Genomic DNA, 57,671 nt, shown 5'->3' on the forward strand with positions numbered 1-57,671 from the left:
CGGGACGACCAGCGCCTCCAGGGCGGGCCGGTCGTAGTCGGCGGGCAGGGCGAGCTTGAGGTGGTTCTCGTAGTAGCCGCCGCCGGGGGCCGCGGCGACGCCCGGCCGGGAGTTGTCCACAGGCTGTCGCGGTACGCGGCCCGACGGTCCATAGTGGTGATCCCGACAGTGATGATCTCGGCAGGGCGCCCCGGCGGGGGATCCCGGCCGCAGCGTGACGAAGGGCGGAATCCGATGTCCCAGCAGGTCCGCGGAGTGGTCGCACCCGGCAGGAACGAGCCGGTGCGGGTGGAGACGGTCGTCGTCCCCGACCCCGGCCCGGGAGAGGCCGTGGTGAAGGTGCAGGCCTGCGGGGTCTGCCACACCGACCTGCACTACCGGCAGGGCGGCATCAACGACGACTTCCCCTTCCTGCTCGGCCACGAGGCCGCCGGGATCGTCGAGTCCACCGGCCCCGGCGTCACCGAGGTCGCCCCCGGCGACTTCGTGATCCTCAACTGGCGGGCCGTCTGCGGCCACTGCCGCGCCTGCCGCCGCGGCCGCCCCTGGTACTGCTTCGACACCCACAACGCACAACAGCGCATGACCCTTGCCGACGGCACCGAGCTGACCCCGGCCCTCGGCATCGGGGCCTTCGCGGAGAAGACCCTGGTCGCCGCCGGACAGTGCACCAAGGTCGACCCGGCCGTCGCCCCCTCCGTCGCCGGACTGCTCGGCTGCGGCGTCATGGCGGGCATCGGCGCCGCCGTCAACACCGGCGCGGTCACCCGCGGCGACACCGTCGCCGTCATCGGCTGCGGCGGCGTCGGGGACGCGGCGATCGTGGGTGCCCGGCTCGCCGGGGCGGCGACGGTCATCGGCATCGACATCGACGACCGCAAACTGGAGACCGCCCGCGCCATGGGCGCCACCCACACGGTCAACTCCCGCGCCACGGACCCCGTCGAGGCCGTCCGGGAACTGACCGGCGGCTTCGGCGCCGACGTCGTCATCGAGGCCGTCGGCCGGCCCGAGACGTACCGGCAGGCGTTCTACGCCCGCGATCTCGCGGGCACCGTCGTCCTCGTCGGCGTCCCCACCCCCGATATGACCCTCGAACTGCCCCTGCTGGACGTCTTCGGCCGCGGCGGCGCCCTGAAGTCGTCCTGGTACGGCGACTGTCTGCCCTCCCGCGACTTCCCGATGCTGATCGACCTCCACCAGCAGGGCCGGATCGACCTCGGGGCCTTCGTCACCGAGACCATCGGCCTCGACGACGTGGAACGGGCCTTCGCCCGGATGCACGAGGGCGACGTACTCCGCTCGGTGGTGCTCCTGTGACCGGGATCGACCGCCTGGTCACCGCCGGGACCTTCACCCTCGACGGCGGGGTCTGGGACGTCGAGAACAACGTCTGGATCGTCGGCGACGGCTCCGAGGCGATCGTCGTCGATGCCGCCCACGACGCCGGGGCCGTCGAGGCCGCCCTCGGCGGCCGTACCCTCCGGGCGATCGTCTGCACCCACGCCCACAACGACCATATCGGCGCCGCCCCCGCGCTCGCCGACGCCACCGGCGCCCCGGTCCTGCTCCACCCCGCCGATCTGCCGCTCTGGCGGCTGACCCACCCCGGCCGGGACCCGGACGGCACCCTCTCCGACGGACAGCGCCTCACCGTCGGCGGTACGGAGCTGACCGTGCTGCACACCCCGGGCCACGCCCCCGGAGCCGTCTGCCTGTACGCCCCCGGCCTCTCGGCCGTCTTCACCGGCGACACCCTCTTCGCGGGCGGGCCCGGGGCCACCGGCCGGTCCTTCAGCGACTTCCCCACGATCATCGAGTCGATCCGGGAGCGGCTGCTGACCCTCCCCCCGGAGACGGCGGTCCTCACCGGCCACGGCGAGTCGACGACCATCGGGGCCGAGGCGCCGGCCCTGGAGGAGTGGATCCGGCGCGGCCACTGACCCGGCGGGACCGGCGGATCCACGAGGCCGCCGGCCGGCCGGACCGGCGGGCCGGTGAGATCGGTGCGGTCACCGTGGGCAGTGGGGTCGGTGGGTTCAGTGGGCTGGGCCGGGCCACCGGGCGAGCCGCAGCGCGCTCTTGAAACGACGGGGCTCCCCGGTCAGCGGATCGGTGAACTCCAGCACCCTCGCCAGCAGTTGCAGCGGCCGCCGCCAGTCCTCGGGCGCGGCCTCCCGGACGGCCGGATAGAGCGGATCGTCCAGCAGCGGCAGCCCCAGCGCGTTCATATGGACCCGGAGCTGATGGGTCCGCCCGGTCACCGGCAGCAGCCGGTAGCGGCCCAGCCCCGCCCGGTGCTCCACCAGCTCCACCCGGCTCTCGCTGTTGGGCTCACCGGCCTCCTCCCGGGCCGCGAGCACCCCCCGCTCCTTCACGATCCGGCTCCGCACGGTCCGCGGCAGCGCCACCCCCGGGTTGTACGCGGCCACGCCCTCGTACTCCTTGCGCACCAGCCGGTCGCCGAAGAGCGTCTGATAGGCCCCGCGGTCCCCGGCCCGGACGATACAGAGCACCAGCCCGGCGGTCAGCCGGTCCAGCCGGTGCGCGGGCTGGAGCTCCGGCAGCCCCAGTTCGCGCCGGAGCCTCGCCTGGAGGGTCTCGGTGATATGCCCGCCGCGGGGGGTGGTGGCCAGGAAATGGGGTTTGTCGGCGACCAGGATCCGCTCGTCCCGGTACACGATCCCGATTCCGAAGGGCACCGGCTCCTCCGGTGCGAAGTCCCGGTGGAACCAGAGCAGCAGTCCCGCCGTGTACGGCTCGCCGCCCGTCACGACCCCGTCGCGCGAGACGATCCGGCCCGCGCCGAGCAGCGCACCGGCCCGGTCGGCGCCGTACCGCTCGGCCAGATGTTCCCCCACGGTGGCCCACCGTCCGCCGGAATCCTCCGGAAGCCGCAGCCGTACCGGGTCGATGCCGTCGCGCTGGGGCAGGGGCGCGGGGACCCGTCGTCCACGAACCACCACGGCTCCTCTCCTGCTGCCGTCGTCCCGTTACGCTCCACCCCTGCCCGGGCCGCGGCCGGGCAAGGGGCGCAGATACGGGAAAAGCCCCTCCGAAGAGGGGCTTTTCCGCTGGTGTCCGAGGGGGGACTTGAACCCCCACGCCCGATAAAGGGCACTAGCACCTCAAGCTAGCGCGTCTGCCATTCCGCCACCCGGACCAGGTGTCCGCCGTTCGGCCTGGGCCGTTCCGACGTGGAAAACCATAGCAAACATTCCGGGGTCCCCGATCACCCCTTTCCCCCTTCGGGGTCTCCGCGCGGATCCGCCGGGGCTTCTCTTGGGGCGCGGCCCCCGGCGCGGGAGGATGGGCGGGAACCACCAGCGACTGCGGGAGGAACCAGCGTGAGCGAGCCGACGAGTGCCCGGACCGTGACGGGCGAGGACGAGGTCGTGGATCTGTGCCGGGAACTGATCCGCATCGACACCAGCAACTACGGGGACCACTCGGGGCCGGGGGAGCGGGGCGCGGCCGAGTACGTCGCGGAGAAGCTGGCCGAGGTGGGGCTCGAACCGAAGATCTTCGAATCCCACCGGGGCCGCGCCTCCACCGTGGCCAGGATCGAGGGCGAGGACCCCTCGCGGCCCGCGCTGCTGATCCACGGGCACACCGACGTCGTCCCCGCCAACGCCCACGACTGGACCCACCACCCCTTCTCGGGGGAGATCGCGGACGGCTGCGTCTGGGGCCGCGGCGCGGTCGACATGAAGGACATGGACGCCATGACCCTCGCGGTCGTCCGGGACCGGATGCGCAGCGGGCGCAAGCCGCCGCGCGACGTGGTGCTGGCCTTCCTCGCCGACGAGGAGGCCGGGGGGACGTACGGGGCGCGCTACCTCGTCGACAAGCACCCGGACCTCTTCGAGGGCGTGACGGAGGCGATCGGCGAGGTCGGCGGCTTCTCCTTCACCGTCAACGAGAACCTGCGGCTCTATCTGGTCGAGACCGCCCAGAAGGGCATGCACTGGATGCGGCTGACCGTGGACGGCACCGCCGGACACGGCTCCATGACCAACAACGACAACGCCATCACCGAGCTGTGCGAGGCCGTCGGACGGCTGGGCCGCCACCGCTGGCCGGTCCGGGTGACCCCCACGGTCCGGTCCTTCCTCGACGAGCTGTCCGACGCCCTGGGCACCCCCCTGGACCCCGAGGACATGGACGCCACCCTCGCCAAGCTCGGGGGGATCGCCAAGATGATCGGCGCCACCCTGCGCAACTCGGCCGCCCCCACGATGCTGGGCGCCGGATACAAGGTGAACGTGATCCCGGGACAGGCCACGGCCCATGTCGACGGCCGCTTCCTGCCCGGGCACGAGGAGGAGTTCCTGGCCGATCTCGACCGGCTGCTGGGCCCCCGGGTGCGGCGCGAGGACGTTCACGCCGACAAGGCGCTGGAGACCGGGTTCGACGGCGATCTGGTGGATGCCATGCAGTCGGCGCTGCGGGCCGAGGACCCGATCGCCCGGGCGGTGCCGTACATGCTCTCCGGCGGCACCGACGCCAAGTCCTTCGACGACCTCGGTATCCGCTGCTTCGGCTTCGCCCCGCTGCAACTGCCGCCGGAGCTGGACTTCGCCGGGATGTTCCACGGTGTCGACGAGCGGGTTCCGGTCGACGGGCTGAAGTTCGGCGTCCGGGTCCTGGACCGGTTCCTCGACGCCTCCTGAGCCCGGCCGGCCGCTCGCGGACCGGGTCCGGGCGGAGGCCCGGGCGCAGGTTCGGGCGGAGGTTCGTGCGGGGCGCGGGCCGGTCCGACTCTCCGACAATCGGCCCTTTGTGCGCCACTGACTGGAAAGAGTGAAAGCACCCTTCGTCTCGTAGCCCCCTCCTGCCCTCCTCGTTACAGGTGGTGCGGTCCGCGGCTGGGACCGCACTGCCTACTAGGAGGAATAATGATCAAGAAGGTCGTCGCCGCCGCGGCTGTCACCGGTGGACTGGTGCTCGCCGGCGCGGGTGCCGCCGTGGCCAGCTCGGGTGCCCAGGGCGCCGCTGTGAACTCCCCCGGTGTGCTCTCCGGCAATGTCGTCCAGGTTCCGGTCCACGTGCCGGTCAACGTCTGCGGCAACACCATCAACGTGGTCGGGCTTCTGAACCCCGCCTTCGGCAACACCTGCATCAACGGCTGAATGCCGCATCACATGCCCCGGGCCCTCGGGGCCCGGGTATGAACGCGGGCGGTCCCGGAGCGCATCCACGCACTCCGGGACCGCCCGGCATTTCTGCCCCGGGCGCCCGCGCCCGGAGGAATTCCTGACGATCGAGAAGGCAGGGAATCACCTATGCGACAGGTCACGCGTAAAGGCCTGATCACCATGGCCGCGGCGGCGGGCGGGGCACTCGCTCTGGGCGGAGGGTACGCGCAAGCGGACTCCGGAGCGCACGGCGCGGCGGTCAACTCCCCGGGCGTCGCCTCCGGCAACAACGTCCAGGTTCCGGTCAATGTTCCGGTCAATGCCTGCGGTAACACGGTGGACGTGGTGGGGCTGCTGAACCCCGCGTTCGGCAACAACTGCGCCAACACCTCCGCCCCGGCCAAGGCCGGACCGGCGAAGCCCGCTCCGGCGAAGCCCGCCCCGGCCGTGCCCGGGTCCGGCGCCGGAGTCCCCGCGACCAATCTGCCCGCGGGCACGGGCGGTTCCACCACCGGCGGCGGCGCCCACGCGGGCGGCGGTACGGCCAACTCCCCGGGTGTCGGCTCCGGCAACAACGTCCAGGCTCCGATCGACGTTCCGGTCAACGCCTGCGGCAACACGGTCGACATCATCAGCCTGCTGAACCCGGCGTTCGGCAACAACTGCGCCAACGACAGCTCGATCGCCCAGCCGCTGCCCCCGGAGCAGCCGGTCACCCCGGTCAAGCCGCCGCAGCCGGTCGAGCCGCCGACGGCCGTCAAGCCGGTCGACCGTGAGCCGACGGCGCCCGTGAGCCGCTCCGCCGAACGCCCCGTCCAGGACGACGACGTCCTCGCCCACACCGGCGCCGGATCGCTCGGTCTGATCGCGCCCGCCGGAGCGGGTCTGCTGCTGGCCGGTGCCGTCCTCTACCGCAGGTCGCGCGCCTCCGCCTGACCTCCCGCCCTGCCCGTACCCCCGGACCCGCCGCCGCACGGAAGGCGTCCACGGGACCGCCGGGGTACGCGGACGACCGACGGGCCCCGCCGCGGCGGGGCCCCTTTCGTGCTGATCGCACAGGGGTGACCGGCGGTACTCGCGCCGATCGCCCGGTGGCGCCGGCCCGCCGCCCCGGGGATCCGCTCACCGGGGCGGGATCACCAGGTGGCGCGGAGCTGGCGGATGATCCGCCGCCGCAGCCGCACCCGCCGGCTGCCGTCCCGGTGCAGCGTCAGTCGGTCCAACTCCCAGTGTCCGTACTCGGCATGGTCGGTGAGCAGACGTGTGGCCTCCTTGCGGGAGACTCCGCGAGGGACGTACACGTCGACAAATTCGTATTCCGGCATCGCATCTATTGTGCGGGCACAGCCCCCGTACGGATAGCGTCTGCACTATGTCTGATGCTGCGCAGCCCACCGCTGCCGAGGTACGTGCCGCCGCGGAGGCGGTCAAAGCCGCACTGGACCGTCACCTCGCGGCGGTCGAGAACCGCACGGGAGAGGACGACCCGGCCGTCTACGACGCGTTCAACGCCCTGGCCGTGGCGGCCGAGGCGTACGACGAACGGCTCTACGACCGCTACGACGAGGTCACGCCCTTCGAGATCCCCGGGGCGGAGGGCGCTCTTCCGCCCTACGCGGGTCCCGAGGAACCGAACGCCCTCAGCGTGCTGATCCGCCGGGACTACGCGGTGGCCGAGCCGCAGCGGCTGCTCGCACAGGCCCAGCGCATCGCCGACATCGAGGCCGCGGACGACCCGGCGGCCGGGGGCGGAAGGCCCGCGGCGGCGAGCCTGCACACGGCTCTCGGGGTGCTCTTCGGCGAGTACGAACCCGACGAGATCGCCAGCCGGCACAAGGAGTTCGGCCTGGAGGAGGGCGACTCCGCGCTCTGGGTGTCCGCCGTAGACGAGCTTCCGGAGCCGGGGGAGTGGCTGGACGCCCCCTTCGAGACGGACGCCCAGCGGGTGATCTGCCGCTTCGACGTGAGCGCCGTCTTCGACGACGACCTCGGTGAGGAGCTGGACGAGCTGCGCCGCTGAGCGGCCGCCGGGCCGCCCGCGGTACGGGCCGGGCCCCTCCCCGGGCGGGGAGGGGCCCGGCCCTTCGTCCTTACGGAGCCGGCCGGGGCGCCCGGCTGCCGAGCGGCGGGCCGCGCCCGCGGGTCCGGCCGGTACCCCCGGTGCCCCGGTACTCCGCAGGTCCGGCCGGTACCCCCGGTGCCCCGCGGGTCCGGCTGCTACCGCCGGTACTCCAGCAGGGTCCGGGCGATCAGCACCTGGGTCGGCTCCAGCGCGTCCTTGCCGTCCTCCACGTCCCACAGACCGTTCTGGAGCACCCGGCCCAGCGTCCAGCCGACCGCCCTCCGGCGGTCCGTGCCGACGGCCTCGGACAGCCGGTCGAAGCGGCGGAGCACGGTCCGGCCGATATCGCCGGACGCCACCACCGCGTCCCAGCGGTCGTCGATCGCGGGCAGCAGATCGAATCCCGGGTCACCGGCCAGCGGCTCCGGGTCGATCGCCAGCCAGGGTTCGCGCTCCCCGGCGAGCACATTGCCGGTGTGGAGGTCCCAGTGGAGCAGCCGGTCCCCGGCCTCGGGCACCAGCTCGGCCACCGCGGCCGCGCAGGTCTCCAGCAGTTTCCGCTCGGCGGGGTCGCGCAGCGCGGCGGCGGCCGCCGGGGCCGCGGCCACCATCGCGGCGGCGATGTCCGGCAGCCCGCGCAGCCCGGCGGGCGCGGCCACGGCGGTCAGCCGGGCCAGCAGACCGGCGAGCACCCCGAGAACGGTCTCCTCGTCGGTCACCGACGACAGCGGACGGGTATCGTCCAGCCGCTCCAGCAGCTGGCAGGCACTGTCCCCGTCCTGTTCGAGCAGCTGGACGATGCCGTTGCCGCGCCAGGCGCGCAGCCCGTCGGCCGTTCCGGCGGTCTCCTCGCGGAGCTGCTGGAGCTTGAGCGCGGCGGCCTCCCCGCCGGCCCGGCGTACGGGCAGCACCAGCGAGGCCATGCCCCACCGGGCGGGCCCGTCGGGCCGCAGCCGCCACCGGTCCAGCAGTTCGCCGCCTAGCTCCGGCAACCCGGCGAGCCAGGCGCGCGCCCCGGCGCCCTGGGTGCCGTACGAAGCGGCGAAGGCGCCGGGAACGTCGATCGTGGTCGGCGTGTTCATGAAAAGTCACTCCTTCGTGGAAAGCGGATGCCGATGGCCTGCGAAGGAGTGGTGCGGTGGTGCCCGGGGCGCGGGCAGACGTCAAAGCATGCGGCCACCCTAACGCCGTGTGATCGCCGCGCCATGGGGTTTTTTCCGGTACGACGGCGACCGCGCGGCGGCGGTCCCCGCGGGCTGCATGGCCGCCCGGCTGCCCGGCGGCCCGCGGTGGACCCGGGCCGGCGGCCTGGTGGACCCGGGCCGGAGCCGCCGGGGCCGTCCGTCCGTCGAACGGGTCCGCGACGGGCCGTCGTCTCACGACGACGGCGGTCGGTGCGCACAACACCGTGGCGCCCGGCCCGGCACCACCACCGGGCACCTCTGACAAGGACGCCTTCCGGGCGACCGCCACTCTCGGCGGCAGCCGCCGCACGGAATCCCCGGCCCGGGGGACCGGACGCCCACGGGGACTCCGCGGCGCCGGGCATACCGGGTGGCGCGGGAACCTTGGTACGGCCGCGCCGGGCCGGTCGCCCCGACCGGGCGGGACCATGAGGTCCGCCCGGCCCCGAGGGGCGTCGGTGTGTGCAGGGGGCCTCCGGGCCGCCGCGTTCGCGAGCCGGTCCGCCGGGGACCCCGGTGCGGACCGTCCGCCTCGCGGCCGGTGCCGGGCTCGTCCTCCCCGGTGCGGGCCGTACGGACCCGGGGTACGGGCCATCGGTGCGCCGCGGTGTCCCGGCCGCGCGGGCCGCCGCGGCCGGGGCATGCCGGGCAGGGCATGCCCCGGGCCGTCGGCGCTGATGACCGGCCCGGCGGTGGTCTCCGTGCGTGACGCGCGTGAGCCGTCAGACCCCCGGGGTGTCGGTGGGGGCGAGCAGCGCCGTCAGGAGGGTGCGCAGCCGGGTGGTGCGGGGGAGGGCCGGGACCGTGGCCACCGCGCGGGGGAGGGCGGCTTCCGCCCCGTGGACCACCGAGAGATGCCGCTCGGCGCGCCCGAAGGCCGTGTACACCCAGGGGCGGCTGAGCGCGTCCACGGCATCGCCGGGCAGGACGACCACCGCCGCGGGCCAGCGCAGCGCCGCCGCCTGATGGGCGGTCAGCGCCCAGCCGTGCCGCAGGGTGGCGCCGATGCGGTCCCTGGCCACGGTCACCGCCGTACCCCCGCAGTCGATCCTGAGACCCGCCGCGTCCGCCGAGACCACGGTGCCGGGCAGGGTGCGGCCGGGAGCGGGGGTGTACGCGATACGGTCCCCGGGGTCGTAGCCGCCGAAGCGGCCCGGGCCGGGGTTCAGCCGGGCCTTCAGCGCGGTGTTCAGCGCACGGGTGCCCGCGGACCCGCCGTGGGCCGGAGTGATCACCTGGGTGCGGTCGGCGGGGACGCCGATCGCCCGGGGGATCGAGTCGGCCACGAGCTGGACCGTACGGTGGACGGCCTCGCCCGCGTCCCGGACGGGGACGATCACCACCTCCTTGCCCGGGGCCGCGACCTCGTTGAGTTCGCCGATGCCGATACCCGAGACCAGTTCGCCGATCGGGCCCGGGTCCGGGACCCGGGAGGCGATCCGGGGGCAGACGCCCGCGGCCAGCAGATCGGTGAAGACCTGGCCCGCGCCCGCCGGGCCCAGCTGGGCGGGGTCGCCGCCGAGCACCAGCCGCGCCCCGTCCGGCAGTGATTCCACCAGCGCGGCCGCGGGCTCGGTGGCCAGCCTGGGGGCGTCGAGGACGACCAGCAGGTCGAGCGCCCAGGCGCCGTCCTCGTCCCGTCCCGGGCCGGCGGTCCCGGCCAGCAGCGCCGCGACCGTGACCCCGGCGGGGCCCAGGGCGCGAGCCGCCTCCTCGCTGTGGACGGCGACGAACGCGGTCAGCCCGAGCGACCGGGCGGTCCCGGCCAGGGCGGCCGGTTCGGCGCGGGCCGCCTCACCACCGGTGTGGACGACCAGACCGTGGGCGGCCAGGGCGCGGGTCAGCTCCGTGGGCTCGGCCACGGCGTCCCACCGGGCGTCCGGGCCGCTCCTGGCCAGCCTGCCCAGACCGTCGGCGAGGCTCTCCTCCGCGAGGGCGTAGCGGTCGAGGGAGAGCAGGACGGGCCCCGCCGGCTCCTCGTCCCCGCCGGACTCCCCGCCGGAGTCGCCGCCGGATTCCGCCGGGTCCTCCCCGGCCGCGGCCCCTTCGGCGCCCCGGTCCGCTTCGGGCGCGAAGGCCAGCACCGCACCGTCGGCGACCGCCTGCCCCAGCGCCTCGTCCGGCGCCGGTACCGCGCGCCCGGCGAGGGCGGCCAGGATCTCCGTCGACGGCACCGCGGTGTGTCCCCGCAGGGCGGCCTGCTCCAGCTGCCAGGTGATCAGGGCGGTGGTGCGCCGGGGGTCGCCCGGCCCGCACTCCCCGTCCAGCAGCGTCTTGGCGAAGGAGTCGGCCTCTTCGGGCCGGATCCCGGGCACCGAGAGCAGCAACCAGGGGTCCTCCAGCAGCACGGCCTCCGCCTGCTCGCCCAGCGCCTCCGCCACCGCGGGGGCGGCGTCCTCGGGACCCCGCCCCCGGGCCAGTACACCCCGGACGGCGGCCACGGCCCCGGGCGCGACGGCCGGGCCGGACGGCGGAGCGACCGCTTCCCGGGCGGGGCGGGGTACGCCCGGCCCGGGCGGCGCGGTCTCGGCGGGGCGGGCCGCCGGGGCCTTGGGGGTCTTGGGGGCGGACGAGGCGTAGAACGCGCCGCCGGACTTCTCGCCCCGCTCCACGGCCCGGACGGCCGCGAGCAGATCGGCCGCCGAGCCGCTCAGCCCGGCGCCGCTCGCCACCGGCGCGGTCCGCTCGGCCTTCCGCTGCTCGATCCGGGCCCGCAGCTCCCGCTGCGCGGCCAGCTCCTGCTGTGCCTCCGACAGCTCCCCGGCCTCCTGCCCGGCAGCGGCGGAGGAGTCCGCTCCGGCGCGCGCGGATTCCGGTTCGGATTCCGAGTCGGGGTCCGGGTTCGGGTCCGATGCCGGTTCCGGACCGTCCACGGCCCCCTCCGGCAGCTCGCCGTCCTCCCCGTCCCCGCCGTTCTTGCCGTTTTCGCCGTCGGTACCCTCCGGGTCCGCGGCGGTCCGGGCCTCAAGGCCCTCCGGGGCGTCGCCGGTGGGCGTGGTCCGGTCCGCTTCCGCCGGGGCCCCGGCCCCCTGCGGCACGCCGCCCGTCGCCTCGGCCGGGGACTCCGCCGTCCCGGCGGGCGCGGTGGGATCCTGCAAGTCTTCCGTGGCCTCCGGAGCCGCAGCCGTTTCCCCGGTGTCCGGTGTCCCGGTGCGGTCCTGCGGGCCGGGGCCCGCGGTCGCCGCCGCCCCTTCCACGGCCTCGGACCCCGCCGCGGCCTCCGGTGTCCCGGTGCAGTCCTCCGCGCCGCGGCCCGCCGCCTGCTCCGAACCGTCCGCAGCCTCCGCGGCCTCCGGTGTCGCGGTGCCGTCCGCTGCCCCGCGGTCCCCCGGCTTCCCGCTCCGCCGGGCGCCGCGGCCCGCGGCACCCGCCGGTTCGCCGGGCGGGCCGGGGTCCGCGGCGGGACGGTCGTCGGTGGTGCCGGGCTCGGCGCCCCCGGCTCCGGCCGGGGGTTCGGGGTGCTGCCCCCGGGAAGGCGCGGTCACAGGGTGCTCCAGTCCTGGTCGGGATAGTGGTGCACGGGCGCCGACACATCGTCGAGCGCCCGGCGGATCTCGTCAGGAAGACTAAGCGTCTCCACCGACAATGCGGCCGTGAGCTGCCGCGCGTTGCGCGCGCCGACGATCGGGGCCACCACTCCCGGCCGGTCCCGGACCCAGGCCAGCGCCACCTGGAGCGGGGTGGTGGCGAGCCCGTCGGCGGCGGTGGCCACCGCGTCCACGATCCGGTCGGCCGTCTCGTCCAGATACGGCTCGACGAACGCGCCGAGCCGCTCCGAGGCGCCCCGGGAGTCCGAGGGGACCCCGGTGCGGTACTTGCCGGTGAGCACCCCGCGCCCCAGTGGGGAGGACGGCAGCAGCCCCACGCCCAGATCCCGGGCCGCGGGCAGCACCTCGCGCTCGATACCCCGCTGGAGCAGCGAGTACTCCATCTGGGTGCTGGCGATCGGAGTACGCGCGCCGGACGCGGCCAACTGCCAGGTCGCCGCCTTGGCGAGCTGCCAGCCGCAGAAGTTGGAGACCCCCGCGTACCGGGCGCGACCGCTGGTGACGGCGGTGTCCACGGCCTGGAGGGTCTCCTCCAGCGGAGTCAGCGGATCGAAGGCGTGGACCTGCCAGAGGTCGACGTGGTCGGTGCCCAGCCGCGCGAGCGAGTCGTCGAGGGCCGCGAGCAGATGACCCCGCGAGCCGTCGAAGCGGCGCTCCGGATCGGCCACACTGCCCGCTTTGGTCGCTATCACCAGATCCCGCCGGGGCACCAGCCGCTCCACGAGCTGCCCCAGCAGATACTCGGCATCCCCGCCCCCGTACACATCGGCGGTGTCGACGAGCGTCCCGCCCGCCTCCCAGAACGCCTTGAGTTGGTCCGCCGCGTCGTGTTCGTCGGTGTCCCGGCCCCAGGTCAGGGTGCCGAGTCCGATCCGGGACACGCGCAGGCCGGTGCGGCCGAGATGCCTCTGCTCCATGAGCGCTGAGGGTACTGGCCGGGGGGCGGAGCCGAGAGGGCCTGTGGACAACCGCGAGCCGCGCCGGTCCGCTCCGGCGGGTGGTGAACGCAACGCTGACGGATCGCACCGGGCGCGCTAGAGTCCCCGCCACAGGGATGTTACTGATTGGTAAGGGGAGTGGGTATGCGGCTCGGCATCAATCTCGGCTACTGGGGCGCCGGCATGGACGGCGACAACCTGGCCGTCGCCCGGGAGGCCGACCGCCTCGGCTACGACGTCTGCTGGGCGGCCGAGGCCTACGGCTCCGACGCGCCGACCGTACTGAGCTGGGTCGCCGCGCAGACCGAGCGGATCGACATCGGCTCCGCCATCATGCAGATCCCGGCCCGCCAGCCCGCGATGACGGCGATGACCGCGGCCACCCTCGACTCCCTCTCCGGCGGCCGGTTCCGCCTCGGCCTCGGTGTCTCCGGCCCCCAGGTCTCCGAGGGCTGGTACGGCGTGAAGTTCGACAAGCCGCTGGCCCGCACCCGCGAGTACGTCGACATCGTGCGCAAGGCGATGAGCCGTGAACGGCTCACCCACGACGGCGAACACTGGACCCTCCCGCTGCCCGGCGGCCCCGGCAAGCCCCTCAAGCTCACCGTCCACCCCCAGCGCGAGCACATCCCCCTCTACATCGCCGCCATCGGCCCCAGGAACCTCGAACAGACCGGTGAGATCGCCGACGGCGCCCTGCTCATCTTCCCGGCCGCCGAGCATCTGGAGGAGACCGCGATCCGGCCGCTGCGCGAGGGGCGCGAGAAGGCCGGGAAGACGATGGACGGCTTCGACGTCTGCCCGACCGTGCCGCTCGCCCTCGGCGACGACGTCACCGCGCTCGCCGACGTCTTCCGCCCCTATACCGCCCTCTACGTCGGCGGTATGGGCAGCCGCAAGCAGAACTTCTACAACCAGCTCGCCCGCCGTATGGGGTACGAGAAGGAGGCCGCCGAAATCCAGGACCGGTACCTGGCGGGAGACAAGGACGGCGCGGCCGCGGCCGTACCGCACCAGCTGATCGACTCCACCACCCTCCTCGGCTCCGTCGAGCGGATCGCCGACCGGATGCGGGCCTACGCGGAGGCCGGGGTCACCACCCTCACCCTCGCCCCGGCGGGCTTCACCCTCGACGAGCGCCTTGCCGCGCTGCGCGCGGGCACCGAGGCCGCGGAGCGCGCCGGAGTCGCCTGAGCACACCGGGCCGGGGCGGGTACGGACCCGGGCGGGCGGCACCGCCCGGACCGGGCCCGTACCCGCCCCGGCCGCCTCGGCGCGCCGCCCGGCCCCGGTGTCCCTGCCGCCTCCCGTGACCCCCTGGCCCCGTCCCGCAGCGGCGCGCCGACCCGATCGGCGCAGTTCCCGGTCCCAGCTGTTGCCACCTGACCGCCTCCGCATTTGACTCGTTCTTTGCGGATGCCTTCAGGAGGTGCAGCCATGCTCTCGGCCCGAAGCCTGTTCCAGGAAATCCTCGACAACGACGATTCCTACCGGTTGTTCTGCTCCATCGCCGCCAGCGGCGAGGCCCAGGGCGGCTGGGAGAACGCCCGTATCGCCGCCCTCGTGCCCGAGGGCCTGCGCGACCTCGCGCCCAGGATCACCCGGCACGGCGCCGACGAGGACAAGCACGGCAGGATCTTCAACGCCCTGCTGAAGAAGCGCGGTCTCGACCCCGTCCCGGTGCCTCCCGAGACCGACTACACGATGCTCCTCGAACACCGGGGCATCGGCCTACCCCACGAGAAGCTCGGCCGCGACGAACCCCTGACCGAGCGGGACATCGTGGTCTACCTCTCCCACAGCCGGGTCACCGAGCAGCGTGCCGCCGACCAGATGGTGATGCTGGTCAGGTACTTCGGCGACCACCCCGAGGTCGGCAAGGCGATCAGGATGATCTCCCACGACGAGGACAACCACCTCGCCTACTGCCACGAGGAGCTGCTGCGGCTCACCGATGCCGGACACGGCGCGGCCATCCGCCGCACCCTGCGGGCCTGCGCCCTCGCCGAGATCAGGATCTACCGGGACGTCAGCCTCGCCGTGATGGACCGCATGGGCCGACTGCTGGGCTGGTCGGCGCCGAAGGCGGCGGTGCTGGCCGCCGGGGTCCACACGATGTACCTCTACGAACGGCTCGGCGGCTGGCGCCGCATGGTCCGGCTGCGGATGCCGGAGCGCCGCGGCGCGCTCGACGGGCCCGCGACCGCGGCTCCGGCGTTCTGAGCCCCGCCGGCCCCCTGCGCCGTCTGCTCCCCGCCCGCCCGGGGCCGCCGCGCACCGGGCGGAGCGCGGCCGGGCGGAACCGGACCTGAACGAGCCCGGCTGAACGGGCCGGGCGTTCCGCAGCCGTCCCGGCGGCCCCGCGGAACCGGACCGCGCGGCCGCCGGACACCGCTGCCGGACGGGCGGCGGGGCGGCCGGCGGGGCGGGTGCGCCGAGGTTGTCCACAGGTGCGACGCCGGTCCGTGCCGGGTCCGCGCCGGGGCGCCTACCCTGGCGGGCATGGCCACCCTGATTCTCGTACGCCACGGACGCTCCACCGCGAACACGGCGGGCGTGCTCGCCGGACGGACCCCCGGAGTCCATCTCGACGAGCGCGGACTCGAACAGGCCGCGGCACTGCCCGCCCGGCTCGCCGCCCTGCCGCTCGCCCTCGCCGTCACCAGCCCGCAGGAGCGCTGCCGCGAGACCCTCGGCCCCCTGCTCGCGGCCCGCCCCGGGCTGGAGCTGCGGACCGACGAACGCGTCGCCGAGTGCGACTACGGCGACTGGTCCGGGCGCAAGCTGATGGAGCTGGCCGGCGACCCCCTGATGACGGTCGTCCAGCAGCACCCCTCGGCGGCCGCCTTCCCCGGCGGCGAATCGCTGCGCGCCATGCAGGCCCGGGCCGTCGAAGCCGTCCGCGACTGGAACGACCGGGTGGCCGCCGAGCACGGCGAGGACGCGGTCTACCTCGTCTGCACGCACGGCGACATCATCAAGGCCCTCGTCGCGGACGCCCTGGGCCTCCACCTCGACCACTTCCAGCGGATCCACGCCGAGCCGTGCTCCGTCACGGCCGTCCGCTACACCAGAACCCGCCCCTTCCTCCTCCGGCTCGGCGACACCGGCGAATTCGGCTCCCTCGAACCGCACCCGGCCCGCGGCGCGGGCGCAGCGGAGCCCGCCGCCGACACCGCGCCCGAGGGGAACGCGGTGGTAGGGGGTGGTGCGGGCGCCCCGTGATCGTCGGGCGCAGTAGGGTGGACGGGCGGTCGGCACACCCGGCCGTACGGCCCGTGACACCGACCCCGCGGGGCCGGCGCCCCGGCCGGTCCGCCGTCGTCAGCAGCACAGCCGCCCCGCCGGCCGCACAGCCCCCGGGCCGTCGGAGAGCGGCCCGGAAGCCGTACCCGAGCCCCGAGGGAGTCAGAGCGTGTCCCGTCAGGTGTTCCTCTACGACCCGCCGGACCGGTTCGTGGCCGGTACGGTCGGGCTCCCCGGACGCCGTACGTTCTTCCTCCAGGCGTCAGCCGGAGGCCGCGTCACCAGCGTCGCCCTGGAGAAGACCCAGGTGGCGGCACTTGCCGAGCGGATCGACGAACTCCTCGACGAGGTGGTACGGCGTACCGGCGGCAATGCCCCGGTGCCCGCGGTCGCCCCCGCCGACATCGCCGACACCGCCCCCCTCGACGCCCCCGTCGAGGAGGAGTTCCGGGTCGGGACCATGGCCCTGGCCTGGGACGGCGAGGAACAGCGCATGATCGTCGAGGCCCAGGCGCTGGTCGAGCTGGAAGCCGACTCCGAGGAGGACCTCGCGGAGGCCGAGGAGCGGCTGCTCCAGGACGAGGAGAACGGTCCGCCGATGCTCCGCGTCCGGCTCACCGGGGCCCAGGCCCGCGCCTTCGCCAAACGCGCCCTCGACGTGGTCAACGCGGGCCGTCCGCCGTGCCCCCTGTGCAGCCTCCCGCTCGACCCGGAAGGACACGTATGCCCGCGCCAGAACGGATACCGCAGGGGGGCGTGACGGCCCCCGGCGACCGTGCCGGAGCGCTCCGCCTGCTCGGCGAGGGCGAGCTGACCGTGCGCGGCCGGATCCCCGGCGCGTCCAACGCGGTGCTGTTCTGCACGGTGGCGTACGAGGGCGAGGAGGCGTCCTGCGTCTACAAGCCGGTCGCCGGGGAGCGCCCCCTGTGGGACTTCCCCGACGGCACCCTCGCCGAGCGCGAGGTGGCCGCCTACGAGGTCTCCGAGGCGCTCGGCTGGGGGCTCGTCCCGCCCACGGTGCTGCGGGACGGCCCGTACGGCCGGGGGATGGCCCAGCTGTGGATCGACGCGGACCCCGAGGCCGGGCTGCTGGCCCTGGTCGACGGGGACGAGCCGGACGACGGCTGGAAGGCGGTCGGCCGCGCCGACGTCGGAGAGGGCCGTACCGCCCTCCTCGTCCACGCGGACGACGACCGGCTGCGCCGGCTCGCCGTGCTCGACGCGGTCATCAACAACGGCGACCGCAAGGGCGGCCATCTGCTGCCCGCGGCGGACGGGGCGCTGTACGCGATCGACCACGGCGTCACCTTCAACACCGACGCCAAGCTCCGCACGCTCCTGTGGGGCTGGGCGGGGGAGCCCCTGACCCCGGATGCCCGGACGGCCCTGGACCGCCTCGACGGCGCGCTGCGCCCCGGGGAGCCGCTGGCCGGCCGGCTGGCCGCACTGCTGACGGACACCGAGGTGGAGGCGGTACGGAGCCGGGTGGCCGGGCTCCGGACCACCGGCATCCATCCGGTCCCGACGGGCGAGTGGCCGGCCATCCCCTGGCCCCCGGTCTGACCCGGCCGCACGGGCGGCGGGCCGGAGCACGGCCCCGGTGCCGTATCCGGCAGCCCGGTCGCCGGGGCCCGGCGACGGAACGCGCGCCTGCCGGCGTTCCACCCCGGGAAGCGCTCGCCGGGCCTTCGGCGGACCGATGGGTTTCGGCCGACCGGGGCCGGGGAAGTCTGGGGCTCGGAGGCTTCCGCCAAGATCGTTGTACCCCACAGCAGCGTCGGCGCGGGAGCTGCGGCTAGGCTCGGATGCATGCATGCCTGGCCCGCTTCCGAGGTCCCCGCCCTGCCCGGCAAGGGCCGCGACCTCAGGATTCACGACACCGCGACCGGTGAACGAGTCACCCTCGCCCCCGGTCCCGTCGCCCGTATCTACGTCTGCGGCATCACCCCGTACGACGCGACCCACCTCGGTCACGCGGCGACCTACAACGCGTTCGACCTCGTTCAGCGCGTGTGGCTCGATACGAAGCGGCAGGTTCACTACGTCCAGAACGTGACCGACATCGACGACCCCCTCCTGGAGCGCGCGATCCGCGACGGCGAGGACTGGACGGAGCTGGCGCAACGCGAGACCAAGCTCTTCCGCGAGGACATGACGGCCCTGCGGATGCTGCCGCCGCGCCACTACGTCGGCGCCGTCGAATCGATACCCCGCATCGTGCCCCTGGTGGAACGGCTCCGCGACGCCGGAGCCGCCTACGACCTCGACGCCGACATCTACTTCTCGGTGGAGAGCGACCCGCACTTCGGCGAGGTCTCCCGGCTCGACGCCGAGGCCATGCGGCTGCTCTCCGCCGAGCGCGGCGGCGACCCGGACCGGCCGGGCAAGAAGAACCCCGTCGACCCGCTCCTGTGGCAGGCCGCCCGGGAGGGCGAGCCGCACTGGGACGGCGGCAGCCTCGGCCCCGGCCGCCCCGGCTGGCACATCGAGTGCGTCGCCATCGCCCTCGACCACCTCGGGATGGGCTTCGACATCCAGGGCGGCGGCTCCGACCTGGTCTTCCCCCACCACGAGATGGGCGCGTCGCACGCCCAGACGCTCACCGGCGAGCATCCCTTCGCCCAGGCGTACGTCCACGCCGGAATGGTCGCGCTGGACGGCGAGAAGATGTCGAAGTCCAAGGGCAACCTGGTCTTCGTCTCCGCGCTGCGCCGCGCCGGTACCGACCCGGCCGCCATCCGGCTCGCCCTCCTCGCCCATCACTACCGCAGCGACTGGGAGTGGACCGACGCGGACCTCACGGCCGCCGAGGAGCGGCTCGGCCGCTGGCGCGCCGCGGTGTCCCGCCCCGACGGTCCCGGCGCGGACGGGCTGCTGGAGGAGGTCCGTACCGCCCTCGCCGACGATCTCGACACGGCGGCCGCGCTCGCCGCGGTCGACCGCTGGGCGGAGCTCCAGCAGTCAGCTGGGGGGACGGACGAGGGAGCGCCCGGACTGGTCTCGCGGACCGTGGACGCCCTGCTGGGTGTCGCGCTCTGAGATCTCCCTGCCGAAGCGGGCCGTACCGCGGCTCACCCGGCGGAGCGGAATGCTCCGGTGAGGTGTGGTCCGCGCGGTGGTCCGGCCGGGCGGTGACCGCCGTGCCCCGGCGCGGGCCGGGGGAGTAGGGACCGAAAAGGGGACGCCGCCCGCATGGAGCGGGCGGCGTCCCCTTTCGTATACCTGGTGGTGTCAGGTGGTGTCTTCGTCCGGAGCCGACTCCGACTCCGACTCCGACTCCGACTCCGACCCGGACTTGCGTCCGGACTCGCGTCCGGAATCCGGTCCCGACCCGGCGCCGGACGGGGAGTCCGTCGCGGAGCCCCCGGAGCCCTCGGAGTCCGTGCCGGGGCCCGGCCCTTCGCCGTCACGGCCGGACTCCGGTCCCTCGCCCGTCCCGCCGGACCCGCCGGACTTCCCGGACCCTGCGGGTCCGCCGGCGCCGCCCGGGCCGCCGGATTCCTCGGATCCGTCCGTCCCGCCGTCACCGGCGGCCCGGTCACCGCCGGAACCGTCCGGCTCCCGCTCCCGGCCCTCGGCCGCTTCGTCCCGCTCCGGCCGGCGCGCCTTCGACGCCCGTCCCAGCCCGCCCGAGGGATCGCGCAGATACGAGCCGCCGGCCGGACCGACCGCACCGCCCGGACCCGGATCGCCCGCATCGGGACCGACACCCGGCCCCAGCCCGCCGACGGAGCCCGGCCCGCCGTCCCGCCGCCGCAGATAGCGCTCGAACTCCCGGGCGATGGCCTCGCCGGAAGCCTCCGGCAGCTCCGCCGTGTCGCGCGCCTCCTCCAGCGTCTGGACGTACTCGGCGACCTCGGAGTCCTCCGCCGCCAGCTGGTCCACGCCCAGCTGCCAGGCCCGGGCGTCCTCGGGGAGTTCGCCCAGCGGGATCCGCAGCCCGATCAGATCCTCCAGCCGGTTCAGCAGGGCCAGCGTCGCCTTGGGGTTCGGCGGCTGCGACACGTAGTGCGGTACCGCGGCCCACAGGCTCACCGCGGGCACCCCCGCATGCGTACACGCCTCCTGGAGGATGCCGACGATGCCCGTCGGCCCCTCGTACCGGGTCTCCTCCAGGTCCAGCGTCCGCGCCAGGTCCGGGTCGGAGGTGATGCCGCTGACCGGTACCGGCCGGGTGTGCGGGGTGTCCCCGAGCAGCGCGCCCAGGATCACCACCATCTCGACGCCCAGTTCATGGGCGAATCCGAGGATCTCGTTGCAGAACGAACGCCAGCGCATGGACGGTTCGATACCGCGCACCAGCACCAGATCACGGGGCTTGTCGCCGCCCACCCGGACCACGGAGAGCCGGGTCGTGGGCCAGGTGATCTTCCGTACTCCGCCGTCCATGTACACCGTGGGCCGGTTGACCTGGAAGTCGTAGTAGTCCTCGGCGTCGAGCGCCGCGAAGACCTCGCCCTTCCACTCCCGGTCCAGATGTGCGACCGCGGTGGAGGCGGCGTCGCCGGCGTCGTTCCAGCCCTCGAACGCGGCCACCATGACCGGGTCGATCAGCTCGGGTACCCCCTCGAGCTCGATCACCCAGTGCCTCCTTCCGAAGTTCCCTCTCGTACGCCCCAACCTTACGGCTTTCGGGCGGTGCCACCGCAGCCCCTGTGCACGGCCGGGTGAACGGGGTGTCCGTCCGTTTCCCTGCCCCCAACACCGCTGATTCATCCGAGCTGTGAGGAGGAGATTCCGGGGATTCCCGGTACTCCCCGGCGCTGTTCGGCGGCCGCCCGCGGCGGGGACCGTCGCCCGGCCGGTCAGAGGCCGGAGCGGAGCCACCGCTCCACGGTCGCGAGGTGCACCGTCGCCCAGGCTCGCGCCGCGTCCGCGTCGCCGTCCCGCAGCGCGCCCAGGATGGCCCGGTGTTCGCCGAGTACGGCGCCGACCGCGCCCTCCCGGGTCAGCCCCCGCCAGAGCCGGGCCCGGGCCGCCGGCCCCGAAAGACCGTCGAGCAGGGCGCACAGCACCGAATTCCCCGACCAGCGCACGATCCCGCGGTGGAACGCGAGATCCGCCTCGACCAGCTGTTCCACGGACGGCTCGGGGCCCAGCGCGTCCGTCTGCGCGACCAGTTCGGCCAGTGCGGCGGCGGTGATCCGGCCCGCCGCGAGCCCGGTGGCCGCGGGCTCCAGGAGCCGGCGTACGGCGAGGAACTCCAGCACCGTGTCGTCGCGTTGGCAGTCCACGACGAAGCGGAGCGCCGCCAGCAGCGTCCCGGCGTCGAGACCGGTGACATAGGTGCCGTCGCCCTGGCGGACGTCGAGGACCCGGACGAGTGAGAGCGCCCGGACGGCCTCCCGCAGCGAATTCCGCGACAGACCCAGCCCGGCGGCGAGTTCGCTCTCCCGGGGGAGCCGGTCGCCGGGCCGCAGCTCGCCCGAGACGATCATGTCTTTGATCTTCTCGATCGCGTCGTCCGTGACGGCCATGAGGCGCCCCCGTCCCGTGAGTCATCGGACGTCTGACGGTGTCCGAGAGTACAACGTGGGCGGCTCCGGCGGAGCCGCCCACGAAGCGGGGACCGGTCGCCCGCCGGGGGTGTGCGGGCGACCGGGGTATCAGGACCGGCGGGCGGCCAGCAGACCGTCCACCCTGCCCCGGATCTCGTCCGTGGCCAGTCCGCGGATGGTCAGCGTGGTGCGGCGGCGCAGCACGTCGTCCGCGGTCTCCGCCCACTCGTGGTCCCGGGCGTAGACGACCTGGGCCCAGATCTCCGGGGCGTCCGGGTGGATCCGCTCGGCCAGCGCCGGGTCGTCGTTGGCGAGCCGGGCGATGTCGAACGCCAGCGAACCGTAGTGGGTGGCGAGGTGGCGGGCGGTGTCCGCGGCCATCCGGGGGCCGGGCGCCGGGCCGTCGACGAGCAGCCGGTGCTCGACCGCGCGCGGGTTGGCTATGCCGGGCAGCGGCAGCTTCCGCGGCAGACCGGACATCGGCGTCATGTCCTCGGCCAGCGGCTGTCCGGGCAGGGCCGCCAGCTTGTTCATGATCGTGCGGCCGATGTGGCGGAAGGTGGTCCACTTGCCGCCGGCGATGGAGAGCATCCCGCCGGTGCCCTCGGTGACCACGGTCTCCCGCTTGGCCTGGGAGGTGTCGCCGGGGCCGCCCGGCAGGACCCGCAGTCCGGCGAAGGAGTAGGTGATCAGGTCGCGGGAGAGCTGCTGGTCCCGGACCGAGAACGCGGCCTCGTCCAGGATCTGCGCGGTGTCCTGCTCGGTGACGGAGACATCGGCGGGGTCGCCCTCGTACACCTCGTCGGTGGTGCCGAGCAGCAGCATGTCCTCCCACGGCAGGGCGAACGTGATGCGGTACTTGTCGATCGGGGTGGCCAGCGCCGCCCGCCAGGGGGCGGTGCGCTTGAGCACCAGGTGCGCGCCCTTGGAGAGCCGGATCGACGGGGCCGCGGCGGGGTCCTCCATCCGGCGCAGGTGGTCCACCCACGGGCCGGTGGCGTTGAGCACCAGCCGGGCGGTGACCCCGAACTCGGTGCCGTCGGTACGGTCCTTCAGCTCGGCGCCGCTGACCTTGCCGCGGGTGAAGCGCAGCCCGGTGACCTCGGCGTGGTTGAGGACGGTGGCGCCCGCGGCGACGGCCGCGCGGACGGTCATCAGCGCCATCCGGGCGTCGTTCATCTGGTCGTCGCCGTAGACCGCGACGGCCTTGAGGCCCTCGGTGCGCAGCTCGGGCACATCGCGGCGGGCCCGGGAGGGGCTGATCACATGGCCGACGCCGTCGCCGAACGCGGAGAGCGCCGAGTAGGCGAAGACTCCGGCGCCCAGCTTGGCCGCGCCGTGCGGTCCGCCCTTGTAGACGGGCAGGTAGAAGGTGAGCGGGTTGGAGAGGTGGGGGGCCACCTCGCGGGAGACCGCCCGCCGCTCGAAGTGGTTCTCCGCCACCAGCTTCACCGCACCGGTCTGGAGGTAGCGCAGACCGCCGTGGAGCAGCTTGGAGGAGGCGGAGGAGGTGGCGCCGGCGAAGTCGCCGGCGTCCACCAGGGCCACCCGCAGCCCGGCCTGGGCCGCGTGCCAGGCGGTGGAGATGCCCAGGATGCCGCCGCCGATCACCAGGAGATCGTAGGTGGCCCGGGAGAGCTGCTCCCGGGTCTCGGCACGGCCCGGCAGCGAGCCTTCGGCCGGGTGCGTCCCGAGGGCCGGAACGCTCTGCAGGGTGGTCATGATCGTCTTACTCCTCGTCCTCGATCCAGCCCATGGTCCGCTCGACGGCCTTGAGCCAGTTCTTGTACTCGCTCTCACGCCGGTCGGCGTCCATGCGAGGGGTCCATTCGGCGGCCCGGCGCCAGTTGGCGCGGAGCGCGTCGGTGTCCGGCCAGAAGCCGACCGCGAGGCCGGCGGCGTAGGCCGCGCCGAGGCAGGTGGTCTCGGCGACCATCGGGCGCACCACGGGTGCGTCCAGGACGTCGGCGAGGGTCTGCATCAGCAGGTTGTTGGAGGTCATTCCGCCGTCGACCTTGAGGGCGGCCAGCTCGACGCCGGAGTCCTTGGTCATGGCGTCGGTGATCTCGCGGGTCTGCCAGGCGGTGGCCTCCAGCACGGCACGGGCGATATGCGCCTTGGTGACGTACCGGGTCAGACCGGCGATCACACCGCGGGCGTCCGAACGCCAGTAGGGGGCGAAGAGGCCGGAGAAGGCGGGAACGACGTAGGCGCCGCCGTTGTCCTCCACCGACAGGGCGAGGGTCTCGATCTCGGCGGCCGACTTGATGAGGCCCATCTGATCGCGCATCCACTGCACCAGCGAGCCGGTGACGGCGATCGAGCCCTCCAGGGCGTAGACCGGCTCCTGTTCGCCGATCCGGTAGCCGACCGTGGTCAGCAGTCCGTTGTACGAGTTCACCGGGGTGCCGCCGGTGTTCATCAGCATGAAGGTGCCGGTGCCGTACGTGGACTTGGCCTCGCCCTCGGAGAAGCAGGTCTGGCCGAAGAGGGCGGCCTGCTGGTCACCGAGTGCGGAGGCGACGGGGACGCCGTCGAGGGCGCCGCCCTTCGCGGTGCCGTAGACCTCGGAGGAGGAGCGGATCTCCGGCAGGAGCGCCGCGGGGACCTCCATGGAGCTGAGGATCTTGTCGTCCCAGGTCATGGTGTGGAGGTTCATCAGCATGGTGCGCGACGCGTTGGTCACGTCGGTGACGTGGACTCCGCCGTCGACCCCGCCGGTGAGGTTCCAGATGACCCAGGAGTCCATGGTGCCGAAGAGGATGTCGCCGCGCTCGGCGCGCTCGCGCAGGCCCGCCACGTTGTCGAGGAGCCAGCGGACCTTCGGGCCGGCGAAGTAGGAGGCCAGCGGGAGCCCGGTCTCGCGGCGGAAGCGGTCCTGGCCGACATTGCGGCCCAGCTCCTTGCAGAGCGCGTCGGTACGGGTGTCCTGCCAGACGATCGCGTTGTGCACGGGCTCACCGGTGGTGCGGTCCCACAGCAGGGTGGTCTCGCGCTGGTTGGTGATGCCGATGGCCTTGACGTCGTCACGGGTGATGCCGGCCTTGGCGACGGCGCCCGCCACCACTTCCTGGACATTGGTCCAGATCTCGTTGGCGTCGTGCTCGACCCAGCCCGGCTTCGGGAAGATCTGCTCGTGCTCCTTCTGGTCGACCGAGACGATCCGGCCGTCCTTGTCGAAGACGATGCAGCGGCTGGACGTGGTGCCCTGGTCGATGGCCGCGATGAACGGGCCGGCGGTGTGTGCGTCGGTCACGGGGTGCTCCTGCTCGGAAGGCTCGGTGGTCGGTGGGGTCACGGGGTTCGGATCCGTCTCAGGCGAACGCGAGGTTGTAGATACCCGCTGCGAGGGCACCGCCCGCAAACGGTCCGACCACGGGAATCCAGGCGTAGCTCCAGTCCGAGCCGCCCTTGTTGGGCAGGGGGAGCAGGGCGTGGACGATACGCGGGCCGAGGTCACGGGCCGGGTTGATGGCGTAGCCCGTGGGTCCGCCGAGGGAGAGGCCGATGCCGACCACGACGAAGGCCGTGATCAGGGCGCCGAGCGTGCTGAGCCCCTTGCCCTCGGCGTTCAGTCCCTGGGTGAGTACGGCGAGTACCAGGACGGCCGTGCCGAGGATCTCGGTGGCGAGGTTCTGCCAGGCGATCCGGATCTCGGGGCCGGTGGAGAAGATGCCGAGGACCGGCCCGGCGTTGCCGCCCTGGGAGCCTTCGAGGAGCGGCTTGTCCGCGGGATCGCCGATGATCTCGCGGTCGGTGAGGTGGGCCATGAACTGCCCGTAGTAGGCGACCACGACCAGCGCGGCGCCGATCATCGCGCCGAGGACCTGGCCCGCGATGTAGTACGGGACGTTCGCCCAGGTCCCGTCCTTGATGGCGATACCGACGGTGACGGCGGGATTCAGATGGGCGCCGGAGAGGGAGCTGGTCATGTACACAGCGGTCATGACCGCGAAGCCCCAGCCGAAGGTGATGGCCAGCCAGCCCGCACCGCGCGCCTTGGACTTCTTCAGGGTGACGGCGGCGACCACACCGCCGCCGAGCAGGATGAGAACGGCGGTACCGATGACTTCGCCGATGAAGATATTGGAGCTGGACACCGCGACTCCTTTGTCCTTGTCCAGGTGTGGCGAACCCCGGTTCCTCCGGTGGCTCGCGCCCCGTGGCGGGAGCCGGCGGGGCGGTATCGGTCCTCAGGCGCTTGACACACTCTAACGCGATTTTCCGTCAGGCGTTCGGCAATGCCGACCGATGAACGGCAGTTTTCCTCTGCGTAAACACGCCGTCAAGACCTGGGCGCCCCGGGAATCGGAAAAACCGGAACCGGTGCGGCCGGTCCGGCGCATGGTGACTCTATGGAAATGTACGGCTATCCGATGATGCGCCCGGAATGACCATCGCGCTCGATGTCGTCCGCCGGTCGGCGCACCGGTGCCTCCACCGGTGCCTCCTCGCGGGGTATGGCGGCGCGGGTGTGACGGCGGGGCGGGGCGGTGCGGCGGCGCGCATGCGCGCAGCGCCGGACTCGGTCGGGCCCGCCGGTGCGCACGCTCAGCGGGCGGCGGCACCACCCGTACGGCACCGGGCACGGCCCGGGCCCGGTGCCGTACGGGTGCGGGTCAGAAGCGTCCGGCGCCCAGGTCGCGCGAGACGGCCCGCGCGCACTCCCGTACCGCCGTGATCAGCTCGGGGCGCAGCTCGCGCCGGTCCTCGCGGTCCTCGCAGACCCGCTCCACGGCCCCGGTGATCGCGACCGCGCCCACCGGCATCCGGCGCCGGTCGTGGACGGGCGCGGCGACCGCCGCGACGCCCTCCCAGGTCTCCTCCACGTCCGAGCCCCAGCCCCGGGCCCGGGTACGGGCGAGTACGGACTCGAATTCGTCGATACCGGTCACGGTCAGCGGGGTGAACGCCTTGCGCTCCGCCTCGACCGCCTCCGAGTGCGCCACCGGGTCGTAGGCCGCCAGTACCTTGCCCAGGGCGGTGGAGTGCAGCGGCTGCATGGCGCCCACCTCCAGCACCTGGCGGCTGTCGTCCGGCCGGAAGACGTGGTGGACGATGAGGACGCCGTGCTGGTGCAGTACGCCGAGATGGACGCTCTCGCCGCTGGAGCGGGCCAGATCGTCCGTCCACACCAGGGCGCGGGCGCGCAGCTCGTGGACATCGAGATAGCTGTTGCCCAGCCGGAGCAGCTCCGCGCCGAGCTGGTAGCGGCCGGATGCCGGGTCCTGCTCCACGAAGCCCTCGGCCTGCAGCGTGCGCAGGATGCCGTGGGCGGTCCCCTTGGCCAGATCGAGCGAGGAGGCGATGTCCGACAGGCCGAGCCGGCGCTCGCCGCCCGCGAGCAGCCGCAGCATTGCCGCCGCGCGCTCCAGCGACTGGATGTTCTTCGCCATCGGATCGGCCCTCTCCACTGCTGTTCGACAATGCTGAACACTATCGGCCGATGTCGACCATGCCCGCTGCTGAGTGAGTATCTCGCGGCCGAAAGCTTCACGAGAACCCCACAAACCTGGGAGTTGGCCGCCGAAGCCGCCCACGAGCCGTCCACAAGCCGTCCGGACCGCCCGGCCGCGGTCCCGGAATCAGCCGCACGGCGGTACCGCCGCACCCCCGTCCGCTACGGCCGGAACCCCTGTCCGTTCCCGCCCGGGCCGCCCGTTCGGGACGGCCGCAGGCCCGGACCGTACCCCCGCGATCCGGCGGACGGGTGCATTCCGGGCGTCCGCCCGGTGGGACACCCTCTCCTTCCACCGCGGCGCCCGGTTACCCTGACTCCGTGCGGCTTCCCGCCGGAAGCCGCAAAGCCGACAGCCGTCGCATCCCAGGGAGCCCGTTCATGGCCTCGTCGCCCACCCCTTCCGTACCCTCCGCCGACAGCCGGACCCGGGTCGCCGGCCTCCGCCGGGCCCTCGCCGAGCGGGTCGTCGTCGCCGACGGAGCGATGGGCACCATGCTCCAGGCGCAGGACCCGACCATGGAGGACTTCCAGGACCTGGAGGGCTGCAACGAGGTCCTCAACGTCACCCGCCCGGACATCGTCCGCTCGGTCCACGAGGCCTACTTCGACGCCGGTGTCGACTGCGTCGAGACCAACACCTTCGGTACCAACCACTCCGCGCTGGGCGAGTACGAGATCGCCCACCGCATCCACGAGCTCTCCGAGGCCGGCGCCCGGATCGCCCGCGAGGTCGCCGACGAGTACGCGGCCGACGGCCGGCCGCGCTGGGTGCTCGGCTCCATCGGCCCCGGCACCAAGCTGCCGACCCTGGGCCACGCCCCGTACACCACCCTGCGGGACGGCTTCCAGGCCAACGCCGAGGGACTGATCGCGGGCGGCTCCGACGCCCTGCTGGTCGAGACCACCCAGGACCTGCTCCAGACCAAGGCCGCCATCCTCGGCGCCCGCCGCGCCATGGAGGCCACCGGCACCGAGCTGCCGCTGCTCTGCTCGATGGCCTTCGAGACCACCGGCACCATGCTGCTGGGGTCCGAGATCGGGGCCGCGCTCACCGCGCTGGAGCCCCTCGGCATCGACATGATCGGGCTGAACTGCTCCACCGGCCCCGCCGAGATGAGCGAGCACCTGCGCTATCTCGCCCGCCACTCCCGGATCCCGCTGCTCTGCATGCCCAACGCCGGTCTCCCCGTCCTCGGCAAGGACGGCGCCTACTTCCCGCTGGACGCCGAGGGCCTGGCCGACGCCCAGGAGACCTTCGTCAACGAGTACGGGCTCTCCCTGATCGGCGGCTGCTGCGGCACCACCCCCGAGCATCTGCGCCAGGTCGTCGAGCGGGTCCGCGGACTGACCCCGCCGGCCCGCGAGCCGCGCCCCGAGCCGGGCGCCGCCTCCCTCTACCAGACCGTGCCGTTCCGGCAGGACACCTCGTATCTGGCGATCGGCGAGCGGACCAACGCCAACGGCTCCAAGAAGTTCCGCGAGGCGATGCTGGAAGCCCGCTGGGACGACTGTGTCGAGATGGCCCGCGACCAGATCCGCGAAGGCGCCCATATGCTCGACCTCTGCGTCGACTACGTGGGCCGGGACGGCGTCGCCGACATGGCGGAGCTCGCCGGACGGTTCGCCACCGCCTCCACCCTCCCGATCGTGCTGGACTCCACCGAGGTCGACGTCATCCGGGCCGGACTGGAGAAGCTCGGCGGCCGGGCCGTCATCAACTCCGTCAACTACGAGGACGGCGACGGCCCCGACTCCCGCTTCGCCCAGGTCACCCGGCTGGCCCAGGAGCACGGCGCCGCGCTGATCGCGCTCACCATCGACGAGGAGGGCCAGGCCCGTACCGTCGAGAACAAGGTCGCCGTCGCCGAACGGCTGATCGCCGACCTCACCGGCAACTGGGGCATCCACGAGTCCGACATCCTCGTCGACACCCTGACCTTCACCATCTGTACCGGTCAGGAGGAGTCCCGCCGTGACGGCGTGCACACCATCGAGGCCATCCGGGAGCTGAAGCGGCGTCACCCCGATGTCCAGACCACCCTCGGCCTCTCCAATATCTCCTTCGGCCTCAACCCGGCCGCCCGCATCCTGCTGAACTCGGTCTTCCTCGACGAGTGCGTCAAGGCCGGGCTGGACTCCGCGATCGTCCACGCCTCCAAGATCCTGCCGATCGCCCGCTTCGACGACGAGCAGGTCGGCACCGCGCTCGACCTCATCCACGACCGGCGCCGCGAGGGATACGACCCGCTCCAGAAGCTGATGGAGCTCTTCGAGGGCGTCGACACCAAGTCGCTCAAGGCGGACAAGGCCAAGGAACTGCTCTCGCTGCCGCTGGAGGAGCGGCTCCAGCGGCGGATCATCGACGGCGAGAAGAACGGCCTGGAGGCCGACCTCGACGAGGCACTGACCGAGCGGGCCGCCCTCGACATCGTCAACGACACCCTGCTGGCGGGCATGAAGGTCGTCGGCGAGCTGTTCGGCTCGGGCCGGATGCAGCTGCCGTTCGTCCTCCAGTCCGCCGAGGTCATGAAGAACGCGGTGGCCCATCTGGAACCGCATATGGAGAAGTCGGACGCCGAGGGCAAGGGCACCATCGTCCTCGCCACCGTCCGCGGCGACGTCCACGACATCGGCAAGAACCTCGTCGACATCATCCTCTCCAACAACGGCTACAACGTCGTCAACCTCGGTATCAAGCAGCCGGTCTCCGCCATCCTGGAGGCCGCCGAGGAGCACCGGGCCGATGTCATCGGCATGTCCGGACTGCTGGTCAAATCCACGGTGATCATGAAGGAGAACCTGGAGGAGATGAACCAGCGGAAGATCGCGGCGGACTACCCCGTGATCCTCGGCGGTGCCGCCCTCACCCGCGCCTATGTGGAGCAGGACCTGCACGAGCTGTACGAGGGCGAGGTCCGCTACGCCCGCGACGCGTTCGAGGGCCTGCGGCTGATGGACGCCCTCATCGGGGTCAAGCGCGGGGTCCCCGGAGCCGTACTGCCCGAGCTGAAGCAGCGCCGGGTGCGGGCCGCCGCGGCCGTCGTCGAGGAGCGCCCCGAGGAGGGTGCGGCCCGCAGCGACGTCGCCGTCGACAACCCCGTACCCGAGCCGCCGTTCTGGGGCACCCGGGTCATCAAGGGCATCCAGCTCAAGGAGTACGCCTCCTGGCTGGACGAGGGCGCGCTCTTCAAGGGGCAGTGGGGGCTCAAGCAGAACCGCACCGGAGACGGGCCGAGCTACGAGGAGCTGGTGGAGACCGAGGGCCGGCCGCGGCTGCGCGGGCTCCTGGACCAGCTCCACACCCGCAACCTGCTCGAAGCCGCCGTCGTCTACGGCTACTTCCCCTGCGTCTCCAAGGGCGACGACCTCATCGTGCTCAACGAGGACGGCTCCGAGCGGACCCGGTTCTCCTTCCCGCGCCAGCGCCGCGGCCGCCGCCTCTGCCTGGCCGACTTCTTCCGGCCCGAGGAGGCGGGGGAGCGGGACGTCGTCGGCTTCCAGGTGGTCACGGTCGGCTCGAAGATCGGGGAGGCCACCGCCGAACTGTTCGCGGGCGACGCCTACCGCGACTATCTGGAGCTGCACGGCCTCTCCGTCCAGCTCGCCGAGGCGCTCGCCGAGTACTGGCACGCCAGGGTCCGGGCCGAACTGGGCTTCGGCGGCGAGGACCCGGAGGCCGTGGAGGACATGTTCGCGCTGAAGTACCGCGGCGCGCGCTTCTCCCTCGGCTACGGGGCCTGCCCCGATCTGGAGGACCGCGCGAAGATCGCGGAGCTGCTGCGGCCCGAGCGGATCGGCGTCCATCTCTCCGAGGAGTTCCAGCTCCACCCGGAGCAGTCCACGGACGCCATCGTGATCCACCACCCGGAGGCCAAGTACTTCAACGCACGGTGACCGCCAACGACCGGTGACCGGACGGACCACTCCGGTAGTCGGACCGTCACACCAACGGCGGACGGCGGCGGGGCGCGGCGGCTATTGCCGCGCACCGCGGCCCGCCGAGTCGTACACTTGTCGGTCCAACGCAGGCCGGTCGCCTGTCCCGGCGGGGAAGCCGAAGGGAGAGGCGGCCGGCCTTCTCGTCCCTTCCGGAGGTATGCCGATGACCAGTGCGATCCCCGCGACCCCCGCCCGCCCGGCGGACGGATCGGCCCTCGGCGCCGTCCTGCTGGACATGGACGGCACCCTCGTGGACACGGAGGGTTTCTGGTGGGACGCGGAGGTGCGGGTCTTCGCCGACCTGGGCCATGAACTGGACGAGGCCTGGCGCGAGGTGGTCGTCGGCGGCCCGATGACCCGCAGCGCCGGCTATCTGATCGAGGTCACCGGCGCCGGTATCGCCCTGCCGGAGCTGACGGTCCTGCTCAACGACGCCTTCGAGAAGCGGATCAGCGAGGGAGTGCCGCTGATGCCGGGCGCCGAGCGGCTGCTGACCGAACTGGCCGCCGCCGGAGTGCCGACGGCCCTGGTCTCCGCCTCCCACCGCCGGATCATCGACCGGGTCCTGGACTCCCTCCCGCACGACTTCGTGCTCTCCGTCGCCGGTGACGAGGTGCCCCGCACCAAGCCGCACCCGGACCCCTATCTGCTGGCCGCGCAGGGCCTGGGTACGGAGCCGTGGCGCTGTGCCGTCGTCGAGGACACCGCGACCGGTGTGGCCTCGGCCGAAGCGGCCGGCTGCCGGGTCGTCGCCGTGCCCTCCGTGGCGCCGATCGCCGCCGCCCCGGGCCGGGTGGTCGTGGAGTCGCTCCGCACCGTCGACCTGGCGTTTCTGCGGGAACTGATGAACAGGTCCGGGCATTAAGTTTTCCGGCGTGACATTCGTCACTCTGCGTGTACTGGACGCGGTACCACCGCCCGCTCCGCCCGCCGTCCGCGGCACCCCGGACCGGACCTTGTGTCCGTATTGATGGAGTCGTGTACGAATCATTCCCGGTGATGGCTGTTGCCCCCGGGATATGACCCGTCACTCAGTGATTACGGCCCAACTGCTGCCCGGTCCACCGGCCCTGACGGCGCCGACTAGTGTCTTCGCGAGTCCTCACCGCACCAACGACCGGCCCCGGCGCCGTACCACCCTCGCGAACCCGGGGCCGACCGCACCGGATTCCCGGATGGCCCGCACCGTCCCGAACGGGCGGCGCGGCGGGGACTCCTCGCACGCAGTACCCAGTGCCGGATGAGGAGAACGTCCAGGATGAACCGTAAGACTTTGGTGCTGCCGGCCGTGGTCGGCCTGCTCGCGCCCGTGCTCGTCGCCTGCGGCGACTCGAAGGGCGGCGCCTCCGACGGGGGGACCATTGTCGTGGGCACCACGGACCAGATCGCCGGCGGCAAGGACAACCCGGCGCCCCTCGACCCGGCGCACGCCTACGACACCGGTGCCTGGAACGTCCTCCGTCCCAGCCTCCAGACGCTGATGCGCACCCCGCACGGCGGTGGTCTGCCCGCTCCCGAGGCCGCCGAATCCTGCTCCTTCACCGACAACGCCAGCCAGAGCTACCGCTGCAAGCTCCGCAGCGGACTGAAGTTCGCCGACGGCACCAATGTCACCCCCGAGGACGTCAAGTTCTCCGTCGAGCGGGTCCGCGCCATCGACTCGGACAACGGCACCGCCGGTCTGCTCTCCACCGTCGACAAGATCGAGACCAAGGGCGACCGGGACGTCGTCTTCCATCTCTCGATCCCCGACGCGACCTTCCCGTTCAAGCTCTCCACCCCCGTCGCGAGCATCGTCAGCAAGAAGAAGTACGAGGGCAAGAAGCTCCGCGACGGCTTCCAGGTCGACGGCTCCGGCCCGTACACCATGAAGGCCACCGTCAAGGACGACCGGATCAGCAAGGTCGTCTTCAGCCGCAACGACTCCTACCGGGGGGCCATCAAGGTCCTCAACAAGAAGGTCGAGATGCGGGTCTTCGCCGACGCCGACGCCATGGGCAAGGCGCTGGAGAAGGGCGAGATCGACGTGATGACCCGGGAGATGTCCCCGGAGCAGATCAGGGACTTCACCGAGAAGCCGTCCAAGGACATCGAACTCGCCGAGATGCCCGGCCTCTCCATCCGCTACCTCGCCTTCAACACCAACGACCCCTCGGTCAAGGACAAGGCCGTCCGCCAGGCGATGGCCGCCGTCATCGACCGCGGCCAGATCGCCGGACAGGTCTACGGAGCCACCGCCGAGCCGCTGTACTCGCTGATCCCGGCGAGCATCGGCGCGCACAAGAACTCCTTCTACAACGAGTACGGCGAGCCCAGCACCGACAAGGCCGAGAAGATCCTCAAGAAGGCCGGTATCCGCACCCCGGTCAAGCTGAAGCTGCACTACACCACCGACCGCTACGGAGCCGGCACGGCCCGCGAGTTCGAGGTGCTGCGGACCCAGCTGAACAAGTCCGGACTGTTCTCGGTGACCATCCAGGGCGCCGAATGGGCGGACTTCCGGACCGCCCAGAAGCGCGGCGACTACCCCGTCTACGGCATGGGCTGGTTCCCCGACTTCGCGGACCCCGACAACTACATCGCGCCCTTCCTCGACAAGGACAACTTCCTCAACTCGCCCTATGTCAGCAACGAGGTCCGCAGCCTGATCCCGCAGTCGCGCCGCCACGCCGACCGCGCCGCCGCCGCCTCGGCGTTCAGCAAGATGCAGGACATCGTCGCCGAGGACGTGCCCGTGCTGCCGCTCTGGCAGGGCAAGCAGTACGTCGCCGCCCGCAAGGGAGTCGGCGGTATCGAGCAGCTGCTGAACTCCACCTCCGACCTCCAGATCTGGGAGCTCCAGGCGGCCGTGAAGTAACCCGGCGGCCCGCCCCTCGCCGGGGCGGGCCCGCCCGGAACGGCAAAGCGGCGGCGGGCCCGGCCCGCCGCCGCTTCACCGTTACCGGAACCGTTCCGGCCGGACGCCTACTGGGCGCCGGGCCGCACCAGCCCGCTCTCGTACGCGTACACCGCGGCCTGGACCCGGTCCCGCAGCCCCAGCTTCGTCAGCACATGCCCCACATGGGTCTTCACCGTCGTCTCGCTGACGAACAGATCCGCCGCGATCTCCGCGTTCGACAGGCCCCGCGCCACCAGCTTCAGGACCTCCACCTCACGGTCGGTCAGCGTGTGCAGCGTGTCCGGGACCGGCTCCTCGCCCGAGGGCAGATGCCCCGCGTACTTGTCCAGCAGCCGCCGGGTGATGCTGGGCGCCAGCATCGCCTCACCCGCCGCGACCACCCGGATCGCCTGCACCAGCTCGTTCGCCGGGGCGTCCTTGAGCAGAAACCCGCTGGCCCCCGCCCGCAGCGCCTCCACCACGTACTCGTCGAGGTCGAAGGTGGTCAGCACCAGCACCTTCGCCGGGCCGTCCCGCCCCGGACCCGTGATCTGCCGGGTCGCCTCCACCCCGTCCATCCGCGGCATCCGGATGTCCATCAGCACCACATCGGGCTGGAGCGCCCGCACCTGGTCGAGCGCCTGAAGGCCGTCACCGGCCTCACCGACGACCGCGATGTCCTGCTCCGCCTCGAGAATCATCCGGAAGCCGGTACGCAGCAGCGGCTGATCGTCGACCAGCAGAACACGGATTGCCACGGAAACTCCTCACACTCGGTCGGAGCCCATTCTGCCCTGCGCCCCGACGGCGGACCCGGCGGGGGAAACACTCAGCGGATACACCGGGGGAGTGCCCCCGAACTCCGGGCAGAACGCCTGGTGGTCGCACCAGTTGCAGAGCTTCGTCGGCCGCGGCCGCCACTCGCCCGTCTCGGTCGCCGTCCGGATCGCCTCCCAGAGCGCCAGCAGCTTCCGCTCCACCCGCTCCAGATCCGCCGGCACCGGATCGTAGGTGATCACATCACCACTGCCCAGATAGACCAGCTGCAGCCGGCGCGGCAGCACCTTCTTCAGCTTCCAGACCACCAGCGCGTAGAACTTCATCTGGAACAGCGCGCCCTCGCCGTACTCCGGCCGGGGCGCCTTCCCCGTCTTGTAGTCGACGATCCGCACCTCGCCGGTCGGCGCCACGTCCACCCGGTCGATCACCCCGCGCAGCCGCAGCCCCGACTCCAGCTCCGTCTCGACGAACAGCTCCCGCTCCGCCGGCTCCAGCCGCGTCGGATCCTCCAGCCCGAACCAGCGCTCGACCAGCGCCTCCGCCTCGCCCAGCCAGCGCGCCAGCTGCTCCCCGCCCTCGTCGTCCGCGAAGAGCCCGCCCAGCTCGGGACGGCCCGCCAGCAGCCGGTCCCACTGCCCCGGCACCAGCGCCCTGGCCGCCGGGGCCGTCCGCTCCGCCGCGGGCGCGTCGAAGAGCCGCTCCAGCACCGCATGGACCAGCGTCCCGCGGGTAGCCGCCGGGCTCGGCTTCTCCGGCAGTCTGTCGATCACCCGGAACCGGTAGAGCAGCGGACACTGCATGAAATCGCTCGCCCGCGACGGCGACAGCGACATCGGCGGCGCCGCGGGCCGCGGGCCCGCCGGCTCCCCGGAAACGGCCTGACTCGTACTCATGACTCAGACCCTACGGCCCGCCACTGACAGCGAGCGCAATACCATCGACCTCACAGGACCGGACACTGCACGATCGGAGCGTTGCGTCATCGGGCGAGAGACGATCGAAGCAGAGGACCACCGGCGTTCTCGCGACGAAGGGACCCCGTGAACGACCACGACCCGAGGGACGGCTCGAACGAGCGCTCACGCGCGTCGTCCGGCGCCCCCGGCACGCCCCCGGAGGACAAGCGCAAGCGCCCCGACGGTCCCGGAGGAGGCATCCTCATGGGCCGCCCCTTCGGCGTGCCCGTCTACGTCGCCCCGAGCTGGTTCCTGGTCGCCGCCCTGATCACCTGGGTCTTCGGCGACCAGCTCAACCGGGTCCTGCCCGAGCTGGGCGGCCTCAACTACCTGGTCTCCCTCTTCTTCGCCGTCGCCTTCTACGCCTCCGTACTCGTCCACGAGCTGGCCCACACCGTGGCCGCGCTCCGCTACAAACTCCCGGTCCGCCGCATCCAGCTCCAGTTCTTCGGCGGCTCCTCGGAGATCGAGAAGGAGTCGGAGACCCCCGGCCGGGAATTCGTCATCGCGTTCGTCGGCCCGCTGCTCTCCCTGGTCCTGGCCGGGATCTTCTACCTGGGCATGCGCGCCGTCGAGCCCGGGACGGTCCCCGGGGTGCTGCTCGCCGGACTGATGATCTCCAACCTGATCGTCGCCGCCTTCAATCTGCTGCCCGGCCTCCCCCTCGACGGCGGACGCATGCTCCGGGCCGTCGTCTGGAAGATCACCGGCAAGCCCATGAGCGGCACCGTCGCCGCCGCCTGGGTCGGCCGCGGCCTCGCCGTCGCCGTCCTCATCGGTCTGCCGCTCTTCACCCATTCGGGCGCACTCGGCACCCCCGGCCAGGAGATCGGCGGTGTCCAGTCCGTCACCGACGCCCTGCTGGCCGCCATCCTCGCCGCGATCATCTGGACCGGTGCCGGAAACAGCCTCCGCAGCGCCCGCCTCCGGGAGCACCTCCCCGAACTGGCCGCCCGCGCCCTGACCCGCAGGGCCGTCCCCGTCGAGGCCGGCACCCCGCTCTCCGAGGCGCTGCGGCGCGCCAACGAGGCGGGCGCCCGCGCCCTCGTCGTCGTCGACGGCCAGGGCAACCCCACCGCCCTGGTCCGCGAGGCCGCCATCGTCGGCGTACCCCAGCACCGCCGTCCCTGGGTCGCCGTCGGCACCCTCGCCCAGGAGCTGACCGACGGCATGCGCCTCCCGGCCGACCTCGTCGGCGAATCCCTCCTCGAACACCTCCGCACCACACCCGCGACCGAGTACCTCGTCGTCGAGGACACCGGCGAGATCTACGGGGTGCTCTCCACGGCTGACGTGGAACGCGCCTTCGTCGCCGCGATGACGCGCTGACCACCGGCCCCCGGCCGCCCCCGCCGCCCCGTGGTCATGGCCCCGCCCCCGGGCCGGTACGCTGGTCACATGTCCGAACCGACCGGTGCCGCCCGCCGTCGCGGGCCCTTCAAGGTCGGGGACCAGGTCCAGCTCACCGATCCCAAGGGACGCCACTACACCTTCACGCTCGAAGCCGGGAAGAACTTCCACACCCACAAGGGGTCGTTCCCGCACGACGAGCTGATCGGCGCCCCCGAGGGCAGTGTGGTCCGAACCACGGGAAACGTCGCCTATCTCGCGCTGCGCCCCCTGCTCCCCGACTACGTCCTGTCCATGCCCCGCGGTGCCGCCGTGGTCTATCCCAAGGACGCGGGACAGATCCTGGCCTTCGCCGACATCTTCGCCGGCGCGCGCGTCGTCGAGGCGGGAGTGGGCTCGGGCTCGCTCAGCGCGTTCCTGCTGCGCGCCATCGGCGACCAGGGCATGCTCCACTCGTACGAGCGGCGGTCCGACTTCGCCGATATCGCCCGGCAGAACGTCGAGCGCTACTTCGGCGGCGAGCACCCGGCCTGGCAGCTCACCGTGGGCGATCTCCAGGACAACCTCTCGGACACCGACGTCGACCGGGTCATCCTGGACATGCTCGCCCCGTGGGAGTGCCTGGAGGCCGTCTCCAAGGCGCTGGTCCCCGGCGGCATCCTCTGCTGCTACGTCGCCACCACCACCCAGCTGGCCCGGACCGTCGAGGCCATCCGCGACATCGGCTCCTTCGCCGAGCCGCAGCCCTGGGAGTCGATGATCCGCAACTGGCACGTCGAGGGACTCGCGGTCCGTCCCGACCACCGGATGATCGGACACACCGGTTTCCTGGTCACCGCCCGCCGGCTCGCCGACGGTGTGGAGCCGCCGATGCGCCGCCGCAGGCCCGCCAAGGGCGCCTACGGCGAGGACTACACCGGCTGGGGCGGCAAGGACACCAAGGACGCCAAGAGCACCCCTGCCACCGGGGACGCGGCGTCCGCCACGGACTGACACACCTCGTCAACGACACGGCGCCGCCGCCGGGTTGCCCCGCACCGGGGCACCCGGCGGCGGCGCCGTCCGTTTCCCACCCCGCCGTTCCGCACACCTGTGACGTGTGGCACGATCGGGCTCCACTCCCTCCCCGGCCCCGCCGGGGAACCCGCCCGGTCCCGCCGGGCCGTCCCCACTGCGCCCGCCCCGCCGAATCCGCGGTGCCGGTCCCGTACCGGCGCCGCCGCCACAGGAGACCTCACGCGTGCAGCACCCGGAGCTCCCCGACCTCGCGCACACCCGAGCCCGTCCCGTGCACTGGGTGGCCACGGCCGCCGCGACGGCCGCCGTCGTCGCCCTCGCGGGGCTGCTCCAGCCCGGGGACGCCACCGCGAACGCGCCCGGGAGCACCACGGCCCGGCCGGGCCCGGGGGTCCCCGCGCCCGCGCCGGCGGACGTCGTACTGCCGCTGGAGTGCGGAACCGCGGGATACACGGTCACCCGGAAGGCCACCGGCGACCTCGACGGCGACGGAGGGGCCGAGACGGTGGCCGCCGCCCGCTGCACCGCGGGTTCGGGGACCCCTCCGGAGGGCATCTATGTCCTTGCGCGGCCGCGGGAGGGCGGATCCAGGGTCGTCGCGACCCTCGTCGCGCCCGCGGAACGGCGGTCCGTGACCGCGCTGACCGTACGGGAGGGGGAGATCGCCGCCACCCTGCTCGGCTACTCGTCGCCCGAGGTGCCGTCCTGCTGCCCGGACGAGACCGAGCGCGTCACCTGGCGCTGGCAGGGCGGGAAGTTCCTGCGCGTCTCCGCGGACGCGGAAGGGGAGAGCGGTACCGCCACCCTGTGAGAAGCCGCCCGGTGAGAGCGGGGCCGGGTGAGAGCCGGCCGCGAGGCCGTGCCGCAGGGTCCGCGGCGCCGCTGCCGGGCCGTGTTCCGGGGCGGCCGGAACACAATGCGCGGACCGTCAGGGAATCGTTACTCCGCGTCCGGTCCGTACACCTCGACACTGTCCGAAACCCGGCGTACGTGAATACAGTCGCCCGGGCACTCCTTGGCGGAGTCCACCACGTCCCGCAGCAGCGGCAGCGGCACCGGGGTCGTCGCCCCCGGTTCCTGGAGCAGCTCGTCGTCCGCGCTCTTCACATACGCCAGGCCGTCGATGTCCAGCTCGAAGACGTCCGGGGCGTACTGGGCGCAGATCCCGTCGCCGGTGCAGAGGTCCTGGTCGATCCAGACCTCCAGCGCCTCGGCGGCGTCGGGCGACGGGGCCTCGTGCTGCACGGTCATGTCTCCTGCCGTTCCTGCGTCGGGTGAAACATCCGTGAGGCGCCGGGCGAGCAAGTCGCGCCAGCCCCGACGGGTGTTGAACACCCCCGACGATACAACCGTCCGCTTTCGGAGGGTGCTGGGTGGGTATTCCCCTGGCGTGAGGGAGAGCGCAAGGGTGAAGATCGGACACGCCCCGACCGTCTTTGTGATCTAGGGGTTTCAATCATCACCCACCCAGGTAGGGTCAGGAAGCGTCCAGCTCCCCTTGGAGGAGGTGAGGACCGTGGCAGCCCACGACGACGACATCAACCGCGGCATCCGGCCCGCGCGGGGGTCCGAGGACCCAGCCGGCCAGGTTGCCTATCTCGAGCAGGAAATCGCCGTCCTGCGCCGCAAGCTCGCCGATTCTCCGCGGCACACGAGGATTCTCGAAGAGCGGATCGTCGAGCTCCAGACCAATCTGGCCGGCGTGTCCGCACAGAACGAGCGGCTCGCCAATACGCTCCGTGAGGCCCGCGACCAGATCGTGGCCCTCAAGGAGGAGGTCGACCGGCTCGCCCAGCCGCCGGCCGGCTTCGGTGTCTACCTCCAGTCCAACGAGGACGGCACCTGCGACATCTTCACCGGCGGCCGCAAACTCCGGGTCAACGTCAGCCCCAGCGTCGAACTCGACGAGCTGCGGCGCGGCCAGGAGGTCATGCTCAACGAAGCACTCAACGTGGTCGAGGCCATGGCCTTCGAGCGCGCCGGGGACATCGTCACCCTCAAGGAGATCCTGGAGGACGGCGAGCGGGCCCTGGTGGTCGGGCACACCGACGAGGAGCGGGTGGTGCGGCTCGCCGAGCCGCTGCTGGACGCCACCATCCGCCCCGGCGACGCCCTGCTGCTGGAACCGCGCTCCGGATACGTCTACGAGGTCGTGCCCAAGAGCGAGGTCGAGGAACTCGTCCTGGAAGAGGTCCCCGACGTCGACTACGGCAAGATCGGCGGCCTCGGCGGACAGATCGAGATGATCCGCGACGCGGTCGAGCTGCCGTATCTCTACCCCGACCTCTTCAAGGAGCACGAACTGCGGCCGCCGAAGGGCATCCTGCTCTACGGTCCGCCGGGCTGCGGCAAGACACTGATCGCCAAGGCCGTCGCCAACTCCCTTGCCAAGAAGGTCGCCGAGGTGACCGGGCAGCCCGCGGGGAAGAGCTACTTCCTCAATATCAAGGGCCCCGAGCTGCTCAACAAGTACGTCGGCGAGACCGAGCGGCATATCCGGCTGGTCTTCCAGCGGGCCCGGGAGAAGGCCTCCGAGGGCACCCCCGTGATCGTCTTCTTCGACGAGATGGAGTCCCTCTTCCGCACCCGCGGCTCCGGGGTCAGCTCGGACGTCGAGAACACCATCGTGCCCCAGCTCCTCGCCGAGATCGACGGTGTCGAGGGCCTGGAGAACGTGATCGTGATCGGCGCCTCCAACCGCGAGGACATGATCGACCCCGCGATCCTGCGGCCCGGCCGGCTCGATGTGAAAATCAAGATCGAGCGTCCGGACGCGGAGGCGGCGAAGGACATCTTCGCCAAGTACCTCACGGCCTCGCTGCCGCTGCACGCCGACGACCTCGGCGAGCACAACGGCTCCAAGGAGGCCGCGGCCCAGGCGATGATCCAGTCCGTCGTCGAGCAGATGTACGCGGAGTCCGAGGAGAACCGCTTCCTGGAGGTCACCTACGCCAACGGTGACAAGGAAGTCCTCTACTTCAAGGACTTCAACTCCGGCGCGATGATCCAGAACATCGTCGACCGGGCCAAGAAGATGGCGATCAAGGCCTTCCTCGACCACAACCAGAAGGGTCTGCGGGTCGCCCATCTCCTCCAGGCCTGCGTGGACGAGTTCAAGGAGAACGAGGACCTGCCCAACACCACCAACCCGGACGACTGGGCCCGGATCTCCGGCAAGAAGGGCGAACGGATCGTGTTCATCCGGACGCTCGTCACCGGGAAGCAGGGCGCGGACACCGGCCGCTCCATCGACACCGTCGCGAACACCGGTCAGTACCTGTGACGGCCGGCACCGGCTGCGGATGCCCGGGCCGGGCATCCGCAGCCGGTGTCGTTTCCGGCCGCCCCGGCCCGATCCACCCATGATGAGAACGATCTCCCCGCCGGCGCAGAGGCGTTCTAGGCTCATCGGTACCGCCGGGTCGCGGCGTGCGGGGTCGGGCACCGCACGCGCACCGGAGCACCAGCGGTACTTGAGCGCCGTTTCCGGAGGGGAACGCCGCCGGGCAAGGAGGACCGCATGACCGTACGGCGAGTAATGGGCATCGAGACGGAGTACGGAATCTCCGTCCCGGGGCATCCGAACGCCAATGCCATGCTCACCTCGTCCCAGATCGTCAACGCCTACGCGGCGGCGATGCACCGGGCGCGGCGCGCCCGCTGGGACTTCGAGGAGGAGAATCCGCTGCGGGACGCCCGCGGCTTCGACCTCGCCCGCGAGGCCGCCGACTCCAGCCAGCTCACGGACGAGGACATCGGGCTGGCGAACGTGATCCTCACCAACGGCGCCCGGCTCTACGTCGACCACGCCCACCCCGAGTACAGCTCGCCCGAGGTCACCAATCCGCGGGACGCGGTGCTCTGGGACAAGGCGGGGGAGCGGATCATGGCGGCCGCGGCCGAGCGGGCCGCCCTGCTGCCCGGCGCCCAGCCGATCCACCTGTACAAGAACAACACCGACAACAAGGGCGCGTCCTACGGCACCCACGAGAACTACCTGATGAAGCGGGAGACCCCCTTCTCGGACATCGTGCGCCATCTGACGCCGTTCTTCGTCTGCCGGCAGGTGGTCACGGGCGCCGGCCGGGTCGGGATCGGCCAGGACGGCCACGAGAACGGCTTCCAGATCAGTCAGCGGGCCGACTACTTCGAGGTCGAGGTGGGCCTGGAGACCACTCTCAAGCGCCCCATCATCAACACCCGCGACGAACCGCACTCCGACGCCGAGAAGTACCGCCGGCTGCATGTGATCATCGGCGACGCCAATCTCTCGGAGATCTCCACCTATCTCAAGCTGGGCACCACCGCCCTGGTGCTCTCCATGATCGAGGACAACTTCATCGCGGTCGACCTGGCCGTGGAGCAGCCGGTGCGGACCCTGCACCGGATCTCGCACGACCCGGACCTCCGGCGGCTGATCACGCTCCGCAGCGGGCGGACCCTGACCGCCGTCCAGCTCCAGATGGAGTACTACGAGCTGGCCAGGAAGTACGTCGACGAGCGGTACGGCTCCGACGCCGACGAACAGACCACGGATGTGCTCGCCCGCTGGGAGGACACCCTCAACCGGCTGGAGAACGATCCGATGAGCCTGGCCGGGGAGCTGGACTGGGTGGCCAAGCGGGAGCTGATGGAGGGCTACCGCCGCCGGGACGGTCTGGACTGGGACGCGGCCCGGCTCCATCTGGTGGACCTCCAGTACGCCGACGTACGCCCCGAGAAGGGCCTGTACAACCGTCTGGCGGCGCGCGGCAGGATGAAACGGCTGCTGGCCGAGGAGGACGTGGTACGGGCCGAGACGGAGCCGCCGGACGACACCAGGGCCTACTTCCGGGGCCGCTGCCTGGCCCAGTACGCGGACGACGTGGCCGCGGCGAGCTGGGACTCGGTGATCTTCGATCTGCCCGGCCGGGACTCCCTCCAGCGGGTCCCGACGCTGGAGCCGCTGCGCGGCACCCGGGCCCACGTCAAGGACCTGCTGGACCGCTGCCGTACGGCGGAGGACCTGGTCAGGGTCCTCTCGGGCAGCTGATATCCGGGCCCCGGAAGCGGACTGAAGCCCGGGTGCCCGGGAATCATCTCGGGAACGGTGGATCACGAGAACGGCGCAGGACGGAATCAGAGACCAGGTCCCCCGGCGTTGAGAAAGTGCAGGGCCGTTGTCGGACGCTCCTTGTAATGTCTGGGTAGCGTCTGATCATGACCGGACGGACTCACGTCAGGGCCAACCGAGCGGGGTGAGGGACATGGCGACCAAGGACACCGGCGGCGGACAGCAGAAGGCCACGCGTTCCACGGAGGAGGCCGAGGAGCAGACCCAGGACGCACAGGCGTCCGAGGACCTCAAGGAGCGCCAGGAGAAGCTGTCGGACGACGTCGACTCCGTGCTCGACGAGATCGACGACGTCCTGGAGGAGAACGCGGAGGACTTCGTGCGCTCCTTCGTGCAGAAGGGCGGCGAGTGACCTCCTGACTCCAGGAGGAGAGCGCCGGACGTCCGCCCCCGTGCTCCCGCCCGCGGCGGGAAAGGGGGCACCGGGGCGGATGACCGGTCACGGCGCGGGTAAGGTCCGTGCACAGTTCGTAAGATCGGCCCGCGCTCCCGAGCCGGGCCGCCGCCTACCCGGAAGGAATCGCGTGGAAGCCAATTCCCGTAACACCGGGCGTCTGCCGGCAGCCTTCCTGACGCCCGGCTCGTCGTCGTTCATGGATTTTCTCGGCGAGCACTCCCCGGAGCTGCTTCCGGGCAACCGGAACCTCCCGGCGGTGCAGGGTGCCTTCGAGGCGCCGCACGGCACCACCATCGTCGCGGTCACCTTCCGGGGTGGTGTGGTGATCGCCGGTGACCGGCGGGCCACGATGGGCAACATGATCTCCCAGCGGGACATGGAGAAGGTCTTCCCCGCCGACGAGTACTCGGCCGTGGGGATCGCCGGCACCGCGGGCCTCGCGGTGGAGATGGTGAAGCTCTTCCAGCTGGAGCTGGAGCACTTCGAGAAGGTCGAGGGCGCCCAGCTCTCCCTGGAGGGCAAGGCCAACCGCCTCTCCACCATGATCCGCGGCAATCTGGGCATGGCCATGCAGGGCCTGGCCGTGGTGCCGCTGTTCGCGGGGTACGACGTCGGCCGCGAGCGCGGCCGGATCTTCTCCTACGACGTCACCGGCGGCCGCTTCGAGGAGCAGGGCTACACCGCCACCGGATCCGGCTCGGTCTTCGCCCGGGGCTCCCTGAAGAAGCTCTACCACGACGACCTGACCAAGGAGCAGGCCGTCACCCTGGTGGTCCAGGCGCTGTACGACGCGGCCGACGACGACTCGGCGACCGGCGGACCCGATGTGGCGCGCCGCATCTACCCGCTCGTCGTGGTGATCGACGACGAGGGCGCCCAGCGGCTCGGCGACGAGCAGTCCTCCGAGGTGGCCCGCTCGGTCGTGCAGCACCGGCTGGAACAGCCGGACGGCCCGCGCGCCGCGATCCTGTGATGCTCCCGCCACTGACAGAAACACTGGAAGAAAGGGTCGGATAGCCGGTGACGACACCGTTCTACGTCTCGCCCGCCCAGGCCATGCAGGACCGGGCGGAATACGCCCGCAAGGGCATCGCCCGGGGCCGCAGCCTCGTGGTGCTGCAATACGCCGACGGCATTGTGTTCGTCGGTGAGAATCCGTCCCGCGCACTGCACAAATTCAGCGAGATCTACGACCGCATCGGTTTCGCGGCCGCCGGCAAGTACAACGAGTACGAGAATCTCCGGATCGGCGGTGTGCGCTATGCCGATCTGCGCGGCTACACCTACGACCGCGACGATGTGACCGCGCGCGGGCTGGCGAACGTCTATGCCCAGACGCTCGGCACCATCTTCTCCAGCCAGGCGGAGAAGCCCTACGAGGTGGAGCTGGTGGTCGCCGAGGTCGGCGACACCGCCGAGGGCGACCAGATCTACCGGCTGCCGCACGACGGTTCGATCGTGGACGAGCACGGCTCGGTCGCGGTCGGCGGCAACGCCGAGCAGATCAGCACCTATCTCGACCAGCGGCACGACGACGGGATGACCCTGTCGGCGGCGCTGCGGCTCGCCGTCCAGGCGCTCTCCAACCAGACCAACGGCAGCGAGCGGGAGATCCCCGCGGAGCGGCTGGAGGTCGCGGTCCTCGACCGTACGAGACCGCAGAAGCGGAAGTTCAAGCGGATCGTCGGCAGTCAGCTGGCCCGGCTGCTGGAGCCCGAAAACGGCGCCGCCGCGGACAGTGCCGGGGAGGGCGGGGACGACTCCGCCGCCCCGGAGGAGGACGCACCTTAGCCGGGAGCCCCGCCGGCCGCGGGCCGGCGGGGCCCGCCCGGGTCACCGCCCGGGCAGGGACCAGCGGTGGAAGCCCCGGGCCCCCTCGGTGAGCCAGGTGCCGTCGCCCAGCGCGGTGACCGGACCCGGCGGTACCGGATAGCGCAGGGCGCCCAGCGGGCGCAGGGTGGCCGCCGAACAGAGCCAGTGCCGGGCCGCCGGGCGGCGCCCGGGCAGCTGCCGTCGCGCCGTGACCAGCAGATGCCGGGCGTCCAGGGCGCAGGCGTCCTCGAAGACCGCGTCGGACTCCCGGTGGCCCTCCGCCCCGGAGGATCCGGTGCCCGGTGCCCGGCCGCCCAGCTCCGTCAGGTCGTAAAGGGCGACGGGCTCGTCCGCGCAGATCTCGTGGACGGCGATCTCGTCCCGGTCGTCGCCCGGGGTGAGCCGTTCGGCGCGGCGCAGGGTCAGCGGCCGGTCCGTCCCCGGGACGAAGCCCACCACCTCCCGCATCCTGGCGCCGCCGCGGAGATGGAGTCCGTCGTGGCGCGGCGCCACCCACCAGGTCGACCAGGAGTGCCAGGCCGTCCAGCAGGAGAGACCGAGCAGTTTCCCGCCGGGGTGCCAGCGCTGGGTGACGACGGAGGCCCGGCTGTTCAGCGGGCGGCTCGCCCGGATCCGTCCGTCGGCGGCGTCCACCAGCAGCAGGACGTCCCGCCCCGGACAGAGCGCGGCGGAGAGCCCCGGGAACCCCGGCGGCCCGTCGGGCGCCGGGCCGCCGCACTCCGTACCGCCGTCCGCGGTGGGCACCAGCACCCCGATCAGACTGCCGTCGGGGCTGACGGCGGGGGCACCCGGGGCCCTCGGCGGGCCCGAGCAGCCGCGCCACGGCGGATGCGGCAGCTCCCAGCGGGTCCCGCCGTCCGTCCCGACCGCCCGGACCCGGTCGGCCCCGGCGATCACCGCTCCGTCGCCGAGCGGGGCGGCGGGGGCCTCCTCGGGTACGTCCACCGCGTGCAGCGGGCCACCGCCGGCGAGGAAGGCCCCGGTGTCGTAGACCTCCAGCCGGTCCGCGCGCCGTAACGCGAGCACGGTGTCCGCGGCCGTCACCACCGTGCCCGGCGCCGTATCCACCGTCCCCGCCGGGACGGCGTCGATGGGTGTCTCCGCCGGGCTCGTCATGATCGTGATCGTGGCATGCCCCGCGCGCCCCCTCAAGGGCCGGCGGATCACCGCAACGCCGTGGTCACGCCACCGGGACGCCGCGGTACGGACGATACGGGTCCACTCCGGTGGAAAGCGGTTTCCCGGCCGCCGGGGCTCCGACCGGCCGTCGGGGCTCCGACCGGCGGCCGGACTCAGGCCGGCGGCGCGGCTCGGACCGGCGGCGGGGCCGTCGAACCCCGGACGACCACCTCTACCGGAAGGTCGCCGCCCGGCGGCCGGTCGCCGTCCAGGACGGCCAGCAGGGCCGCCATCCCGCGCTCGCCGACCCGCTCCGCGGGCAGGGCCACCGTGGTCAGCTCCGGCTCCAGGGCCGTGGCCAGCGTCAGATCGTCGAAACCGGTGACGGAGATATCGCCGGGTACCCGCAGGCCGAGCCGGCGGACGGCCTTGCAGACCCCCGCGGCCTGCATATCGCCGTCGCAGACGATCGCGGTGGGCAGCGGGCCGGGCCCGCGCAGGGCCGCCTCGGCCGCCGCGCGGGCCGGGTCCACCGCGAGCGGCGCCCGTACGGTGCGGACCGAGGTGCCGGGGGTGGCGCCGAGCGCCTCCGCCAGGGCCCGGGCGCGGACGTCGAAGGTCCAGGACGGCACCTCGGACGCCAGATGCAGAAAGCGGCGGTGGCCGAGGCCCAGCAGATGGTCCGCGATACCGCGCATCCCGTCGGCGATGCGCATGTTCACCCGCGCGGCGGCCGTCCGGTCGGCGGGATCGCTGTCCAGCATCACCAGCGGCAGCCCGGAGTCGTGCAGAGCCCGGAGCGCTTCGGTGGCCATCGAGGAGGCGATCACGCCGTCCAGTGCCGCGCGGGCCGACGCGAACGGGTCGCGCGCCTGCTCCGTCACGTCCGGGGCGGGGTAGACGACGACACCGAAACCGTGCTCGGCGGCCACCGACGCCGCTCCCGTGTACACCCGGGCGAAGAACTCGTTGGTGAGCGCCGGGACGACCAGCAGGGCGGTACGGGTACGGCCGAGCCGCAGGCTGCGGGCGGCGAGATTGGGGCGGTAGCCGATCTCCCGGGCGGCCCCGCGGACCGCGTCCGCCGTCCGCTCCGAGACCCGGCCGCGCCATTTGCCGCCGAGTACCAGGGAGACGGTGGCCTGGGAGACTCCGGCGGCCCGGGCCACGTCCCTGCTGGTCGGCCGGGACGCGGCCGTGGTGCCGTCCGCGGCGGGGACGTCTGCCATGGGTGCCTTTCCTCGGGGCGCCGGTCAACGCCCTCCCGGTGAACGCCCTCAACATAGCGCCGCCGGTTCGCCGGGCCCCGGCCAGGGGCGGCCCGCCCGGCCCGGGGCCGGGCTCGACCGGGCACCGCTCGTCGTGATACGTATAACCTCATTAGTTATACGTAACACCTCGCCGGGGCGGGGAGAGGGGCGGACAGCATGGGGGCAGGGGGCGCCGGCGCGGGCCGGGCCGGATACGGGGACGTTCTCAGGGCGCCCCATGCCGCACGGCTGCTCGGCGGCACCCTGATCGGGCGGCTGCCGCACGCCACCGGCCCGGTGGCGCTGGTGCTCTTCACCCGGGCCGAGGGCGGCAGCTACACCCTCGCGGGCGCCCTGGCCGCGGTGTACGGAGTCGCCACGGCGGTCGGGCAGCCGCTGCTCGGCCGGGCCGTCGACCTCAGGGGGCAGCCGCGGGTGCAGCTCCCCGCGGCCGTGGTGTCGGCCCTCGGCATGGTGCTGCTGGCCTTCGCCGGGATCGGTTCGCTGCCGGTCGCCTTCGGGGCCGTCGCCGTGGCCGGACTCTTCACCCCGCCGCTGGAGGGCGGGCTGCGGGCGCTCTGGCCGAGCGTGCTGGGCGACGAGGAGCGGGTGCACCGCGCGTACGCCCTGGACGCGGTCGCCCAGGAGGTCATGTTCACCGTGGGGCCGCTGCTGGTGACCCTGCTGGTCTCGCTCCGCTCCGAGGCCGCCGCCCTGGTGGTGATCAACGTCCTCGGGGTGCTCGGCGCCCTGGCCGTCGTCGCCAGCGAGCCCTCCCGCACCTGGCGGTCCGCGCCCCGCGAGGCCCACTGGCTGGGGGCGCTGCGCTCCCGGGGGCTGCTGGTGCTCTTCGGGTCCTTCTTCTTCGTCGGGCTGGCGCTGGGCTCCATCACCGTCGCCGGGGTCTCCTACGCCGAGGACCACGGCCGGGACGAGATCTACGGCTGGCTGCTGGCGGGCCTGAGCTTCGGCGCCCTGGTCGGCGGCGCGGTCTACGGCGCACGGCAGTGGGCCGGTGCCCCCGAGACCAGGCTCCGGGTGATCACCGCCCTGCTGGCGCTCGGCTATCTGCCGCTGGCCCTCACCCCGGGCCCGGTCCCCATGCTGTTCCTCGCCGCGCTCTCCGGTCTCTTCCTCGCCCCCGCGCTGGCCTGTTCCTTCGTCGTGGTGGACCGGCACGCCCCGGCGGGCACGGTCACCGAGGCCTTCTCCTGGCTGGTGACGGCCTTCGGAGTGGGGGCCGCCGCCGGAACCGCGGTGGCGGGCCCGGTGGTCGAGGGGGCGGGCACGGCGTGGAGCTTCTCCGTCGCGGGCGCCGCCGGGTTCGCCGCGCTGCTGGTACTCATGGCCGGCTCGCGGGTGCTCACGGCGCCCGGACGGGGCGGCGACGCCGTACGGTCCGGGACCGCCCCGTCCGGTGGTCCGGAAACGGACATCCTCGCGGCGAAGGGTTTCGGCTCCGGGGAAAATGATCGCAACGGTGCGGCCGAACCCGGTTTCAGCTCCCGGCGTGAGGCGTAATGTTCAGACATGGACCGCCGCATTTTCGGGCTGGAGAACGAGTACGGCGTCACGTGCACGTTCAGGGGACAGCGCCGACTGTCTCCTGACGAAGTGGCGCGCTACCTCTTCCGCCGAGTCGTGTCATGGGGCCGCAGCAGCAATGTGTTTCTGCGCAACGGCGCCCGCCTCTACCTCGATGTGGGTTCGCATCCGGAGTACGCGACACCGGAATGCGACAATGTGACCGAGCTGGTCACGCACGACAAGGCGGGCGAGCGCATTCTGGAAGGTCTGCTCGTCGACGCGGAACGCCGCCTGCACGAGGAGGGGATCGCGGGCGACGTCTATCTCTTCAAGAACAACACCGATTCCGCCGGAAACTCCTACGGCTGCCACGAGAACTACCTCGTCGCCCGGCACGGGGAGTTCTCCCGTCTCGCCGATATCCTCATCCCCTTCCTGGTCACCCGGCAGCTGCTGTGCGGCGCGGGCAAGGTGCTCCAGACGCCGCGCGGCGCGGTCTACTGCGTCAGCCAGCGCGCGGAGCACATCTGGGAGGGCGTCAGCTCGGCCACCACCCGCTCGCGCCCCATCATCAACACCCGGGACGAGCCGCACGCCGACGCCGAGCGCTACCGCCGGCTGCATGTCATCGTCGGCGACTCCAACATGTCCGAAACCACCATGCTCCTGAAGGTCGGCGCGACCGATCTGGTGCTCCGGATGATCGAGGCGGGCACCGTGATGCGGGACCTGACCCTGGAGAACCCGATCCGGGCGATCCGCGAGGTCAGCCACGACACCACGGGGCAGCGCAAGGTACGCCTGGCCAGCGGCCGGGAGGCATCGGCGCTGGAGGTGCAGCGCGAGTACTACGAGAAGGCCGTCGACTTCGTCGAGCGGCGCGGTATCCGCACCGGCACCGTGGAGCAGGTCCTGGAGCTCTGGGGCCGTACGCTCGACGCGATCGACGAGCAGGACCTCGACCGGATCGCCACCGAGATCGACTGGGTCATGAAGTACCAGCTGATCGAGCAGTACCGGGCCAAGCACAACATGTCCATGTCGCACCCCCGGGTCGCCCAGATAGACCTCGCCTACCACGACATCCACCGCCGCCGCGGGCTCTACTACCTGCTGGAGCGGAAGGGGCGGGCCGCCCGGATCTGCAACGACCTGAAGATCTTCGAGGGCAAGTCGGTGCCCCCGCAGACCACCCGGGCGCGGCTGCGCGGCGATTTCATCCGCCGGGCGCAGGAGCAGCGCCGCGACTTCACGGTCGACTGGGTCCACCTCAAGCTCAACGACCAGGCACAGCGCACGGTGCTCTGCAAGGACCCGTTCCGGTCGGTCGACGACCGGGTCGAGAAGCTCATCGCCGGGATGTGACACATCCGGCGGGAGTGATTCCCGTCATATGGGCATCCGGCGGTCCGCCGCGTCACACCAAACGGTGGAACGCCGCCCGGGCCCCGTACGTTCTGCGTGCGGGGCCCTCGGCACGCCCTAGAGTGTCGGGGACTTCTCCACCCGTGACGTCTGAGATCTGAGGAACACGTGCGTCGACCTGCCGGCCTCCGGGCCCTCTGCGGCCTCCTCGTCGTACCCGCACTGCTGCTGTCGACAGCGGCGTGCGGGAGCGAGGACAAGGGCTCCGATTCCATCTCGTCCAAGGGCGGGCTCCCCGCCATCACCGCCGGGGCCGCCTTCGGCGAGAAGCCCACCCTGGCCAAGGGCGAGGGCGCTCCGCCCAAGGAGCTGAAGATCGAGGTCCTCAGCGCGGGCAAGGGAGCCGCCCTGAAGAAGGGCGACCAGGCCCAGGTGAACTACTACGGCCAGGAGTGGGACGAGACCGAGCCGTTCGACACCAGCTTCGGCAAGGGCCAGCCCTTCCCCGTCAGCATCGGCGGCGGCGGTGTGATCGAGGGCTGGCAGAAGGCCCTCGACGGCCAGAAGGTCGGCAGCCGCCTGGAGGTGTCGATCCCGCCGAACCTCGCCTACGGCGAGACCGCCCGCGGTGACATCAAGGCCAACGCCACGCTGGTGTTCGTCATGGACATCGTCAAGGGGACCAGCGTTCCGGCGGCCGCCAAGGGCACCGAGGTCGCCCAGAAGAACGCGGACCTGCCGAAGGTCGGGGTCAACACCGACGGCAAGGCGCCCGCGGTGACCTTCCCGAAGGGCGCCGAGGCGCCCAAGAAGCTGGTCTCGGAGTACGTGATCGAGGGCTCCGGCCCCGCCGTCACCGACAAGGACAGCGTGATCGTCAAGTACGACGCCTTCCTCTGGGACGGTGCCAAGAAGTTCGGCGGCACCTACGCGATGGACATGACCGAGACGCTGAACCTGCAGAACCTCGGCGTCAAGGGTCTGAAGGACGGGCTGACCGGCAAGAAGGTCGGCAGCCGGGTGCTGCTCGTCATCCCGCCGGACCAGGGCTTCGGCGACCAGGAGCAGCAGGGCATCCCGAAGAACTCCACGATGGTCTTCGCGATGGACATTCTGGCGAAGGTGTAAGACTGTCCCGGTTGTCCGTTCACCATCCGAGGAGCACGCAGACCGTGAGCATCGAGAAGCCCGAGATCGACTTCCCCGGGGGACTGCCGCCGCAGGACCTTGAGATCAAGGAGATCTGGGAGGGCGACGGAGCCGAGGCCAAGGCCGGGAACTTCGTCACCGTCCACTATGTGGGTGTGGCCTTCTCCACCGGTGAGGAGTTCGACGCCTCCTGGAACCGCAACCAGCCGTTCCGGTTCGAGCTGGGCGCGGGCAAGGTCATCGCCGGCTGGGACAAGGGCGTCCAGGGGATGAAGGTCGGCGGCCGCCGTCAGCTCACCATCCCCGCCCACCTCGCCTACGGCGAGCGCGGCGCGGGCGACCGTATCGCGCCCGGCGAGACGCTGATCTTCGTCGTGGACCTGATCGCCGTCTGACCCTCCGGGCTCCCGGCGCCCCGGCGCCCGCCGAGCCCGCGCCCGGCGCCTTCGCGGCGTCCGGGCACCCGGCCCGCACCCCTTCCGGGGGGTGCGGGCCGCCGCCGTTTCCGGCCGGGCCGCTCCGGGCCGTGACCGGCGCCGTACCGCTTCCGCCGTGTCCCGTACCGTCCCCGGAGCCGGACGGTTCCCCGGTCCGTACCGCCTCCGGAGCCGTACCGCTTCCGGCCCCGTACCGTCCGCGGTCCGTCCGATCCGTCCGGAACATCCGGCCGTCGTCACCGGGGCACCGGCCCAGGTTTCACCCGGACGCCCCCGGGGCGGTACGGTCGTCGGGCGGGACCCGGGATCCGACCGGAACGGTCCGAAGAATCAGAAGAGGTGCGGGCGTCGATGGCGATTGCCAAGGCCGAGCGGCTGATGAACCTGGCGCTGTGCCTGCTCGGAACGCGCCGCCCGCTCAGCAAGCGCGAACTGCGCGAATCCATCGAGGCCTATGTCGAGGCCTTCCGGCCCACCGACCCCTCGGCCGGCTCGGACGAATCCTTCAACCGGATGTTCGAGCGCGACAAGGACGACCTCCGCGAACTCGGCCTGGTCATCGAGACCGTGGAGAACCTCGACGGAGAGGTCGGCTATCTCGCCCGCCGGGACAGCAACCGGCTGCCGCCGATCACCTTCGACGCCGAGGAGGCCGCGGCCCTCGGGGTCGCCGCCCGCGTCTGGCAGCAGGCCCGGCTGGCCGGAGCCGCCAGCGGCGCGCTCCAGAAGCTGCGCGCCGCCGGGATGCCGGAGGCCGAGGAGGCGTACGAGGACCGGCCCAGCGCGCTGGAGCCGAGGATCCCGGTCCACGAGGCCGCGTTCGAACCGCTGATGCTCGCCTGCCGCGACCGGCGGCCCGTCGTCTTCGACTACCGCAAGTCCAGCGCGGCCCGGCCCGAACAGCGTCAGGTCGAGCCCTGGACGCTGGAGTGCTGGCGCGGCCACTGGTATCTGGCGGGCTGGGACCGCGACCGGGGCGCCGAGCGGGTGTTCCGGCTCTCCCGGATCACCGGCCGGGTCCGCTCCCGGGCCGGTTCGTTCACCGCGCCGGTCCCCGATGTCTCGACCGTGCGGGAGACCGTGGAGAGCTGGGCGGGGGAGACGGCGACCCGCAAGGCGCTGATCAGGCTGCGCTCCGGCGCGGGCTATCCGCTGCGCGCCCGGGCCGCCTCGGTCCGCCCGGCCGGACCGGAGTGGGACGAACTGGAGATTCCGTACGGGCACGGACTGGACGCCTGGCTCGTCGAGTTCGGTCCCGATGTCGTCGTGGTGGAACCGGCCGATCTGCGGGCCGATGTCATGGACCGGCTGCGTGCCGTGGCCAAGGGCTGAGAGGGGTGGGCTGAGCCGTGGCGGCCAATGCCATCGACCAGACCAGGCGGATGCTTTCCCTGGTCACGTATTTGCGGGAGCGTCCCGGCGCGCGCGTCGAGGATGTGGCGCGCGCCTTCGGGATCACCGAGGACGAACTGATCTCCGATCTGGACCTGCTGCCGATGTGCGGGACGAGCTTCCGCGGCGGCGATCTGCTGGACATCGACACCGACGGCGACCGGATCTGGTGGCACAACCCGGACGATGTCGCCGAGCCGCTGCGGCTGGCCGCGGACGAGGCGACCGCGCTGCTGGTCGCCGCCCGCGCGGTGGCCACGCTGCCGGGGCTGCGGGAGAGCGACCGGGAGGCCCTGCTGCGGGCCACCGCCAAGCTGGAGACGGCGGCGGGCGAGGCGGCCGGTGCGTCCTCCCGGCTCTCGGTGACCTTCGAGTCCGAGGGCGGGGTCTTCGCCGCCGTCGACCGGGCGATCACCGAGAAGCGGCGGCTGTGGCTCCGTTACTACTCGCCCGCGCGCGACGAGCTGACCGAGCGCGAGGTCGACCCGGTCCGGCTGTTCGCCGTCGGCCACACCTATCTGGAGGCGTGGTGCCGGCTCTCCGAGGCGCGCCGTACCTTCCGGCTCGACCGGGTCGCCGAGATCCGGCTGCTCGACGCCCCGGCCGCACCCCCCGAGATCGAGCCGCGCGATCTGTCGGACCTGTCGAAGGGCCTGGTCCAGCCGTCCGCCGACGATCACGAGGTAGTGGTCGAGGTGGGTCCCGGCGGCCGCTGGGTCGCCGAGTACTACCCGTACGACCGGGCCGAGGAACTGCCCGGCGGCGGACTGCGGATCACCCTGCGCACACCGTCGCCCGCCTCCCTGCGGCGGCTGGCGCTGCGGCTGGGCGCGGACGGCCGGATCACGGAGCCAGCCGAACTGGCGGAGAGCGCCCGGCAGGCGGCCCGGGAAGCACTCGCGGCCTACGGGGTCCAGGACTGACCCGCGCCCGGACCACGCGGCTTCGGGTGATCCGGACGCGGGCGGTCCGGCCGTGACCGGCGGCCGGCGGCGCCCCGCCGGATCCGCCGCTCCCGGGCTCCGCGGAGCGCCGCCCGGGAATTGTCCGGAAACGATGCCCCGCCGTGGCGGGTGTTGTGCCGATTTCCGGCCGGGGCGGACAGCGGGGCCCCGTGCGCGAGATCATTCGGCCGGGACGTCGGCCGGGACGTACCGACCAAGTCGAGGAGATTCGTGTCACATGTCACTCATGTCCGATATCGCGGCCGCTGCCTCGGCGGCGGGCCCCGTGCTCTTCAGGGCCATGTGCCCCGACTGCCGCACCCGCTGTGAGCTGACCGCCCAGGCGCTGCGGCTGGCCATCGGCGGCAGCCGCCGTACCACCTTCTACTCCTTCACCTGCCCCGAGTGCGGCTCGGCCGTCCGCAGGCCCGCGGGGGAGCGGATCGTCGAACTCCTCACCGGCGGCGGGGTCAGTACCCTGCGCCTCCAGTCCATGGCCGCCCCGGCGGCCCCCACCGCCTCCAACGTCTAGGTACCGCCCATGTTCTGGCCCATGATCGCCATCGTCCTCGGCTTCGCCGGCATCGCCGTTCTCGGTGTCCTCGGCATCCGGGTCTTCACCGAGGCCCGGCGGCTGGGGCTGGAGGTGACCCGGGCGACCGAGCGGATCGGACGGGCCGCCGAGGGTCTGGAGCAGGCCGCCGGGAAGCTCGCCGGGGACAGCGGCCGGATCCGCTGACCGCGCCGGAATCCGGGCACCCGGCCGGGCCCGGTGCCCCATTGCGGCGGAAGCGGCAGTTCCGCGCCGGGACGGGGGAAGGCGGGCGGAGCGGGTCCGGTGCCCGGCCGGACCCGACGGTCCGCGAACGATCTTCGTTGGGCGGGTTCCGGCCGTGTCCGGGGAAATCGGTACACACGGTGCCGGGGCGGTAACGGCCCAGGTCGTCGCGGGTTCCCCGTCATATGGCGGATGCACGGGCATTGCCCTGTGTTCACTGCTTGGGGTTACGATCGCTGACAGCATCGTGGTCGGACGTCTGTCCGGCCATTACGCGCCCGCCACACCCCAGCCGCCTCGGTGAGAAGGTACACGCTTATGTTCGGTGGAAAGATCGGCCCTGGTGAGATCGTTCTGATCCTCGTCGTGATCATCCTCCTGTTCGGTGCCAAGAAGCTTCCGGACATGGCACGTTCCCTCGGCAAGTCGGCCCGCATCCTCAAGAGCGAGGCGAAGGCCATGAAGGCCGAGAGCCAGGACACCGCGGCCGCCGCCCCGCCGCAGCCCGGTCCCGCCCAGGAGCAGCCCGCCCAGCGGACGATCCAGGCCGCGCCCGGTGATGTGACGAGTTCCCGCCCGGTGACGGAGCCGACGGACTCCGCCCAGCGCTGAGACAGGGCCGCCCACAGGTCCGCCGGCAGTGGCGGGCCTGCCGCACGAGATGAGGACGTGGGTTGCTCAAGCCTGCCCGCAAGAAGGAGAAGGACCCCGAGGGGCGGATGCCCCTCGTGGAGCATCTGCGCGAACTGCGCAACCGGCTCGCCAGGGGCCTGCTGGCCATTCTGGCCGTCACGGTCGTGGCCGCCTTCTTCTACAACGACATCATCAACTTCTTCACCAAGCCGATTCTGGACTCGGTGGGCTGCAACGTCTCCTTCTCCGAGCTCCAGAAGAAGCCCGAGGGCACCACCTGTGCCCAGATCACCATCAACGGTCTGCTGACCCCCTTCACCCTCGCGCTGAAGGTGTCGCTGATGGCGGGCGTCGTCCTCGCGTCCCCGGTCTGGCTGTACCAGTTGTGGGCCTTCGTGGCACCGGGACTGCACCGCAGTGAGAAGAAGTACGCCCTCGCCTTCGTCGGCGCGGGCTTCCCGCTCTTCCTCACCGGCGGTTTCTTCGCGTACACGGTGCTGCCGACCACGGCCGAGGTGCTGATCCAGTTCACCCCCACCGGCGTGGACAACCTGCTGCCGCTGGACGATCTGCTCGATCTGGTGACCCGGATGGTGGTCGTCTTCGGGCTCGCCTTCGAACTGCCCCTGCTGCTGGTGATGCTGAACATCGGCGGCGTCGTCACCGGACAGCGGATGCTCGGCTGGTGGCGCGCGATGATCATGGGCATCACGGTCTTCTCGGCGATCGCCACCCCCAGCACCGAGCCCCTCACGATGATGGCCCTCGCGGCGCCCATCGTGGTGCTCTACTTCTTCGCCACGGGCGTCTCACTCCTCAACGACCGGCGGCGGAGGCTGAAGGAGTTGCGGGGCCCGGGCGACGACGAGGCCGCCGACCTCGACCTCACCCCGTCCGACATCGGGGATGTCGAGACGATCGGCGCCCCGCGGGGCGCGGCGGAGCAGGCCGGCCGTGAGGGCGACGGCGGCCGGACCCACCGGGTGAACGGTTTCGACGACATCACCTGAGGTACTCGTCCGCCCCTGGAGCGCGCGGGAGGATCCGGCGACCCGGGGACGGATACGGAACGTGTGCGGGAGGCGGGGCCGGACGGGAACGACCGTCCGGCCCCGCCCCGTGTCCGGGTCCGGCCGCCGTATCCGGGTCCGCATCCGGGATTTCCGCCGCGGCTGATCCCTCACCTGCCTCCTGACCTTGCAGTAACGTCACCCCGGTGACCAGTGAGATCACTCTCTTCGTCAATCCCACGGCGGGCCGCGGCCGCGGCGCCGGGGCGGCCCAGCCCGCCGCCCGGGCCCTGCGGGACGCCGGATACTCCGTACGCACCGTCCTCGGCGAGGACGCGCCCGACGCACTCCGGCGGGCCCGGGAAGCCGTTGCCGCGGGCACCGGAGCGCTGATAGCCGTCGGCGGCGACGGACTGGTCTCCCTCGCCCTTCAGGCCGTCGCCGGGACCACCACCCCCCTCGGTGTCGTCGCCGTCGGCACCGGCAACGACTTCGCCCGCTCGCTCGGCCTGCCGGTCCGCGACCCCGCTGCCGCCGGACGGATCGCCGCCGCGGTGCTCAAGGGCGGCGGGGGCCGCGATATCGACCTCGGCCGCGCGGGGGACCGCTGGTTCGGCACCGTCCTCGCCTCCGGCTTCGACTCCCGGGTCAACGAACGCGGCAACCGCATGGGCCGGATCGCCGGACGCTTCACCTACGAAGCCGCGCTCCTGGCCGAACTCGCCGCGC

Annotated in this window: 50 protein-coding genes and 1 tRNA gene (1 of these 51 running past the window's edge); 34 read left to right on the forward strand and 17 right to left on the reverse strand. The window is 72.4% G+C overall.

The features are described from left to right. Positions 1–234 precede the first annotated feature (234 nt). Both ACWDR0_RS19975 and ACWDR0_RS19980 read left to right on the forward strand, forming a co-directional pair. Positions 235–1,320 (forward strand): S-(hydroxymethyl)mycothiol dehydrogenase, encoded by a 1,086-nt coding sequence (locus tag ACWDR0_RS19975; RefSeq protein ID WP_456353038.1) that lies wholly within the window; start codon positions 235–237, stop codon positions 1,318–1,320. After that, positions 1,317–1,943 (forward strand): MBL fold metallo-hydrolase, encoded by a 627-nt coding sequence (locus tag ACWDR0_RS19980; protein WP_456353039.1) that lies wholly within the window; start codon positions 1,317–1,319, stop codon positions 1,941–1,943. The genes ACWDR0_RS19975 and ACWDR0_RS19980 overlap by 4 nt, the downstream gene beginning before the upstream one ends. Before the next feature lie 96 nt (positions 1,944–2,039). On the opposite strand, the gene ACWDR0_RS19985 is transcribed toward ACWDR0_RS19980, so the two are convergent. Both ACWDR0_RS19985 and ACWDR0_RS19990 read right to left on the reverse strand, forming a co-directional pair. Then, a complete protein-coding gene (locus tag ACWDR0_RS19985) occupies positions 2,040–2,963 on the reverse strand; it encodes a pseudouridine synthase (protein WP_456353040.1) in 924 nt (307 codons plus the stop codon). Between the two features lie 112 nt (positions 2,964–3,075). Then, positions 3,076–3,163, reverse strand: a tRNA-Leu gene (locus tag ACWDR0_RS19990). A gap of 184 nt (positions 3,164–3,347) precedes the next feature. Here ACWDR0_RS19990 and ACWDR0_RS19995 point away from each other — a divergent pair. The 3 genes from ACWDR0_RS19995 to ACWDR0_RS20005 all read left to right on the forward strand — a co-directional run bounded on the left by ACWDR0_RS19995 (position 3,348) and on the right by ACWDR0_RS20005 (position 6,074). Then, entirely contained in the window at positions 3,348–4,673 is a 1,326-nt protein-coding gene (locus tag ACWDR0_RS19995) for a M20/M25/M40 family metallo-hydrolase (RefSeq protein ID WP_456353041.1), read from the forward strand. Positions 4,674–4,898: 225 nt separating this feature from the next. Beyond that, the gene (gene chpH, locus ACWDR0_RS20000) at positions 4,899–5,132 is read left to right on the forward strand and encodes a chaplin ChpH (protein WP_006350167.1); all 234 of its coding nucleotides are present in this window, start codon (positions 4,899–4,901) and stop codon (positions 5,130–5,132) included. Positions 5,133–5,285: 153 nt separating this feature from the next. Further along, positions 5,286–6,074, forward strand: coding sequence for a chaplin family protein (locus ACWDR0_RS20005; RefSeq protein WP_456353042.1), 789 nt, complete (start codon positions 5,286–5,288; stop codon positions 6,072–6,074). Between the two features lie 200 nt (positions 6,075–6,274). Here ACWDR0_RS20005 and ACWDR0_RS20010 read toward each other — a convergent pair whose 3' ends face one another. After that, positions 6,275–6,463 (reverse strand): DUF5703 family protein, encoded by a 189-nt coding sequence (locus ACWDR0_RS20010; protein WP_006350169.1) that lies wholly within the window; start codon positions 6,461–6,463, stop codon positions 6,275–6,277. 47 nt (positions 6,464–6,510) lie between these two features. Here ACWDR0_RS20010 and ACWDR0_RS20015 point away from each other — a divergent pair, with 47 nt between their 5' ends. Continuing rightward, positions 6,511–7,158 carry a hypothetical protein gene (locus ACWDR0_RS20015; protein WP_456353043.1) on the forward strand — a complete coding sequence of 216 codons (648 nt, stop codon included), beginning with the start codon at positions 6,511–6,513 and terminating at the stop codon, positions 7,156–7,158. 197 nt (positions 7,159–7,355) lie between these two features. On the opposite strand, the gene ACWDR0_RS20020 is transcribed toward ACWDR0_RS20015, so the two are convergent. The 3 genes from ACWDR0_RS20020 to ACWDR0_RS20030 form a co-directional block, all read right to left on the reverse strand. Continuing rightward, positions 7,356–8,282, reverse strand: coding sequence for an aminoglycoside phosphotransferase family protein (locus ACWDR0_RS20020; protein ID WP_456353044.1), 927 nt, complete (start codon positions 8,280–8,282; stop codon positions 7,356–7,358). Between the two features lie 824 nt (positions 8,283–9,106). Continuing rightward, a complete protein-coding gene (locus ACWDR0_RS20025; RefSeq protein ID WP_456353091.1) occupies positions 9,107–11,581 on the reverse strand; it encodes an AAA family ATPase in 2,475 nt (824 codons plus the stop codon). Between the two features lie 284 nt (positions 11,582–11,865). After that, a complete protein-coding gene (locus ACWDR0_RS20030) occupies positions 11,866–12,849 on the reverse strand; it encodes an aldo/keto reductase (RefSeq protein WP_456353045.1) in 984 nt (327 codons plus the stop codon). Between the two features lie 165 nt (positions 12,850–13,014). Between ACWDR0_RS20030 and ACWDR0_RS20035 the strand changes: the two genes are divergently transcribed. From ACWDR0_RS20035 to mshC, 6 genes are all read left to right on the forward strand, one after another. Further along, positions 13,015–14,064, forward strand: coding sequence for an LLM class F420-dependent oxidoreductase (locus tag ACWDR0_RS20035; protein WP_456353046.1), 1,050 nt, complete (start codon positions 13,015–13,017; stop codon positions 14,062–14,064). Between the two features lie 243 nt (positions 14,065–14,307). Beyond that, positions 14,308–15,093 (forward strand): ferritin-like domain-containing protein, encoded by a 786-nt coding sequence (locus ACWDR0_RS20040; RefSeq protein WP_456353047.1) that lies wholly within the window; start codon positions 14,308–14,310, stop codon positions 15,091–15,093. Positions 15,094–15,372: 279 nt separating this feature from the next. Beyond that, positions 15,373–16,095: an MSMEG_4193 family putative phosphomutase gene (locus ACWDR0_RS20045; RefSeq protein WP_456353048.1), complete on the forward strand. Its 723-nt coding sequence runs from the start codon at positions 15,373–15,375 to the stop codon at positions 16,093–16,095. Between the two features lie 190 nt (positions 16,096–16,285). Then, a complete protein-coding gene (locus ACWDR0_RS20050; protein WP_006350178.1) occupies positions 16,286–16,876 on the forward strand; it encodes a DUF3090 domain-containing protein in 591 nt (196 codons plus the stop codon). Continuing rightward, on the forward strand, positions 16,840–17,679 hold the full coding sequence (locus ACWDR0_RS20055; protein WP_456353049.1) for an SCO1664 family protein: 840 nt from the start codon (positions 16,840–16,842) through the stop codon (positions 17,677–17,679). Before ACWDR0_RS20050 ends, ACWDR0_RS20055 begins: the two co-directional genes overlap by 37 nt. A gap of 246 nt (positions 17,680–17,925) precedes the next feature. Next, positions 17,926–19,155, forward strand: coding sequence for a cysteine--1-D-myo-inosityl 2-amino-2-deoxy-alpha-D-glucopyranoside ligase (gene mshC / locus ACWDR0_RS20060; RefSeq protein ID WP_456353050.1), 1,230 nt, complete (start codon positions 17,926–17,928; stop codon positions 19,153–19,155). A gap of 192 nt (positions 19,156–19,347) precedes the next feature. On the opposite strand, the gene ACWDR0_RS20065 is transcribed toward mshC, so the two are convergent. The 6 genes from ACWDR0_RS20065 to ACWDR0_RS20090 all read right to left on the reverse strand — a co-directional run bounded on the left by ACWDR0_RS20065 (position 19,348) and on the right by ACWDR0_RS20090 (position 27,010). Continuing rightward, positions 19,348–20,697, reverse strand: a complete 1,350-nt coding sequence (locus tag ACWDR0_RS20065) for a PAC2 family protein (protein ID WP_456353051.1) — start codon at positions 20,695–20,697, stop codon at positions 19,348–19,350. Between the two features lie 224 nt (positions 20,698–20,921). After that, positions 20,922–21,593: a FadR/GntR family transcriptional regulator gene (locus tag ACWDR0_RS20070; RefSeq protein WP_456353052.1), complete on the reverse strand. Its 672-nt coding sequence runs from the start codon at positions 21,591–21,593 to the stop codon at positions 20,922–20,924. Between the two features lie 129 nt (positions 21,594–21,722). After that, entirely contained in the window at positions 21,723–23,336 is a 1,614-nt protein-coding gene (locus ACWDR0_RS20075) for an FAD-dependent oxidoreductase (protein ID WP_456353053.1), read from the reverse strand. Between the two features lie 7 nt (positions 23,337–23,343). Then, the gene (gene glpK, locus ACWDR0_RS20080) at positions 23,344–24,870 is read right to left on the reverse strand and encodes a glycerol kinase GlpK (RefSeq protein WP_456353054.1); all 1,527 of its coding nucleotides are present in this window, start codon (positions 24,868–24,870) and stop codon (positions 23,344–23,346) included. 58 nt (positions 24,871–24,928) lie between these two features. Continuing rightward, complete coding sequence (locus tag ACWDR0_RS20085; RefSeq protein ID WP_456353055.1) at positions 24,929–25,714, reverse strand: MIP/aquaporin family protein; 786 nt, start codon at positions 25,712–25,714, stop codon at positions 24,929–24,931. Positions 25,715–26,233: 519 nt separating this feature from the next. After that, complete coding sequence (locus ACWDR0_RS20090) at positions 26,234–27,010, reverse strand: IclR family transcriptional regulator (RefSeq protein WP_456353056.1); 777 nt, start codon at positions 27,008–27,010, stop codon at positions 26,234–26,236. Positions 27,011–27,453: 443 nt separating this feature from the next. On the opposite strand from ACWDR0_RS20090, the gene metH reads away from it, so the two are divergent. From metH to ACWDR0_RS20105, 3 genes are all read left to right on the forward strand, one after another. After that, entirely contained in the window at positions 27,454–30,969 is a 3,516-nt protein-coding gene (metH, locus tag ACWDR0_RS20095; RefSeq protein ID WP_456353057.1) for a methionine synthase, read from the forward strand. Between the two features lie 208 nt (positions 30,970–31,177). Continuing rightward, on the forward strand, positions 31,178–31,879 hold the full coding sequence (locus tag ACWDR0_RS20100; RefSeq protein ID WP_456353058.1) for an HAD family hydrolase: 702 nt from the start codon (positions 31,178–31,180) through the stop codon (positions 31,877–31,879). A 393-nt stretch (positions 31,880–32,272) separates the two neighbouring features. After that, positions 32,273–33,871 carry an ABC transporter substrate-binding protein gene (locus tag ACWDR0_RS20105; protein WP_456353059.1) on the forward strand — a complete coding sequence of 533 codons (1,599 nt, stop codon included), beginning with the start codon at positions 32,273–32,275 and terminating at the stop codon, positions 33,869–33,871. 107 nt (positions 33,872–33,978) lie between these two features. On the opposite strand, the gene ACWDR0_RS20110 is transcribed toward ACWDR0_RS20105, so the two are convergent. Then, a complete protein-coding gene (locus tag ACWDR0_RS20110) occupies positions 33,979–34,650 on the reverse strand; it encodes a response regulator (RefSeq protein WP_006350190.1) in 672 nt (223 codons plus the stop codon). Positions 34,651–34,659: 9 nt separating this feature from the next. Beyond that, on the reverse strand, positions 34,660–35,565 hold the full coding sequence (locus tag ACWDR0_RS20115) for a RecB family exonuclease (protein ID WP_456353060.1): 906 nt from the start codon (positions 35,563–35,565) through the stop codon (positions 34,660–34,662). A gap of 147 nt (positions 35,566–35,712) precedes the next feature. Between ACWDR0_RS20115 and ACWDR0_RS20120 the strand changes: the two genes are divergently transcribed. The 3 genes from ACWDR0_RS20120 (at position 35,713) to ACWDR0_RS20130 (ending at position 38,806) form a co-directional block, all read left to right on the forward strand. Beyond that, positions 35,713–36,957, forward strand: coding sequence for a site-2 protease family protein (locus ACWDR0_RS20120; protein ID WP_456353061.1), 1,245 nt, complete (start codon positions 35,713–35,715; stop codon positions 36,955–36,957). 69 nt (positions 36,958–37,026) lie between these two features. Then, a complete protein-coding gene (locus tag ACWDR0_RS20125; RefSeq protein ID WP_456353062.1) occupies positions 37,027–37,971 on the forward strand; it encodes a tRNA (adenine-N1)-methyltransferase in 945 nt (314 codons plus the stop codon). A 247-nt stretch (positions 37,972–38,218) separates the two neighbouring features. Then, a complete protein-coding gene (locus ACWDR0_RS20130) occupies positions 38,219–38,806 on the forward strand; it encodes a hypothetical protein (protein WP_456353063.1) in 588 nt (195 codons plus the stop codon). Positions 38,807–38,934: 128 nt separating this feature from the next. On the opposite strand, the gene ACWDR0_RS20135 is transcribed toward ACWDR0_RS20130, so the two are convergent. Beyond that, positions 38,935–39,246 (reverse strand): ferredoxin, encoded by a 312-nt coding sequence (locus tag ACWDR0_RS20135; protein WP_146479290.1) that lies wholly within the window; start codon positions 39,244–39,246, stop codon positions 38,935–38,937. Between the two features lie 265 nt (positions 39,247–39,511). Here ACWDR0_RS20135 and arc point away from each other — a divergent pair, with 265 nt between their 5' ends. The 5 genes from arc to prcA all read left to right on the forward strand — a co-directional run bounded on the left by arc (position 39,512) and on the right by prcA (position 45,296). Continuing rightward, positions 39,512–41,278 carry a proteasome ATPase gene (gene arc / locus ACWDR0_RS20140; RefSeq protein ID WP_456353064.1) on the forward strand — a complete coding sequence of 589 codons (1,767 nt, stop codon included), beginning with the start codon at positions 39,512–39,514 and terminating at the stop codon, positions 41,276–41,278. A 237-nt stretch (positions 41,279–41,515) separates the two neighbouring features. Then, entirely contained in the window at positions 41,516–43,027 is a 1,512-nt protein-coding gene (dop, locus tag ACWDR0_RS20145; RefSeq protein ID WP_456353065.1) for a depupylase/deamidase Dop, read from the forward strand. 214 nt (positions 43,028–43,241) lie between these two features. Beyond that, the gene (locus tag ACWDR0_RS20150) at positions 43,242–43,460 is read left to right on the forward strand and encodes a ubiquitin-like protein Pup (RefSeq protein WP_121404181.1); all 219 of its coding nucleotides are present in this window, start codon (positions 43,242–43,244) and stop codon (positions 43,458–43,460) included. Positions 43,461–43,632: 172 nt separating this feature from the next. After that, complete coding sequence (gene prcB / locus ACWDR0_RS20155) at positions 43,633–44,478, forward strand: proteasome subunit beta (RefSeq protein WP_456353066.1); 846 nt, start codon at positions 43,633–43,635, stop codon at positions 44,476–44,478. A gap of 47 nt (positions 44,479–44,525) precedes the next feature. After that, on the forward strand, positions 44,526–45,296 hold the full coding sequence (gene prcA, locus ACWDR0_RS20160; RefSeq protein ID WP_456353067.1) for a proteasome subunit alpha: 771 nt from the start codon (positions 44,526–44,528) through the stop codon (positions 45,294–45,296). 42 nt (positions 45,297–45,338) lie between these two features. Here the strand turns inward: prcA and ACWDR0_RS20165 are convergent, their stop codons facing one another. Together ACWDR0_RS20165 and ACWDR0_RS20170 are read right to left on the reverse strand one after the other, a co-directional pair. Next, positions 45,339–46,454, reverse strand: coding sequence for a hypothetical protein (locus ACWDR0_RS20165; protein WP_456353068.1), 1,116 nt, complete (start codon positions 46,452–46,454; stop codon positions 45,339–45,341). Between the two features lie 176 nt (positions 46,455–46,630). After that, on the reverse strand, positions 46,631–47,686 hold the full coding sequence (locus ACWDR0_RS20170; protein WP_456353069.1) for a LacI family DNA-binding transcriptional regulator: 1,056 nt from the start codon (positions 47,684–47,686) through the stop codon (positions 46,631–46,633). A 198-nt stretch (positions 47,687–47,884) separates the two neighbouring features. Here ACWDR0_RS20170 and ACWDR0_RS20175 point away from each other — a divergent pair, with 198 nt between their 5' ends. The 11 genes from ACWDR0_RS20175 to ACWDR0_RS20225 form a co-directional block, all read left to right on the forward strand. Beyond that, complete coding sequence (locus tag ACWDR0_RS20175) at positions 47,885–49,228, forward strand: MFS transporter (protein WP_456353070.1); 1,344 nt, start codon at positions 47,885–47,887, stop codon at positions 49,226–49,228. Positions 49,229–49,237: 9 nt separating this feature from the next. Beyond that, entirely contained in the window at positions 49,238–50,599 is a 1,362-nt protein-coding gene (gene pafA, locus ACWDR0_RS20180) for a Pup--protein ligase (protein WP_456353071.1), read from the forward strand. A gap of 168 nt (positions 50,600–50,767) precedes the next feature. Further along, entirely contained in the window at positions 50,768–51,727 is a 960-nt protein-coding gene (locus ACWDR0_RS20185; RefSeq protein ID WP_456353072.1) for an FKBP-type peptidyl-prolyl cis-trans isomerase, read from the forward strand. Positions 51,728–51,771: 44 nt separating this feature from the next. Further along, a complete protein-coding gene (locus ACWDR0_RS20190) occupies positions 51,772–52,143 on the forward strand; it encodes an FKBP-type peptidyl-prolyl cis-trans isomerase (protein WP_456353073.1) in 372 nt (123 codons plus the stop codon). A 393-nt stretch (positions 52,144–52,536) separates the two neighbouring features. Continuing rightward, complete coding sequence (locus tag ACWDR0_RS20195; RefSeq protein WP_456353074.1) at positions 52,537–53,517, forward strand: helix-turn-helix transcriptional regulator; 981 nt, start codon at positions 52,537–52,539, stop codon at positions 53,515–53,517. Positions 53,518–53,534: 17 nt separating this feature from the next. Next, the gene (locus tag ACWDR0_RS20200) at positions 53,535–54,500 is read left to right on the forward strand and encodes a helix-turn-helix transcriptional regulator (protein WP_456353075.1); all 966 of its coding nucleotides are present in this window, start codon (positions 53,535–53,537) and stop codon (positions 54,498–54,500) included. Positions 54,501–54,759: 259 nt separating this feature from the next. Next, positions 54,760–55,053 (forward strand): hypothetical protein, encoded by a 294-nt coding sequence (locus ACWDR0_RS20205; RefSeq protein ID WP_456353076.1) that lies wholly within the window; start codon positions 54,760–54,762, stop codon positions 55,051–55,053. Between the two features lie 9 nt (positions 55,054–55,062). After that, a complete protein-coding gene (locus tag ACWDR0_RS20210) occupies positions 55,063–55,260 on the forward strand; it encodes a hypothetical protein (protein ID WP_456353077.1) in 198 nt (65 codons plus the stop codon). 357 nt (positions 55,261–55,617) lie between these two features. Then, positions 55,618–55,911, forward strand: a complete 294-nt coding sequence (tatA, locus tag ACWDR0_RS20215) for a Sec-independent protein translocase subunit TatA (protein ID WP_456353078.1) — start codon at positions 55,618–55,620, stop codon at positions 55,909–55,911. 62 nt (positions 55,912–55,973) lie between these two features. After that, complete coding sequence (tatC, locus tag ACWDR0_RS20220; RefSeq protein ID WP_456353079.1) at positions 55,974–56,942, forward strand: twin-arginine translocase subunit TatC; 969 nt, start codon at positions 55,974–55,976, stop codon at positions 56,940–56,942. Positions 56,943–57,148: 206 nt separating this feature from the next. Then, positions 57,149–57,671: the 5' portion of a diacylglycerol kinase gene (locus ACWDR0_RS20225; protein ID WP_456353080.1), read on the forward strand. 392 nt of this gene lie beyond the right edge of the window; 523 of the gene's 915 nt are visible here — the first part of the coding sequence; its start codon is at positions 57,149–57,151; its stop codon lies off the right edge, out of view.

The sequence above is a fragment of the Streptomyces sp. NPDC003691 genome, from assembly GCF_053981115.1.

What these genes read in the sequence shown, in the direction of transcription:
- ACWDR0_RS19975 (WP_456353038.1), top strand. Translation starts at nt 235, where the DNA reads ATGTCCCAGCAGGTCCGCGGAGTGGTCGCACCCGGCAGGAACGAGCCG.
- chpH (WP_006350167.1), top strand. Translation starts at nt 4,899, where the DNA reads ATGATCAAGAAGGTCGTCGCCGCCGCGGCTGTCACCGGTGGACTGGTG.
- ACWDR0_RS20005 (WP_456353042.1), top strand. Translation starts at nt 5,286, where the DNA reads ATGCGACAGGTCACGCGTAAAGGCCTGATCACCATGGCCGCGGCGGCG.
- ACWDR0_RS20010 (WP_006350169.1), bottom strand. Translation starts at nt 6,463, where the DNA reads ATGCCGGAATACGAATTTGTCGACGTGTACGTCCCTCGCGGAGTCTCC.
- ACWDR0_RS20015 (WP_456353043.1), top strand. Translation starts at nt 6,511, where the DNA reads ATGTCTGATGCTGCGCAGCCCACCGCTGCCGAGGTACGTGCCGCCGCG.
- ACWDR0_RS20020 (WP_456353044.1), bottom strand. Translation starts at nt 8,282, where the DNA reads ATGAACACGCCGACCACGATCGACGTTCCCGGCGCCTTCGCCGCTTCG.
- ACWDR0_RS20030 (WP_456353045.1), bottom strand. Translation starts at nt 12,849, where the DNA reads ATGGAGCAGAGGCATCTCGGCCGCACCGGCCTGCGCGTGTCCCGGATC.
- ACWDR0_RS20035 (WP_456353046.1), top strand. Translation starts at nt 13,015, where the DNA reads ATGCGGCTCGGCATCAATCTCGGCTACTGGGGCGCCGGCATGGACGGC.
- ACWDR0_RS20040 (WP_456353047.1), top strand. Translation starts at nt 14,308, where the DNA reads ATGCTCTCGGCCCGAAGCCTGTTCCAGGAAATCCTCGACAACGACGAT.
- ACWDR0_RS20045 (WP_456353048.1), top strand. Translation starts at nt 15,373, where the DNA reads ATGGCCACCCTGATTCTCGTACGCCACGGACGCTCCACCGCGAACACG.
- ACWDR0_RS20055 (WP_456353049.1), top strand. Translation starts at nt 16,840, where the DNA reads ATGCCCGCGCCAGAACGGATACCGCAGGGGGGCGTGACGGCCCCCGGC.
- mshC (WP_456353050.1), top strand. Translation starts at nt 17,926, where the DNA reads ATGCATGCCTGGCCCGCTTCCGAGGTCCCCGCCCTGCCCGGCAAGGGC.
- ACWDR0_RS20070 (WP_456353052.1), bottom strand. Translation starts at nt 21,593, where the DNA reads ATGGCCGTCACGGACGACGCGATCGAGAAGATCAAAGACATGATCGTC.
- ACWDR0_RS20075 (WP_456353053.1), bottom strand. Translation starts at nt 23,336, where the DNA reads ATGACCACCCTGCAGAGCGTTCCGGCCCTCGGGACGCACCCGGCCGAA.
- ACWDR0_RS20090 (WP_456353056.1), bottom strand. Translation starts at nt 27,010, where the DNA reads ATGGCGAAGAACATCCAGTCGCTGGAGCGCGCGGCGGCAATGCTGCGG.
- metH (WP_456353057.1), top strand. Translation starts at nt 27,454, where the DNA reads ATGGCCTCGTCGCCCACCCCTTCCGTACCCTCCGCCGACAGCCGGACC.
- ACWDR0_RS20100 (WP_456353058.1), top strand. Translation starts at nt 31,178, where the DNA reads ATGACCAGTGCGATCCCCGCGACCCCCGCCCGCCCGGCGGACGGATCG.
- ACWDR0_RS20105 (WP_456353059.1), top strand. Translation starts at nt 32,273, where the DNA reads ATGAACCGTAAGACTTTGGTGCTGCCGGCCGTGGTCGGCCTGCTCGCG.
- ACWDR0_RS20115 (WP_456353060.1), bottom strand. Translation starts at nt 35,565, where the DNA reads ATGAGTACGAGTCAGGCCGTTTCCGGGGAGCCGGCGGGCCCGCGGCCC.
- ACWDR0_RS20125 (WP_456353062.1), top strand. Translation starts at nt 37,027, where the DNA reads ATGTCCGAACCGACCGGTGCCGCCCGCCGTCGCGGGCCCTTCAAGGTC.
- ACWDR0_RS20135 (WP_146479290.1), bottom strand. Translation starts at nt 39,246, where the DNA reads ATGACCGTGCAGCACGAGGCCCCGTCGCCCGACGCCGCCGAGGCGCTG.
- dop (WP_456353065.1), top strand. Translation starts at nt 41,516, where the DNA reads ATGACCGTACGGCGAGTAATGGGCATCGAGACGGAGTACGGAATCTCC.
- ACWDR0_RS20150 (WP_121404181.1), top strand. Translation starts at nt 43,242, where the DNA reads ATGGCGACCAAGGACACCGGCGGCGGACAGCAGAAGGCCACGCGTTCC.
- ACWDR0_RS20165 (WP_456353068.1), bottom strand. Translation starts at nt 46,454, where the DNA reads ATGACGAGCCCGGCGGAGACACCCATCGACGCCGTCCCGGCGGGGACG.
- ACWDR0_RS20170 (WP_456353069.1), bottom strand. Translation starts at nt 47,686, where the DNA reads ATGGCAGACGTCCCCGCCGCGGACGGCACCACGGCCGCGTCCCGGCCG.
- ACWDR0_RS20175 (WP_456353070.1), top strand. Translation starts at nt 47,885, where the DNA reads ATGGGGGCAGGGGGCGCCGGCGCGGGCCGGGCCGGATACGGGGACGTT.
- pafA (WP_456353071.1), top strand. Translation starts at nt 49,238, where the DNA reads ATGGACCGCCGCATTTTCGGGCTGGAGAACGAGTACGGCGTCACGTGC.
- ACWDR0_RS20195 (WP_456353074.1), top strand. Translation starts at nt 52,537, where the DNA reads ATGGCGATTGCCAAGGCCGAGCGGCTGATGAACCTGGCGCTGTGCCTG.
- ACWDR0_RS20205 (WP_456353076.1), top strand. Translation starts at nt 54,760, where the DNA reads ATGTCACTCATGTCCGATATCGCGGCCGCTGCCTCGGCGGCGGGCCCC.
- ACWDR0_RS20210 (WP_456353077.1), top strand. Translation starts at nt 55,063, where the DNA reads ATGTTCTGGCCCATGATCGCCATCGTCCTCGGCTTCGCCGGCATCGCC.
- tatA (WP_456353078.1), top strand. Translation starts at nt 55,618, where the DNA reads ATGTTCGGTGGAAAGATCGGCCCTGGTGAGATCGTTCTGATCCTCGTC.